A 56,405-nucleotide genomic window follows, 5' to 3' on the forward strand; every position below is an offset into this window, starting at 1 on the left:
GAGCGCTTGAAACTCGTACTGTGTCTGGACATGCAAAACCCCCGAAGGTTGTGTCCAACTTTCGGGGGTCAGTTCACGAGCCGGGGCTTTGTTGTGCGAGAGGGGGTCCGGCTACTCCGCCGGCGACGGTTTCTTTTTGAACATCGCCGCCAGATTGTCCCACAATTCGATCTTGGCGCCCTGGCGCTTCATGATCACGCCCTGCTGCAGGATCGACAGCGTGTTGTTCCAGGCCCAGTAGATGACCAGGCCGGCCGGGAAGGAGCCCATCATGAAGGTGAAGATCACCGGCATCCAGGTGAAGATCTGCGCCTGCGTCGGATCCGGCGGCGTCGGGTTCATGCGCATCTGCAGGAACATGGTGATGCCCATGACCACAGCCCAGGCGCCCATATGCGGCAGGAACGCCGGCGGCGCGAACGGCAGCAGGCCGAACAGGTTGAAGACCGAGGTCGGATCGGGCGCCGCCAGATCCTGGATCCAGCCGAAGAACGGCGCGTGCCGCATCTCTATGGTGATGTAGAGCACCTTGTAGAGCGAGAAGAACACCGGGATCTGCAGCGCCACCGGCCAGCAGCCGGCGAGCGGATTGATCTTCTCGGTCTTGTACAGCTCCATCATCGCCTGTTGCTGCTTCATCTTGTCGTCCGCGTATTTCTCGCGGATCTCGAGCATCTTGGGTTGCACCTTCTTCATGTTCGCCATCGACGCGTAGGACTTGTTGGCGAGCGGGAAGAAGATGGCCTTGACCACCACTGTGGTGGCGAGGATGGCCAGGCCGAAATTGCCGAAGAATTTGTAGAGCGTGTCGATCAGCCAGAACATCGGCTTGGTGATGAAGTGGAACCAGCCCCAGTCGATCAGGAGGTCGAACCGCTTGATATGGCGATCCTCGGCGTAGGCGTTGATCTTGCCTACTTCCTTGGCGCCGGCGAAAATCTCCGACTCGATCGTCGTCGACTGTCCGGCCGCCACGGTGATTGCATCGGACAGGAAATCCGCCTGGTAGCTGTGCGCATGAGGCCCGGTAGGGAATTCGAAATAGGAATAGTTGGGCTGGAATGGCTGCTTTTCGGTCGGGACCAGGGTCACAGCCCAGTATTTGTCGGTGATGCCGAGCCAGCCGTCGGTCGACTTGCCTGGCTTGACCTGCTTGTCCTTCTCGATGGCCGCGTATTTGTGTTCCTGCAGGCCTTCCGTGCCGGTGAAGCCGATCAGGCCTTCATGCAACACGTAGGTGCTGGCAACCGCCGGCTTGTCGAAGCGGGTAACGCGGCCATAATTGTAGAGCGATACGGGCGCCGCGCCGGAGTTCTTCACCGTATCGGAGACGGTGAACAGGTAGTCGTTGTCGACAGAGAAGGTGCGCTCGAAGGTCAGGCCCTTGTCGTTGACATAAGTCAGCGTCACCGGGGTTGCCGGGGTCAGCGTAGGATTGCCGGCTGCGGTCCAGACGGTATCTGCTCCCGGCACGGTGCCGGTCTGATCGATATTGGCGGCGCTGTAGCCGATCTCGGCGAAGTAGCCATTGGGCAAGGCCGCCGGATTGAGCAGGCTGATCTCAGGCGAGTCCTTGTCGACGGTCTCGGTATAGTGCTTGAGCTTCAGGTCATCGAGACGTGCCCCAGTCAGGTTGATCGAGCCCGACAGGCTCGGCGTGTCGATCTTGACGCGGGCAGTTGCTGCAAGGGCCTGTTCGCGGCTAGCCGCCGTTACCACGCCGCCGGGCGCGTTCGGAATGGCGCCGGGCGCCGCGGGCGCCGTCGTGCCGCCGGGGTTTGCGGCCTCGGCCGCCTTCTTCTGCTCCGCCACCCGCTGCTCTTCGATGCGCGTGGCTTCGGCTTGCCGCTCGCTGCGCGGCAGCACGTAGAAATATTGCCACAGCCCAAGGATCAGCACCGACAAGACGATGGTGATGTAGAAGTTCCGGTTGTTTTCCATCGAAAGCCCTTGGCCTATCGTGTTCCGCTCAGACGGCGGGAGAGTTCGGCCTTCAACTGGCCGAACGGAATGGTAAGCACGTCTTCACGCCCGACGATGACATAGTCATTGCCGGGCGCCATGTCACTTGCGGCATGGGTGCGCACGGCTTCTTTCAGCCGCCGCCTGATGCGGTTGCGCACGACTGCATTGCCGACTTTCTTGGTGACGGTGAAGCCGACGCGCGGCGACAGACCGTCATTGCGGTCGAGAACTTCAACGAGAAAAAGCCGCCCGCGCCGCTTTTCACCGCGGCGGACGGCCAGGAATTCCGCACGTTTCAGAAGCCGCTTGGGGTTTGGTCCCACTGGCTTGCCGGTTGCGGGCAACGATCTCGTCTTCCGTTCAGGCGCTGAGCCGCTTGCGGCCGCGGTTGCGGCGAGCTGCGACGACGCCGCGACCACCCTTGGTGGCCATGCGAGCACGAAAACCGTGCCGGCGCTTGCGGACGAGTTTGGACGGTTGGTAGGTACGCTTCATTTGTTTTAATACCGCGGGGTGCGGCCCTTCTTGATTCTGTCACTGTGTAACAGGAGCTTTGCCGGGCCGGTTTTGGCGCGATCGAAACCGCGCCGGGACGAATGGCCCGAGCGTGAGCGGCTTATAGAAAGAAGGGTTTTGGGAGTCAATCCGGCGTGAACTAACAGTTCATCGCCGCGCGAACGACCAGTTCGATGCGGTTTTATTGCTGGTACCATCGTCCAACGAAGGATGAAATTGGCAAAAAAGCCGCAATCGCCTAATCTCAACCGATCAAGCGTTTGTGAAGACAGGCCCTAATGAGCGACTTTGCCCCCGCGGATGAAGGGACCGGCCCGGCGAAAGCCGATGCCAGCCCGGCGTCCGCTCGCCCTGCTCCGAGCCGTTCGGTGCCATTGGCGCGCGGCCTGTCGACCAAGCTGCTGTTGCTCACCATCGTCTTCGTGCTCCTGGCCGAAGTCCTCATTTTCCTGCCCTGGATCGCCAGCTACCGCCTGGCCTGGCTGAAGGAGAGGCTCAGCACCGCCGCCGCCGTGTCGATCGTGCTGGTGCAGGGCGAGCCCAATTCGCTCTCGCGTACCGCCCAGAACGACGTGCTGATGGCGATCGGCGCCAAGGCGATCGCGGTGCGCGACGGTGGCGTCTCGCGCCTCCTGGTGGTGGCCGAAATGCCGCCGCAGGTCGACGAGCATATCGACATCGCCAATGTCGGCATGATCAAGGGCATGACCGGGGCGCTCGACACGCTGTTCTTCGGCGGCAAGCGCATGCTCAGGGTTTTCGGTCCGGTCGGCGAAAGCGACAAGGAATTCGAGCTGATCATGCCCGACTATTCCTTGCGCAACGCCATGCTGCGCTATTCGCGCAATGTCGCTTTCGTCTCGTTGCTGATCTCGCTGTTCACCGCCATGCTGGTCTATGCCGCGATCGACCTGATCATGATCGGCCCGATCCGCACCATGACGCGCTCGATGCTGTCCTTCTCCGAGGCGCCCGACGATCCCACGCGTATCATCCACCCGGCCGCCCGCGCCGACGAGATCGGCGTTGCCGAACGCGAACTGTCGCAGATGCAGGAACGGCTGCAAAAGATGCTGTCGGAGCAGAAGCATCTTGCCGATCTCGGCCTCGCCGTCTCCAAGATCAATCACGACATGCGCAACATCCTGGCCTCGGCGCAGCTGATGTCGGACCGTCTGCGCCTGGTCAAGGACCCGACCGTGCAGGCCTTCGCGCCAAAACTGCTGCGCGCGCTCGACCGCGCCGTGTCCTATTCCGAAGGCGTGCTGGCCTATGGCCGCACCCAGGAGCCGGCGCCCTCGCGCCGCCGTTTGCGGCTGCGCCAGCTGGTCGACGACGTCCACGGCCTGCTCGACATCGAGGACGGCATCGAATTCGTCAACGCCGTCGAGCTCGCTTTCGAGGTCGATGCCGATTCCGACCAGCTGTTTCGCGTGCTCACCAATCTGTGCCGCAACGCCGTGCAGGCGATGGCAGCCGACTCCGAGAGCGCGCTGGTGCGCCGGCTCGCCGTGTCGGCTGAGCGCATGGGCAGCGTCAGCCGCATCATCGTCACCGACACCGGTCCCGGCCTGCCGCCCAAGGCGCGCGAAAACCTGTTCGCGGCGTTTCGCGGTTCGGCCCGCAGCGGCGGCACCGGCCTTGGACTGGCCATCGCCCACGAACTGATCCGCGCCCATGGCGGCACGGTGGAGCTGGTCGAATCGATCGGCGGCCGCACCACCTTCGCCGTCACCATCCCCGACCAGCCGGTCCGCCTCGACCAGGCCCGCAGCGGCCTGCGCCGCCCCGCCTGAGCTGAATCTCAACTCACCTTGATCTGCCTGCGACAAAACTTTTGCCGGATCGGCTTGCTTTTCGGAAATTCAGTCGTTAGGGAACACGTCTCGTCGCGGCCGGTCGCCAGGACCGGCTTGCGGGGCTATGCAAGTCATGGCCTGTTGCGCGCCCGTAGCTCAGCTGGATAGAGCACCAGACTACGAATCTGGGGGTCAGGAGTTCGAATCTCTTCGGGCGCGCCAAATTTACGAACTGCTTGACTTGAAACCGTTTTCGGAAACATGGGCCCGAATAGCAGCGAAAATCGTCCACCTAAGACAGTTTCGAGCGGGAAGGTTTGACCCTAGACGACATTGCGAATGGTCGCGCCAACCTTGGCGTGGCTACTCGGGAAGTCCAGCCAGCCGAAGGCTCTCAGCCATAAAGTCGCGATCCTCCTGTTTTCGAAATGGCTCGATCTCGGGATACCGGCCAATGGTCATCTCGGGCATCTCGGATAGTAGCTTCTCTATCTCAGCCTTCGCCTCACCTAGATGCCCAAGGCGTGCCTGGCACATCGCCAGATAGCCATGAATGTACCAAAACGGGTGGGCCTGCCGAGAAAATGCCAAGATCGCTTCATGATATCGTCGGAGCATTAGCAGAGCCATGCCTCGGATTTCCCAGTGCCATGTCGCCGGAATTGGATCGCGTTGAAGCAACTCATCCATCGTCTTGAGCGCTGTCGCGAAATCACCGTTTCGAAGAAACAACTCTGCCTGGTATGCCATCGCAGTGGCATTGGCGGGGTTTAGGCTGATGGCCCGTTCCAAATGGGAGGCTGCCAACTCGTATTGCCGCTTGAGAATCAGCGCCATTCCGAGCAGCGCATGGCCAGAGGAGTCGCCGTCATCCAAGCCTATTGCGGTTCGTGCGGCGGCCGCCATTTCGTCGAGCGTGTCCGCTCGCGCGGTTCCGAGGTATTGCACGTAGAACGTGGCGGCTCGCATAGCATGAGCAACGGCGTATTCAGCATCTAGTTGGAGAGCCCTCTCCACAAATGGCATCGCCCGTGGAGCGTCGTGCTGGGCAACATACTTTTTTGCCAATTGAACGCATTCGTAGGCTGCCAAGCTCGGTAGGTCCCGCTTGCTCGCATCATTGGCTATTGCCAACTGAAGTCGCGATTCGAGCGTGACAACGATGGTCCGGACAACTTCGTCCTGGACGACGAAGATATCTTCAACTTCGCGATCATAGCGTTCGGCCCAGAGTTCCTGACCAGTAGTGCTGTGGATAAGTTGTGCCGCCACGCGGACGCGTTTGCCGATGCGCCTCACGCCACCAGCTACGATATATTCGACATTCAATGCCTTTGCGATTTCCTGAGTACCAAGGCCCTTCCCCTTGAATGAGAAAGATGAATTTCGGGCAATCACGAACAGGTTTCGGAAGCGCGAAAGTTCGGTCAGAATGTCTTCCGCGATGCCTTCAGCGAAGTAATCCTGCTCCGGATCTCCTCCCATGTTGGAGAAGGGCAGCACGGCTACGCTGCCTTTGGTCCGCGTCCCCGAACCGTGCGCCATGGCGGCAGTCTTGGGCAACGCAGCGTCCAAAACGACATTGTACACGCGTATCGGCTGCTCGATGTTCTTGAGGCTGTGCTCGCCGGTATCGTCGAAAGCCAGTTCGAGCTTGTTGCCGACATTTTCCCGAACAGTAGCGGACACCGACACGCCGCCGGGCTTGGCGATAGCCTCGATCCGCGCAGCGATGTTCACGCCGTCACCGAAAATGTCATCGCCCTCAACTATAACGTCGCCAAGATTAATTCCGATGCGAAATTGAATTGGGGGGGTAGCGGCGAGATTTCGCTCGCCCATCGCTCGCTGGATAGCCGCTGCGCATTCAACCGCGCTCACCACACTTGGAAATTCGACCAGCGCTCCGTCGCCCATCATCTTGACGATGCGGCCGTGACGCGCGGTGACAGCGGGGTTGAAAGTCTGCTGCCAAACCTCCCGCAGCGCCGCAAGGGTACCTGCCTCGTCGATTCCCATCATGCTGGAGTAACCGACAACGTCGGCTGCCAGGATGGCCGATAGTCGGCGCGTCGTCTGCTGTTCCGCCATACCGATCCCACAGTCGATGGGCTGAGGAATGTTAGACTGTACGAGCTATTCTTGGTGTCTGAAAGTCGAGATCTTGCTTTCGCGGGATCGCAGGTAAAAGTCCGGAATTGGCGCACTTGCGACTTTGGCGACGATCCCGCTGCTAGCACCTTGAGTGCGGGGACAGAATTTGAACCTTTGCCCGCTGTGACGCTTCAGATCGTGATCGAGTTCGGTCACTCTGCCATCGGAGCCGCTGAGCTAACCATCGCCGCTTGTCGTGCTGCCGGGACGCTGCTTCGGTCTGGGCTTCGCCTGCGGAACCCAAGCTGCCGCACCAGCCGCGGCGGCTTTGGCGGAACAGCGCGGTGTGATCGAGATTGTCCTGGTCGGCGGCGTGCGCGTGCGGGTGATCGACTTCATCCGCGAGCACAAGCCAATCGCGGCAACGGCCGAAACGATAGCCAGTAAGAGCCTTGGGTCATGACTGCACGCTTACGAAGCACCGAGGCATTCTGTATCCGCTGGTGGGCCGCGAACGATGAAAGCAGGCAATTCTCCTACGCGGTGCCGCTACCCTGACGTTCGCCAGCCTAGCTTTTCAACGGGATGCCATCGCAACGATACGAATCGACCCATTGCATAAATTGGCGTAGACCGGAGCGACAAAAAGATTAGGCGGAAGTTGGGAGGAGGCAATGGTTGATTACCATCATTGGCAACTCGACGGGAGCGCGCCGGAGCTTTACGAAAAATACCTGGTGCCGGCGATTACAGTAAAATGGGCAGAGGATCTCGTGGGGAGAGCCCAGCCTTGTGCTGGAGAAGATGTTCTCGACCTAGCCTGCGGAACTGGCATTGTCGCCCGCTTGGCAAGTCAGCGGATGGGCCAGGGACATGTCACCGGCCTGGACCTAAACAAGGGGATGCTGGCCGTTGCCCGGACCTTTTCCGGCGACGGAGCGCCAATCGATTGGGTTGAAGGCAGTGCGCTGGATTTGCCATTCCCGGCTGGAAAATTTGACTTGGTTCTTTGCCAATTGGGACTGCAATTCTTTCCGGATCAGGGGCGCGCGCTCAGCGAAATGAATCGTGTGTTGTCGCTGTCCGGGCGTGTCGCACTTAGCGTATTTAATTCGATAGAACGAACTCCAGGTGCGAACGCGTTTGTACTGGCCCTTGATCGTGTTCTGGGGCCAAACTCATCAAGGATCAAACGCGGCGAACATGCTTTTAACGAGCCGGGCGAGCTTCGAGACTTGTTGATAGGCGCGGGGTTATCGAAAGCCGAAGTCCGCACCGTGGTACAGAAAGTCACGTTTCCATCTGTGCTCGACTATGTCCGTTTTCAGTTTTGTGCGACGCCTTTGGCGGCCCTGCTGGGGGATCTCACCGAGGACGATCGCCGGGAGACGATCAAGACAATCGCTTTGGAAATCGCAGGATTTTGTCATCCGGAGATGCTTGAAGGCGGGAGATTCTCTTTCCAGCAAGAAGGATACGTAGGCACGGCGTACGCTTCAGGTTGATCACATCAACCTCTCACCCTCTGCAGCGATTGCGAATGGTTGCTTCTGGTGTTGTGAAATCGGCCGCCGCTGCGGGCTATAGCGTATAAATGGCGGACCCGGCACCTCGTCATAGATGCCGAGCGACAGCACGAAGATCAATCGCTTCACGCCCGTGGCCTGCATCGAGAGAGGCGCCACGAAGCTCCAGACTTCTGGCGAATCTCTTCGGGCGCGCCAAAGTTTCCAAGGTTTAAGCTCGATGCCGGGAAATGGCGAAATCGCTGGTGGCACAGGAGAGCCCCAGGTTTACGCTATTCCATCGACGCATGAGCTGCGTCGGTAGCGGCGGGCCATCTCTTCTTGCCTGAGCCCAGCGCCGTGCTCACGCGCTACCTTCTCGGCTCGTAGCGCAGCACCACCGCGCCTGAGCTGACGCGCACCTGGACTAAAAATCGTCACGAGTCAGTAATTGACGGCAATTGCGCTTCCGGCGAACCGCCCGATTGTTCATCGGTCAATCCGCAATGCCTGCTTTCCTCAGGCCATCTAGCCAGTGCTCCACGTCCTCCTGACGGCGATATGGAGAGCCGCGCTTGTAGTCACCTAGAGTGAAACCAGGTTTGCGCTCGAGGCACCTGTTCCAAGCCAATATTGCCTCGTCGATGCGTCCGAGCTGTCCCAAACAAGCAGCCAGATTGGCGAACCCGCGATCATAGTTGTTGTTGTCCCAACGGCGGAAGGATTCCAGCGAAACCTCATAGTCTCCGAGCAGATAGTAAGCGAATGCGAGTAGCTCGTGGACCTCGCGGTGTTCGAGCGGACTCAGCCGTCTGAGACGCTCGCCGATCTCGCGGGCCTTCGTGAGGTGACCATTCCAAAGGCAGATGTACCCGACCCAGACGAGTACATCTGGGTTTGTCGGGCCCATCGCGAGCGCGCGTTGCCCATGAGTCTCGGCAGCCTCGAACTCCCCTTTCCATCCATGCAGAGCGGCGACGACCGCCTCTGCCAGTCCGCTGGCGTCGCCGAGTTCGATAGCCCGCAGGGCCGACTGCATGGCCAACGCCTTCATGTCTTCGTCAGCTCTGAAAGCGGAGAGGGTCGCGTAGGCGTCTGCGAGGCATGTATGCGCTCGCGCTGAATCAGGCTCCCAGCCAAGAGCCAGCTTTAGGAACTCGACAGCAGCGACGGTGTCTTTCTCGGTGAAGCGGTGCATAGCATCGAGGCCGCGCAAGAACGCATCATATGCGCTCAGGCTCGTTTGCGTTTGCCTGGTCCGAACGATCTCGGCAGTGCCTACCTTGCCGACCAGTGCCCAGGCGATCCTCTCTGTCACCTCGTCTTGAACGGCGAAAAGGTCATCGAGGTCTCGATCGTAGCGCTCAGCCCAGACGTGATTGCCAGTGGCCGCTTCTATCAACTGCGCAGTGATCCTGACGCGTGCAGCCGCCTTTCGAACGCTTCCCTCGACGACGTACCGAACACCGAGTTTCCTTCCGACCTCGGTGATGTTTACGGATTGACCCTTGAAAGCGAACGAGGAATTGCGCGCGATCACGAACAAACTCTGACTGCGACTGAGCTCGGTGATAAGGTCCTCGGCTATTCCATCCGAGAAATAATCCTGCTCGGGGTCCACCGACATGTTTGTGAAAGGAAGCACCGCCACTGATGGCTTGAACGGAAGCGGCAAATCCTCTGCTGAAGCAATTGACGCTGAAGGTGGATCATCCCGCTCTTCTGTTTGAACCCGGTAGGCACGCACAGGCCCAGCAATGTTCTTCATCGTATGCTCGCCCAGGTCGACGAGCGTATAGGGAATCTTTCCCTTCACTTGATCATAGACGCTGCGTCCAATGACGACACCTCCGGGCTCACTGACCTTTTCCAGCCTGGCGGCCACGTTTACGCAGTCACCGTAGATCGTCGTCTCATCCAGGATGACCTCGCCGGCGTTGACACCCATCCTGAAGGCCATGCGCCGGTCTTCAGGAAGATCCGCATTGCGTGCCGCTATGCGTTCTTGCGTCTCGACTGCGAACTGCAACGCATCGACGGCGCTGGGAAACTCGATCAGCAAACTGTCGCCCGCGGTGCCGACCAGCCGACCCCTGAATTGCGCGATCTTTGGATCGATCACTTCGGCGCGCAGTGCCTTTAGATGGAAGAGAGTTCCGGCCTCATCGTCCCCCATCAAACGCGAGTAGCCAGCTACGTCCGCTGCCAAAACCGCCACAAGCTTTCGTTCCGGGCGCGCCACAATGCCTCCTGGACCCCAAAGACGCCACGTGGGTTTGCTGGGAGCGTAGCACTCGCGTCTGTGCGCAACTAGCCGTCAGAGAACGGCCGCTTCCGTAGCGCCGCCGGGGCGTCGCGCAACGCGGCATCGGCCTTGGCCCCGGCCCCGCAAGCAAGATCTTTCAATGAATTGGAACAGATGCAGCCGGCTGCCGTTTGCTTTCTTTCGTCCATTGAAAGGAAGTCCAAATGGCCAGCCCTGCCGAACTCGAAGCCAAGTTCTGGAAGTCGTTGAAATCCGACATGACAATGATGATCGGCCTTGATGGATCGAAGGTCATCCCGCGTCCGATGACAGCCCAGATTGAGGATCGGAAGGGGCCGATCTGGTTCTTCACGGCCACAGACACCGAGCTTGTCGAGGGCCTGAAAGATGGCAGCGGCGCGACAGCTACCTTCACATCGAAGGGTCACGACCTGTTCGCCACAGTGCAGGGGAAGCTTTTTCTGGACAACAACCCAGTGGTCATCGATCGGCTTTGGAATCGTTTTGTCGCTGCCTGGTTTGAGCGCGGGAAAGACGACCCGAGGCTGGCACTGCTTAGGTTCGATCCGCAGGAGGCTGAGATCTGGCTCGACGGCTCAAGCGTGACTGCCGGCATAAAAATGCTGCTCGGGTTCGATCCGAAAGAGGAATACAAGGACAAAGTCGCCAAAGTGTCCCTGTGAGGAGCTGCAACTTTTATAGCGATGCGGAGTGTAGGGCCGTTGAGCGATGGACACCAAGTCCTCGTTGATCGATACCGAAGCGGCCAACCGTGCGTTGGCCACGTCGGAAGCTAGCAACGCCGCCATAAGGGCAGAGGATGGAGACCGCGGCCGCAATGCAGCCCGGCCTTCCGAAATTCCTGCGCTTGGTTGGAGGGATATCTTCTGGCGGCTCTGGGAAGAGTTCAACAAGGACCGCGTTTTGCTGGTCGCGGCCGGCGCGACCTTCTATTTGCTGCTGGCGCTGTTTCCGGCGTTGGCGGCCTTTATCTCTATCTACGGCTTTGTCGCCGATCCCATTACGGTGGCGGACCATGTCGCCTATCTCGGCGGATTGCTGCCGTCAGGGGGATTGGATATCATTCGCGGACAGTTGCAGGCTTTGGCCAGTCAGAAACCGGGAGCGCTCGGGACAGGTTTCTTCGTCGGCCTTGCGATCGCGCTCTGGAGCGCGAACAGCGGAATGAAGGCGCTCTTCGATGCGATGAACATCGCCTATGAGGAAAGCGAGAAGCGCAGCTTCATCACGCTCAACCTGATGTCGATCCTGTTCACGATGGGAGCCTTGGTGATCGGGATAGCCTTGTTGCTGACGGTTGGCGTGGTCCCGGCACTGTTGCGCTTTTTCTACCTCGACGCCTGGACGGAAACCCTTGTCGCGGTATCTCGCTGGCCGATCCTGGTAGGAATCATGCTGACAGGCATTTCCCTGCTCTACCGTTTCGGGCCGAGCCGCGAACATGCGAAGTGGCGATGGCTGAGCTGGGGCGCCTTGGCTGCGACCGCGGTCTGGATCGCGGCATCGTGGCTATTCTCGTTCTACCTGCAGCATTTTGCCAACTACAACGCCACCTACGGATCGCTGGGTGCTGTCGTTGGCTTGATGATGTGGACATGGATTTCAGTCATCATCCTCATCGCCGGCGCCGCAATCAATGCCGAGATGGAACATCAGACGGCAATCGACTCGACCACGGGTCCCGCTCTGCCGATGGGAGAGCGCGGCGCGGTGGTTGCCGATACGCTGGGAAAAACAGCTGATTAGGTGCTGGATCGCTTATCGGGCAAAGAACCGGTGCAATGCGCGAGAGCAGGTGGAGATCGACGCAGCCTGCTTTCACCCTTTCCCGATCAGGAACTGGCCTGCCTAATCGGTCGCGCCCCAGCCAGATACCGCTCGTTGTCGAACGGCTCGGCCTGGGTGCTGTCCGGGCTCCACATATGCCGGTCAATCTCCGTCAGATTGCCGAGATAGACATGCAGCGCGCCGGAGCGGGCGCTGCCGGTGTTGGCGACCGCATGCACCGTGTCCGGGGTCATGTGCACGACGGTAGGCGCCGCGATGTCCTGCCGCACCGGTGTATCGATCTCGCTGCCGTCGACGGGATAGATGAAGTTGGTCTCGCTACCCTTGTAGATGCCGATCAGCGCATCCATCAGATGGTTGTGCGCCGGATACTGCAGGCCGGGCGACAACGTGATGTGGTAGATCGTCAAATCAGGGCTGGCATGCAGCAGCACCTCATCGTCTTCCTCCTCATGGGCAAGCACGCCCGAGGCGTGAAAACGATCAGTGTGCTCGCGCAACACCGCCTTGACCCGATCGAAGGCATCAGGACCTTTGGCTGCGTTGACGATATCGGCGGTTACGGCGTAGAGAGGCGAGTTGGCGGCAAGAGGCATCGTCAGTTATCCCTCTTAAGAAGCTTAATACTCATAACTGAGATGCTCAGGCTAGCGAATGCCGGAACCAGCGTCAACTGCCCAGGAAGACCTGACATGATCGCCCCGAAATCCGCAGCCGCGTCACCCTCGACCGCCGACATATTGCGCAGCGAGGAGGCCTACGAGCAGCTGAAGAGCGACATCGTCGCCTGCGTGCTGCGCCCCGGCGAAAGCCTGACCGAAAAGCAGATCGGCGATCGCTACCAGATCAGGAAGGCGACGATCCGCTCGGCCCTCGCCCGGCTGACGCAGGAAGGGCTGATCAAAAGCGAGCCCAGGCGCGGCTATGTCGTGGCACCGCTCAGCCTGCGCGACGTCAACGAGATTTTCGATGTCCGCAGCCTGATCGAGCCGGAAGTGTTCAGGGTGGCCGGGGCCAACCTCACCGAGCGCGGGCTCGAGGATATCAGGCTGGCGGCGCAAAAGGTGCTGAAGCCTGAGACGCTGCGCAGCCATGTCGCCTTCCTCGCCGCCGACCGCGCCTTTCGCCTGGCGCTGGCCGAGCTCTCGGGCAATCTGCGGCTGGCGCGCCTGCTCGACCAGATCCTCGACCAATCGGAGCGCGTTCTCCATCTCGGCTTCAAATCGCGCGACTTCACGCAAGTGATCATCGGCCAGCAAAAGGAGCTCATCCTTGCCTGTGAGGTGGCCGAGGTCTCGGCCATCGCAAAGCTTGCCCGTTCGCAGTGCCTGTCGCTCAAGAAGCAGGTGCTCGAGGCCCTGCTTACCGGCTCCAAACTGCAGGACGCCAATTTGCAGAGCTTCGCCTGAGGCTGGCCTGCGCTCTCGGGCCGCCGCTTCATTCGTCGACGAATCGGATCTCCGCGTCGGCAAGGCAATAGGGCGCATAGCGGAAATCTCGGATATGGCTGACCTTTCCGTCCTGCCAGCCGACCAGCATGAAGCCACGCACGACATCGTCCCCAGCCTGCGGATTGCGGATCAGGATGGCCGGCCTGCCGTCGACGAAGCCCAGCGACAGCGCCCAGTCGCTGACGCGGTCGTAATTGCCGAAATAGTTGGAAACCTGCGCCTTGCCGCGCATACGGGTGCGATTGACGACTTCAAGCTGGATATCCTCGGCGATCAGCGCGCGCACGGCATCGAAGTCCCGTGCGTTGAACAGGTCGACATAGCGACGCAGGCGCCGCTCATCGTCGGCGTCGAGCTTTGGGGCGGGCGTCTGTTCATCCTGCAGGGCCAGCAGCCGCAGCTGTGCCCGCCCGCGATGCAGCGCCGCCTTGGTCGCGGCCAGCGTCGCGCCGGAGACCTCGCAGGTCTCGTGCAGGCTGAGGCCAAGCACGTCGACCAGGATCACGGCGCTGCGCTGCGCCGTGGCAAGCTGCATGAAGCTGCGCAGGCTGGCGGCGGTGGCGAGCCTGGCATCGGCGCTTGCTAAGGGGTCTTCGATCATCGTCATGTCGGTCTCGCTCATGCGCGCCTGCTCCCGCTGGCGCCGGCGCAGATGATCCTGCGCGGCATTGTGGGCGATGCGGAACAGCCATTGCTCGGGCCGCTCGACAGAGGCGTCGCCGTCAATGGCCTGCAGCGCCTTGATCAGTGTCTCCTGGACGATGTCCTCGCCGTCGATCACCGAGCCGGCCATGCGGGCGCAGTAGCGATGCAGCTTCGGCCGCAAATCGGCCAGCATCGCCTCCAATGCCGGCCGGTCGAGTTTTGCTGTGTTCATCCTGTCCATTCCCAAAATGCCGGTCTTTGCACTCAAGCCGGCACGACCTCGCCGGCCAGCATACGATAGTTGCCGACGATCTTTGCCGGCGATCTGGCAAGCGGCGTGGAGCGTCGCGCGGCATGATCGGCGCCGAAAGCCTTGAAGGCGGCGAGCCCGGTCAGGCCGTCGCCGTCCTGACTGACAAGATGGACGAACTCGCCATTCTCCAGTTCCAGCACGAGGTAGCGCACGGATTGCGGCTTCGTTTCGTCGAGCGCCTCGAACACCTTTGCAACCAGCATACGGTTCTCGGCGATGCTTTCATCCTTCACGCCATAGCGGATGAGATTATTGCCCATGTGTCGTCTCCTGTTTTTCAAGTCTGCATGGAGAAGACGTTTCGCGGCCTCGAAAAGATTCTCCGCCGCCGTGAATCTTTTCGATCGCCCGGATCGTCTTTCCCCGTGGACGGCTGCGCGGCAGCCATCGAGGAGCAGGAGAGTCCCATCATGCACATCCAGTTTGCGGAGTTGCCGGTGTTTGACCAAGACCGCGCCAAGGCCTTCTACACCGAGCACCTTGCCTGCCAGCTCATAGCCGACCAGCCGATGGGCGACAGCGGCTGGCGTTGGATCGAACTGGCGCTCCCCTTCGCGGTCACCAATTTGCATTTCATCAGGCGCGCCGATGACGCGCCGAGCGCTGAACCCGTGATGGTGCTGGTCGACGACAATGTCGAGGCAACCGTTGCCGCGTTGAAGGCGCGCGGCGTCGAAATCATCACCGAGCCGCAGGAGGCGCCATGGCAGCCGGGCCGCACGGTAGCCGAGTTCCGCGACAGCGAGGGCAACCGCATGGTTGTCGCCAGCAAATGATCGGGACCGGCGCAAAGCCGAACTTTGATGTGAGAGCAACAGGAGAGATGGACATGACCCCCAATCGTCGACGCTGAAAGTACCGGGCGCCAGCCTCTATTTCGAGACGCGCGGCTCCGGCCCCGTGCTGTTGATCACCCCGGCGGCCGCAGGACGCCGGCGTCTTTTCCGATGTCGCGCACCATCTCGCCGACCGCTACACGGTGGTCGCCTACGACACGCGCGGCAAGTTCTTCTCTAATGAAATTAACCGGCTAACATTGCTGTATCAGACGGCCTCCCAGCCTTCCTTGCCGCCGGCGCGGAAGATGGCGTCGATGACCTTCTGGTTGAGCACGGATTCCTCCAGCGTGAAGACGCGCTCCTTGCCGCCCTCGGCCGCCCTGGCAAAGGTCTCGACCTCGCGCCGATATTGCTGCGTGCCGGGAAAGCGGAACACCTGCGCCTCGGTGTGGTTCTGGTTGTGCAATTCGATGCGGTGGTGGTCGTAGAGCCCGGCATTGAACGGCGAAAACACCTCAATGAAACCCTTCTCGCCGTGGAATACCATCACCTGCCGCGCCGCCATCTGCGTCGACAGGTAGAAGGACAGTTCGAAATCGCCGAAATCGGCGCGGATCGAGGAATAGATATCGGTCCCGAATTTTTTGTCACGCTCGATCGTAGCCTGCACTCGGCTAGGCTCCTTGCCGGTCGAAAACCGCGTCGAGACGGTCGGATAGACGCCGATATCGGGCAGCGCGCCGCCGCCGAGATCGAGCTGGTTGCGCATGTTGGTGGGGTCGACATTGTAGTAGGAGAACGCGCCCTGCACATGGCGCAGCCGGCCGATGGCACCGTCGGCGATGAGGTCGCGGACCTTGATCCATTGCGGGTGGTAGATGACCATGAACGCTTCGCAGACTAGCACCTTCTTCTGATCGCGCAGCTTGATCAGCGGGGCGATGTCCTTGGCGTCGAGCGCCAGCGGCTTTTCCACCAGCACATGCTTGCCCGCTTCGATCGCCTTGGCGGTCCATTCGACATGCTGCGAGGTCGGCAGTGGAATGTAGACGCCGTCGACCTCTTTGGAAGCCAGCAGTTCCTCATAGGAGCCGAAAGCGTGGCGGGCGCCGAAACGCTCGCCCAAGGCCTTGGCCTTCGACAGGTCGCGGCTGGCGATCGCCGACAAAACGCCATTCTCGGCCTCGACGATTGCCGGCAACAATTGCTCGCGGCCGATCTTGGCCGTCGACAAAACACCCCATCGGAACATCTGCCTTCTCCTGTCGGTTTTACAGGCGAGGAGGTTTGCCCGAAATTGGGGGAAAAGCCAATTGCCTACTGGCGCTAGTTCCTCGCCCCACGAAGTGGGGAGAGGTGGCCCGGCGAAGCCGGCACGGAGAGGGGTCTTCGTAGAGTGCCGGGGCTTGCCAATTCAAGCGCCCCGTATGCTTCGCTTCATGATCGCCCAAAACCTCGGAGGGCTCTGCCGTCGCGAACGTCCCCCTCTCCGTCCCGGCTTCGCCGAGCCACCTCTCCCCCGCTCCGCGGGGGCGAGGAACCCAAGTTCTGCAACGGCTCAGCCCTTCTTGCCCGTCAGCGTCATGTCGAAATCGACGATGTTGGAATAGATCGGCGTGCCGACATCCATGCCGTAGCGCGAGCGCAGCACCTTGCCGGTGACGTGGAATTTGATCGTGCCGCCCTTCAGCCCGCCGAGCTCGGCGGTGAACTTTTCCGCAAACGTCTTGCCGCGCGCCGTCAGCCGGCCGCTGACCAGCGCCGTGGTGTCGCTGGTGCGCGTCACGCTGGTCGAGCGGAACTGGATTTCCGGATTGTTGGCGGCATCGAACACCGCGTCGGAGCGCAGGAAGGCATCGATGCGGCCCTGGCCTGTGCCGACGCTTTCGGGATAGATGGTGAAATTGACCTGCGAACGCCCGACATCGCTGTTGTCGATACGGATCGAGCCCTTGAACCGGCCAAAGGCGCCGTTGAGCCCGCCGCCGCCGACCTTGCCGATGGAAAAGCGGATGCTGGAGCTGACCGGGTTGACCGTATAGCTGCCGGCTGCGTCGTTAAGGTCGACCGCGGCCAAGACAGGCATGGCAAGGCAAGCGGCCATAGCCGCCAATCCGAAGATGCGCGCATACATGGGTTTTGTCCTTCTGGGCAGGCAAAGTCCTGCGTCTTTCCTCCATGAACGAATACGCGGCGCGCCCTATTCCATGTCGGGCGCTGACGAAGGCGTGATCATGCGCGTGAGCACGTTGTCGCGCAGCCAGAAATGATGGCGCAGCGCCGCCAGCGCATGCAGCACGACCAGCGCAATGCCGGCATAGGCGAGATACCAGTGTACGGCTGCCCAGAAGTTTTCCGCCGCGTCGGACAGGCCGAGCGGCAGGTTCGGCATCACGAACAGGTTGAACGGCATGCTGGGGATCTCCAGCATCGACACCGAAACCAGCGCCCATCCGGACAAAGGCAGTGCGAGCTGGAAGGCATAAAGCGCCAGATGCACCAGCGGCGCGGTGCGACGCTCAAGCGCTCCGGTCGAGGCCGGCAGTGCCGGCGCCGCGTTGCCGAGCCGCCAGGCGATGCGCAGGATGATGAGACCGAGCAGCAGGAAGCCGAAGGATTTGTGCAGCTGGATGAGCTCGAAGGCGGTGCGCTGGCTGGTCAATCGCACCATGACGAAGCCGAGTACGAACTGGCCAATGAAGATGATGCCGATCAGCCAGTGAAGGATGATCGCCGCCCAGCCGTAGCGGGTTGTGCTGTTGGTGATGGCCTGCATGGCAGATAAACGAATGGCAGATGGGCTTTCTTCCGGCGCGCCTTACCCTCCTCCTTGTGGGGGTGAGCAGCCGGTTCGCCAAAGGCGAATTCATCGTGCCAGTGGCACGATGAAAGGCCGGCGAACGCCGCTGCGAAGCAGCGGGGACCCGGCCGGGCGCGCTAATTGTCAGCCTGGCCCTTCGCAGGCTCAGGGCGTTCGAAGTTCGAAAAGCCAAGCAATTGGCTTTTCGTCCGCTACGCGGACCACTTCTCACCCTTGAAGAAATCCACAAAAGCCCTGAGCGCCGGGCGCATCTGGCGGCGGCTGGGATAGTAGACGAAGAAACCGTCGAAGGGCGGGCACCAATCTTCCAGCACGCGTATCAGCCGGCCGTCGGCGAGCGGCGCCCGCACATAATCGTCGAAGACAAAGGCGAGCCCGGCGCCGTCGACCGCTGCCTGGGCGATCAGATGGTCTTCGTCGAGGATCAGCGGCCCTTGAGCGGCGAAGTCGATCTCTTCGCCATCCTTTTCGAATTCCCAGCGGTAGAGAATGCCGCTGGAAAAACGGAAGCGGATGCAGCGGTGATCGGCAAGATCGCGCGGATGCCGTGGTCTGGGCATGGTCGCGAAATAGGACGGCGCGCCGACGACGGCGCCGCGAAGGTCTGGTCCTATGCGCACCGCGATCATATCGCGCTGCAGGCTCTCGCCGAGGCGCACGCCGGCGTCGAAACCGCCTTCGACGACATCGGTGAAGCGGTCCTCGATGACGATTTCCAGCACGATGTCGGGATAGGCCGATGCAAAGGCGCCGAGTCTGGGCGTCAGCGTAAGGTGGGCCGCGGTGCGCGGCACGGTCAGCCGCAGATTGCCGGCCGGCCGGTCGCGCGCCTCGATCGCTGTTTCCAGCGCCAGGTCGATCTCCGACAGTGCCGGCCGCAGCCGCTCCAGCAACTGCGCGCCTTCTTCCGTCGGCGCGACGCTACGCGTGCTGCGCGCCAAGAGCCGCACGCCGAGCCGTGCCTCCAGGCTGGATACCGCATGGCTGACGGCCGAGGGCGCTATGGCCAGTTCCCTGGCGGCGCCGCGAAAGCTGCCGCATTGGGCGACGGTGGCCAGCACCGCCAGTTGCGAAAGATGAGCACGATTCATTGATCTATCTCTTGGAACAGCCCGTACGAATAAGAGGCGATTATCGAACATGGTTCAAGGCATTACCTCAGCCGCATCGCAACAAGGAGACACGTGATGCAAACCCGCAAGCTAGGAGCAGAATTGAAGGTCTATCCCGTTGGCCTCGGCTGCATGGGCATGAGCTTCGCCTATGGCGGTCAGGCAGAGGCCGACGCAATCGCCACGCTGCGCCGCGCCGTCGACATTGGCGTCACCTTCTTCGACACGGCCGAAGTCTACGGCCCCTTCGAGAACGAGATCCTTCTCGGCAAGGCGCTGAAGCCGGTGCGCGACAAGGTGACGATCGCCACCAAATTCGGCTTCAAGATTTCCGAGGAAGGCTCGGGCGTCGAGCGCATAGTCGGCGTCGACAGTCGCCCGGAACACGTCAAGGCGGTAGCGGAAGCCTCGCTGAAGCGGCTCGAAACCGATGTGATCGATCTCTACTACCAGCACCGTGTCGACCCCAACGTGCCGATCGAGGATACGGTCGGCGCCATGGCCGAGCTGGTGCGCGAAGGCAAGGTGCGGGCGCTGGGCCTTTCGGAGGTCAGTGCCGCTACCATCCGCCGGGCGCATGCCGTGCATCCGATCGCTGCCGTCCAGAGCGAATATTCGCTGTGGAGCCGTGATCCGGAGGACGAGGTGTTCGATGTCTGCCGCGAATTCGGAATCGGCTTCGTCCCCTACAGCCCGCTCGGCCGGGGCCTGCTCACCGGCACCATAGCCAAACCCGAGGCGTTGAGCGACGACGACTGGCGCCGCACCTTGCCACGCTTCCAGGCCGACGCCATGGCGGCCAACGCCAAGGTTATTGCCACGCTGGAAAAGCTGGCGGCGGAAAAAGGCGTGACCTCGGCGCAACTGGCGCTGGCCTGGGTGTTGCACCAGGGCGATTTCATCGTGCCGATCCCCGGCGCGCGGAAAATCCGCCATCTCGAGCAGAACACGGCGGCGGCAAGCATCGAGCTGAGCGCGGCTGAAGTGGCGGCCATTGGCGATGCGCTGTCGCCGGACAAGGTGGTCGGCAAGCGCTACACGGAGGAATTGCTGGCGCTGGTGAATGGGTGATCCTGAGGAAACGAGGGCGCCTCGGCCAATCGTATCCAGAGGTCAGCGCGTGGCGCCCCCCTCTGTCCTACCGGACATCTCCCCCACTTGGGGGGAGATTGGCTGTCATCGCCGCTTTCGCTAATCGCCAGCGTTGCAGGAAGGGCGCAGCGCCAAAACTGCTGATCTCCCTCCTTGTGGGGGAGATGTCCGGCAGGACAGAGGGGGGTGCTGTCCCGCGACATCAAAGGTGTCTGCTCTCACCAAGGCTCCACAGTAATCTCCGGCCAGTACGCCTTCGCCCGCGCCCCCTTCGCCTCATGCGTCTTCCTATTGTCCATCAACCGGCTGGGTGTAATCCGAAACGAAAACAGATCGTCCAGCCCGAACGGCGCTACCAGCTCCAGCTGCCCGTCAGCATCGTATCGAACGCCGACCGCATGCGTCTTCGAGGCAAAATAGCTGATGGGTTCGCTGGAGCTTGTATAGCGCGGGCACTCCTGCCCAAACTTCTGCGGGTACCACAAATGCACCCGCGCCTGGTTGCGCACTTCGACCGGCAGCGCCAGTCCCTCGAAATGCTGCGCCGCCCGGCGGATCACTGCATCTTCGGCCTCATAGGACAGGTCGCTGTCCTCGAAATAGAACAGGTCGACATCCCTGATGCCGTAACCCGATGGCTTGCCGGTCAGATGGTTCCAGACGCTGTTATAGAGCGCGCCGGAGACCACCAGCCAGTCCGGCAGGTTGAGCGTACGAGCCCGCGCCAGCGCGTCGCGAACCAGCGGGTCAGCCGACACGATGGCAAGAAAGGCCGCGCGCTGTTCCTCGAAGGGAAGGCCGGAATAGCGGAGATGGTTCATCGCCCTTTGGAGGGCGATTCGCCATCGCTCCGCAATCCTCTACGTCCTCAGCACGCCGCCCGTCTGCTTGCCGACATTGTCGACGATGCGCTTGGCCAGCGCCTCGAAATCCTCGTCGGTCAGCGTCTTTTCGACAGGCTGGATCGACACTTCGATGGCGATCGACTTCTTGGCGGCCCCGAGCGATGCGCCTTCGAAGACGTCGAACACCGAAACGCCTGACACCAGCTTCTTGTCGGCGGCGAGTGCTGCGCGCACCAGGGTGCCGGCTTCCACCGTCTTGTCGACGACGAAGGCAAAGTCACGCTTCACCGTCTGGAAGGAGGAGAGCTCCAGCTTCGGCTTGGTTTTCGTCGGCTTGGCCTTTGGCTCGGGCACGGCGTCGATATAGACTTCGAAGCCGCAGATCGGCCCGGAAACGTCGAGCGCCTCCAGCGTCTTCGGGTGGAACTCGCCGAATGTGCCGAGCACCGTCTTTGGTCCGAGCTTGATCGTGCCGGAGCGGCCGGGATGGTACCAGGCCGGGCCGCCGGGCTCGATCTGCAGCCGGTCGACCGGCGCGCCGCAGGCTTCGAGGGCCGCAATCGCATCGGCCTTGGCGTCGAACACGCCGACGGCGCCGGAATTGCCGGCCCAGCTGCGACCGGAGCCGTCGAGTTTGGCGGTGCCGCGTCGCACACCGGCGGCAACGCGCCGCTGCTGGTCGGGGCCGTCGCCCTCATAGGTGCCGGAGACCTCGAACAGCGCCACATCGCCAATGCCCTTGTCGGCGTTGCGCTGTGCGGCCGACATCAGCCCGGGCAGCAGCGAGGGCCGCATATCCGACATGTCGGCGGCGATCGGATTGGCGAGCTTCAAAACGGTCTGGCCGCCGCCGAACAGTTCGGCGTGCCTGGCCGGGATGAACGACCAGGTGACGGCCTCCAGCATGCCGCGCACGGCGAGCGAGCGCTTGGCCGTGCGGGTGCGCACCTGCAGCGTGGTCAGGATTTTGGAATTGACTGCATCGTGCGCGCCAAGCGGCTGCGGCGCGATGTTGTCGACGCCGTGGATGCGCATGACTTCCTCAACCAGGTCGGCTTTGCCGTCGACATCCGGGCGCCAGGACGGCACCGCGACATCGACGACGTCGCCGGAGCCCTGTGGCTTGAAGCCGAGGCGCGACAGGATGTCGAGGCTTTCCGCCTTGGGCACTTCGATGCCGGTCAGCCGCTTCACTTCCGACAGCGGGAAGGCAACGATCTTCGGTTTGTGCCCGGCGTAGCCGACGACCTCGGTTTCCGTCGGCTCGCCGCCGCAGAACTCCAGCACCAGCTTGGTCGCCAGCTCGACGCCCGGCACCATGAACTCCGGGTCGACGCCGCGCTCGAAGCGGTAGCGCGCGTCGGTAATGATACCGAGCGTGCGGCCGGTGCGCGCCGTGGTGATTGGGTCCCAAAGTGCGGATTCGATCAGCACATCGGTGGTGTTTTCATCGCAGCCCGAATGCTCGCCGCCCATGACGCCGGCGATCGATTCGACACCATTGTCGTCGGCGATCACGCACATGTCGGGCAGGAGGCTGTAAATGCGGCCATCCAGGCCCTGAACTGTTTCAGGATCGGCAACCGCATAGCGAACGTCAGCAATTTCTTGTTTGATGCCTGGTTCGTTGCGCCAATCACTTAACAACTCTATCTGGCGGCCATCTTGCTGAAATTCAGCAAACTGGGCTCTGTCCATTTGCGTATTTTGCCATTGGTAAAGAATTTTCGCGCGGCGCACGACGAGATTGCCGGCAACTTTTTTCGCATCGAACACATGCAGCGGCCGGCCACGGTCGAAGGTGACATAGTTGGTGATGTCGACCAGCGCACTGATTGGCCTCAGCCCAATGGCAATCAACCTCTGCTGCAGCCATTTCGGCGAGGGGCCGTTCTTGACGCCACGCACGAGCCGCAAGGCGAAACCGGGGCAAAGCTCCGGCGCCTCGATCGTCACCTTGACCGGCGTCTCGCCTTGGCCGGGGATCGCTTCGATCTCAGCACTTTTCAGTGTGCCGAGGCCGCTTGCCGCGAGGTCCCTGGCAATCCCGTAGACGCTTGTCGCGTCCGGCCGGTTCGGCGTCAGGTTGATCTCGATCACCGGATCGTCGAGATGCGCATAGGTGGCGAAGCTGGTGCCGACTGGCGCATCCTCAGGCAGGTCGATGATGCCATTATGCTCATCCGACAATTCCAGCTCGCGCTCGGAGCACATCATGCCGTGGCTTTCGACGCCGCGGATCTTGCCGACCGTCAGTGTCACATCGATGCCGGGCACATAGGTGCCGGGCGCTGCGAAAGCGCCGATCAGGCCGGCGCGGGCATTCGGCGCGCCGCACACCACCTGGACAGGCGGCTTGCCGTCACCGGTATCGACCGTCAGCACCCGCAGCCGGTCGGCGTCAGGATGCTGCACAGCCGTCAGCACCTTGGCGATGACGAATGGCTTCAGGCTGGCCTTGTCGTCGACATGCTCGACTTCGAGGCCGATCGAGGTCAGCCGCTCGACGATTTCGCTAAGCGTGGCGTCGGTCTCCAGATGATCCTTGAGCCAGGAGAGGGTGAGTTTCATCACTGTGTTCCGTTTTGTCTTTGCCCATCGGGTCGGGGCACGCTTGTCTTCAAATGGCGCGGCAAATCGTCGGGCATGTGCAGGAAAGGCAGCTGCTCGCGCACATGGGCATGGTGCGTCGGTTTGAAATAGGCCGGCATGTCCATGGCGCCGAGCATGAAATAGATGTGGTCTTCCAGCCGCTCGTCGACATAGGCGATGGGCGAGCCGCAGATGCCGCAGAACGAGCGTGTCACCGGCCCGTTCTCGTACATCTTCAGCGCTTTGCCAGTGAAGGCGACCTGATGGGTCATGAAGCCGACAAAGGCCGATACCGGCGCGCCGCTCGCCCGCCGGCAATCGCCGCAATGGCAATAGCTGACATGGTGCGGTTCGACCGACGCCTCGAACCGCACCGCGCCGCAGCGGCAGCCGCCGACGTGCGGCGCCGTCATGCGGACAGACCTCCGAACAGCGTCGGCATGTCGAGCGGGCGGAAGCCGTAATGCGACAGCCAGCGCACATCGGCGTCGAAGAAGGCGCGCAAGTCCGGCATGCCGTATTTCAGCATGGCGATGCGGTCGATGCCCATGCCCCAGGCAAAGCCCTGATACTCGTCGGGATCGAGCCCGCCGGCGCGCAGCACATTGGGATGCACCATGCCGCAGCCGAGGATCTCCATCCAGTCGGTGCCTTCACCGAAGCGCACTTCGCCCGGCCGCGAGCGGTCGCACTGGATGTCGACCTCGAGGCTTGGCTCGGTGAACGGGAAGAAGGACGGCCGGAAGCGCATCTTCACCTGCGGCACCTCGAAGAACGCCTTGCAGAACTCTTCCAGCACCCACTTCATGTTGGCGACATTGGCCGTCTTGTTGATCACCAGCCCCTCGACCTGATGGAACATCGGCGAGTGGGTGGCGTCCGAATCCTGCCGGTAGGTCTTGCCGGGGATAACGATGCGGATCGGCGGCTTCTGCTTCTCCATGGTGCGGATCTGCACGGGCGAGGTATGGGTGCGCAACAGCTTGCGCTCGCCCTTCTCGTCTGGCTGGAAGAAGAAGGTGTCGTGCATTTCGCGCGCCGGATGCCCCTCGGGGAAATTCAGCGCGGTGAAATTGTAATAGTCGCTCTCGACATCAGGCCCTTCGGCAATGGCGAAGCCGAGATCGCCGAAGATCGCCGCGATCTCGTCGATGACCTGGCTGATCGGATGGATGCGGCCGCGCTCGGCCGGCGACTGGCGCACGGGGAGCGTGACGTCGACCTTCTCGGCCTCGAGACGTGCGGCTATCGCCACATCCTTCAGTTCCGCCTTGCGCTGGGTGAGCGCCTCGGTGACGCGGTTCTTCAGCCCGTTGATCGCCGGCCCGTTCACCTGGCGCTCCTCCGCGCTCATGGCGCCCAGCGTCTTCAGCATTTCGGAGACGGAGCCCTTCTTGCCCAGCGCCGAGACGCGCACCGCCTCGATCGCGGCCTCGTCCGCGGCCGCCGCGATGTCGGCAAGCAACGAGCCTTCCAAGGCTTCAAGATTTCCAACAGTGGCGTTCACGGCGAAGCTCTCTCGATCGGGCGACTGACACCATTTCGGTTCCATCGTCGCCATTTTGGTTACATCGGGCATAAGAAAAACCCGCGCCAGCCGTGCCAGCGCGGGTTCCCCAAATCAGAATTGCGTATGCTTGGGAAGCGCTGGTCTTAGGCGACAGCGCTTTCAAAAGCATTCGGCGTGGTGTTCTTCAAATATTCGAGCGCGACCTTGGCCTTGGCGACCAGCGCGGCGAATGCCTGCGGCTCGTGGATGGCCATGTCGGACAGGATCTTGCGATCGATTTCGATGCCTGCCTTGTTGAGGCCGTCGATGAAGCGGCCATAGGTCAGGCCATGCTCATGGGTCGCGGCGTTGATGCGCTGGATCCACAGCGCGCGGAACGAGCGCTTGCGGTTCTTGCGGTCGCGGTAAGCGTACTGCAGCGACTTCTCCACCGCCTGCTTGGCGATGCGGATGGTGTTCTTGCGGCGGCCGTAGAAGCCCTTGGCGGCTTTCAGGACCTTCTTGTGCTTGGCGTGCGAGGTGACGCCTCTTTTTACGCGTGCCATGTCATGATCTCCTTAAAACGCTGTTCCGACCGAATGCTCAGAGGCCGTTCGGCAGAAAATTCTTGATGACCTTCTTGCCGTCCGGTTCAGCCAGAACCATCGTGCCGCGGGCATTTCGAATGAACTTGTTGGAACGCTTGATCATGCCGTGACGCTTGCCGGCCGCAGCCGACAGGACTTTACCTGTACCTGTGATCTTGAACCGCTTCTTGGCGGCCGATTTGGTCTTCATCTTGGGCATTTTGCTACTCCGTATTGGTGGCGCACAATCGCGCTTCTTGTTCGCTTCGGGCGGACCAAAAGCCCGAAAAGCAAATGAAACCGCCACGGCATGCCCTGCCGGGCGGTTTTTTTGGAACGCGGTCCTATACGTCAAAGCAGGCGCGCGCGCAACACCCGAAGGGCTGCGACGCTCTGTCCGATATCAAGGCAGCCGGAATAATACCGGCAGAATACCCGACTGTTGAGCGCCGTCGATGGTCTCGAACACTGGCAGCGCCACCAGAAACACCAGCCCATCCAGCAAGGTGGTCAGCAAAAGCCGCGGCTTGAAGCTGCCGGTATCGCCTTCCTGGTAGAGCGACAGTTTGGGAAAGAAGCGCGGCACTCGCTCCAGATAGGCCTGGTAAGGGGCGCCGAGCACTTGCTTGAGATATTTCTCTTCTCGCAGGATGACGATGTGGAAGGCGCCGGCGCACAAAAGCGCAAACAGGATGATGCCGGAGAACGAGCCGATCTGCGCTCCGACGCCGGCTGCCGCGACAGTCGAAAATACATAGAGCGGGTTGCGGGTGATCGAATAGGGCCCGCCGGTCACCACTTCGGAGGATTTGCGGCCGCCGATATAAAGTGTCGACCACAAGCGGCCGATAACGCCGAGGAAGATCAACAGCACGCCGAACATCTCGAGCGTCTCGTGCACCGGGGTCTCCGGCGGAAAAGTCGACTGGCCGAACAGCAGTGCGGCAAACAGCACCACCACCAGCACGGCAAGCACCATCCTGCGCATGTGCTGGTAACCGCCCAACTCCTTGACCGGCGCAGGATTGATTTCATTGGCCATGTCGGGAATCCGATCGTGGAAAAGCTTCGCCGGCGATCGCAGCGTCTGCCAAGAAAACAGGCGTCCCGCCGATCGCCGGGACGCCGTGGGCCATGATTCAGGCGGATTTAGAGCGCGACACCCACGCCTGACCAGAACGTGATCCAAAGCAATTCCAGGAAAAGTGTGAAACGGTTTTCCGTCCGGAATTGCTTCAAAACAAAGAGATAGAGCGTTTCGCCGTTTCCATGAAACGATGAACCGCTCTAGCGCGGCGCCAGCACCATCATCATCTGGCGGCCTTCGAGCTTCGGTTCGGCTTCGACCTTGGCGATGGTCGACACTTCCTCGCGCACCTTGTTCAGAAGCTGCATGCCGAGTTCCATATGCGCCATTTCGCGGCCGCGGAAGCGCAGCGTCAGCTTGACCTTGTCGCCTTCCTCGAAGAAGCGCCGCACGGCCTTCATCTTGGTCTCGTAGTCATGGCTGTCGATGTTCGGGCGCATCTTGATCTCCTTGATCTCGATGACCTTCTGGTTCTTGCGCGCTTCGGCCGCCTTCTTCTGGTTGGCGTATTTCAGTTTGCCGAGATCGAGGATTTTTACGACGGGCGGCACCGCGTTGGGCGATATCTCGACCAGATCGAGCCCGGCCTCTTCGGCGAGCAGCAATGCGTCGTTGATGGAGACATCGCCTCGGTTCTGGCCTTCGGCGTCGATGAGCTGGACCCGGGGAACCCGGATATCACGGTTGGAGCGCGGGCCATCCTTGGTGGGCGCCGCTGCTTTGAAAGGTCTGCGAATGGTCGTGGTCTCCTTGGCCGTTTCGTTCAGGGTTTCAAATCTAGAAATATTCAGGACGCGCCAATGTGGTGAGCGCGCGGGCGGAGTCAATAGCACAGCGCCAACGGAAAATCACCCTGAACGCGGGCCTGCACCAAACAAAGGATATAGCGGGCACTTTCCGCCTCGCCTTTGCCTGTGCCAAAAGACCGGCGAGGAAAATCAGGCCCCACAACCAGGATTGCCAGATCGCCATGACCGCGACCACCCCAACCCTGCTGGATGTCGAGGGAACGAGCATTGCGGTGCGCCATGAGGCGGGCGCGACGCCCGGCATCGCCTGGCTCGGCGGCTACAAATCCGACATGCTGGGCACGAAGGCGCAGACGCTGTCTGATTGGGCAGCCGGCGAAGGCCGAGCTTTCCTGCGTCATGACTATTCCGGCCATGGCGAATCCGGCGGCGCCTTTGCCGACGGCACCATCTCGAAATGGCTCGGCGAGAGCCTCGCCGTCTTCCGGCGTTTCACCAAGGGCAAGCAGATCTTGGTCGGCTCCTCGATGGGCGCCTGGATTGCGTTGCGCATGGTGCAGGAGCTGCGCAAGGCGGGTGACAGCACGATCGTTGGCTTGGTGCTCCTGGCGCCGGCGCCGGATTTCACCAACGAGCTGGTCGAGCCGGCGCTGACTGCAGCGCAAAAGCGCGACCTCAAGAAGAAGGGTTTCTTCGAGGAACCGTCAGACTACTCCGCCGAGCCTTACATCTACACACGCGCGCTGATCGAGGACGGCAGGGCTAACCGCGTCATGACCGGGCCGATCGACACCCATTGCCCTGTCCACATTCTGCAGGGTCTGGCCGATGCCGACGTGCCGGCAAGCCATGCGCTGAAGTTGGTCTCCCTGCTGCCGGCCGACGACGTCACTTTGTCGCTCATCCCCGATGGCGATCATCGCCTGTCGCGGCCGCAGGACCTCGACATGCTGCTGAGGGCCGTGGGCGACATGGTCCGGCGGGCGGGTTAGGCAAGAATGCGCATTTCCATCCCGATATCCGCCTTTGTCGCGGCAATCGTCGGCTTCGGCGGCACGCTGGCCGTCGTCATTGCCGCCGCCAAGGCGGTTGGCGCCACCCAGGCCGAGACCGCGAGCTGGGTGACGGCGCTGTGCCTGGCGATGGCGATCGAGTGCCTGTGGCTGTCCTGGCGCACGAAGATGCCCATCATCACCGCCTGGTCGACCCCGGGCCTGGCGCTGATGGCGGCATCGAGCCGCTTTACCATGGCCGATGCGGTTGGTGCCTTCATCGTCACCGGCATCCTGTTGATCGCCACCGGCCTGTTCAAGCCCCTGACCCAACTGATCGCCAAAATACCAGCCTCTGTCGCCTCAGGCATGCTGGCCGGCATTGTCGTCACCTTCGCGTTCAATGCCATCAAAACCATTCCCGTCGACCCGTGGCTGATCCTGCCGCTGATTGCGGCCTTCTTCGTCATCCGCCTGTTCGACCCGGCGCTGTCGGTGCTGGCGGTGCTGATCGGCGGCGGCATTGCCGCCTTCCTCACCGGCCGTGTCGGCGGCCTGCCGGCGCCGGAACTGTCGACATTGACGCTGATTGCGCCGCATTTCAGCGCCGCGGCTATCATCGGCCTGGCGCTGCCACTCTACCTCGTCACCATGGCTTCGCAAAATCTGTCGGGCCTCGCCGTGCTGCGCGCCGCCGGCTATCACCCCGAACCTGGCCCGCTGATCGGCGTCACCGGCCTGTTCTCGCTGCTGTCGGCGCCGTTTGGCGGCTCGACCACCAATCTGGCGGCGATCTCGGCGGCGATCTGCACCGGGCCGGATGTCCATCCCGATCCCGCCGAGCGCTGGAAGACCGGCCCGTTCTATGCGCTCGCCTATCTTGTCTTCGCGATTTTCGGCGCCTCGCTGGTGGCGATCTTTGCCGTGCTGCCGCAGAGCCTGATCGTGCTGGTCGCCGGCCTGGCGCTGATGGGCTCGCTCGCCAACGCGCTGTCGATCGCGCTCAAGGAAGAAAGCGAGCGCATGGCCGCCACGCTGACCTTCGTGGTCACCGCTTCAGGGCTGACCTTGTTCGGCGTCGGCGCCGCCTTCTGGGGCCTGGTCGCCGGCCTGGTCGTGCTTTTCCTCGAATCGCTCAAAAAGCGACAATCATTTCAGCCCCTTGTCCGGTTTTGGCGGACATTGTCTTGAATCGCCGATTTCTCCATCCCATCTCGAATCCACGCAGCCGTTCTTGGCTGTCTCCAACCGAAGGAATGGGAGAAAATGAACACATCCGCATTGATCCGCCCGGCCTGGACGCCGGCGACCATCGCGCTGATGGTGATCGGCTTCATGGTGTTCTGGCCGCTTGGCTTCGCCATGCTCGCCTACATCATCTGGGGCGACCGGCTTGACGGCTTCAAGCGCGACGTCAACCGCGCCACCGACGGCATCTTCGCCGGCTGCCGCCGCGGTTCCGACAAGGCCGCGCGTTGGGGCCATGGTTCGGCTCGCACCGGCAACGTCGCTTTCGACGACTGGCGCGAGAAGGAACTCGAACGCCTCGCCGAAGAGCGCCGCAAACTCGACGAGATGCTGAGCGAATTCGACGACTATGCCCGCGAATTGCGCCGCGCCAAGGACCAGGACGAGTTCGACCGCTTCATGGCCAAACGCAACAAGTCGACGGCACCGACGACCACGGGCACGACCGAAGCGACCAAGCCCGCGACCCCCAAGCGCAAGGGCCCGAACCTGCTTGACGACTGAGATCCTGCGACAGGTCTCGGCATGACAGACGGCGTCGCGCAAGCGGCGCCGTTTCTTTTTTGTTCTCTTTTCGCGTTCCCTCTACTGGTCGTTTTCCTCGAATCGCGTATCGTTCAGCCATGTCCTTCGGCTTCTTTCGCAACCTGGCCAAACCAAAGTCCTCGCCCGTCGAAGAGCGAGAGCATGTCGTTGCCGGCCGCACGCTGCCGCTCAGGATCGTCGAGAGCGCCCGGGCACGGCGGCTGACGCTGCGCATCGATTCCGGCGGCCAGGGCCTGCGCATCACCGTGCCGCCGGGCCTGCGACGCGGCGAGGTGGAAAAGTTCCTGCATCGCCACCAGGACTGGCTGGAGCAGCGGCTGGCCAAGGTGCCGACACGGCCGCAGGTGCGCCCCGGCATAAAGGTCCCGATCCGCGGCGTGGCGCATCGCATCGTCCATGAACCGTCGAAGCGCGGCACTGTTTCCTTGTCGCGCGACGAGCGCGGCCCGCTGCTGATCGTGCATGGCGAGCGCATCCATCTGCCGCGCCGCATCGCCGATTTCCTCAAGCGCGAGGCCAAGAAGGAGATCGAGAAGCTGGTGGTCAAGCACACCGAGGCGCTCGGCAAGCGCGCCAAGGCGATCCGCTTCAAGGACACGTCGAGTCGCTGGGGCTCCTGCACCTCCGAAGGCAACCTGTCCTTCTCCTGGCGCATCATGATGGCGCCGACACCGGTGATAAACTACCTCGTCGCGCATGAAGTGGCGCATCTCAAGGAGATGAACCACGGCCCGAAATTCTGGAAACTGTGCGAACAGCTCTGCCCCGACACCGACCGCTGCAAGGACTGGCTGAAGCGCAATGGCGGTGCGCTGCAGGCGATCGTGTTCGATTGAGCCGCTAGCGCAAGTTTGGGATTGGCATAGCCATCTCAAGGTGTGGTTGGCCCGCCCTAGAAGTAATCAATCGTCATTCGCCGCATTCAACTCCTCCGGCCGCAAGCCCTCGTCGCCATGGCGCGGCCATGGCAGGAAATTCCGCTCGAACGCATCGCTGCCGAAATAATCCAGCGCCCGGTGCGCCTCGGCGCCGTTGAAGGCCGCCTTGTCCATCAGATGCGCGATCACCTCGCGCGCCTGCGCCATCTTCTGCTTGAGTTGGGCGACGGTTTCGTCTGCCATGATCTTGCTCCCGCCTGCATTGCTTCAGAAGAAGGTAGCGCGTTCCGCCCGAGTGGCAAACAGCACGCTTTTTCTCGACTCTCGGCGCTTTTCGTGCCAATCCCCGCGCCATGGCGCTCGACATCAAGATCTGCGGGTTGAAGACCGATGAGGCAATGGCCGCGGCATTGGCCGGCGGCGCCAGCCATGTCGGCTTCATCTTCTTTGCCAAGAGCCCGCGCTATGTCGAGCCGGCGGAAGCCGGCCGCCTGCGCCAGGCGGCGATCGGCAAGGCCAAGGCGGTTGCGGTCACGGTCGATGCCGATGACGCGTTTCTGGACGAGATTGTCGAAAAGATGCGCCCCGACATGCTGCAGCTGCATGGCGCTGAAACGCCCGCGCGGGTGGCCGAAGTGAAAGGCCGCTACGGCCTGCCGGTGGTGAAGGTTTTTTCCGTCAGCGAGGCCGCCGATCTCGACAGGTTAAAGCCTTTCATCGGCATTGCCGACCGTTTCATGTTCGATGCCAAGCCGCCAAAAGGATCGCAACTGCCGGGCGGCAATGGTGTTGCCTTCGACTGGCGCATTCTGGCCGGCCTTGACGCCGGGCTCGATTACATGCTTTCCGGTGGGCTCAACGCCGCCAATATCGGCGACGCCTTGAGGTCAGCCAATCCGCCCGCAATAGACATTTCGTCGGGCGTGGAAAGCGCTCCGGGCGTCAAGGATCCGGCGCTGATCGAGCAGTTTTTCCGGGCCGTCAGGGCCGCGCGCGACGACCGCGCCGCCTGAATAATTCTTTCGAACCAGGAGATCGGCGATGGACCAGCCGGCGACACCCAATTCCTTCCGCACCGGACCCGACGAGCAGGGCATGTTCGGCATTTTCGGCGGCCGCTTCGTCGCCGAGACGCTGATGCCGCTGATCCTCGATCTCGAACGGCACTGGAACGAGGTCAAGAACGATCCGGACTTCAAGGCCGAGCTGACCGATCTGTCGACACACTATGCCGGGCGGCCGTCGAAACTCTATTTCGCCGAAGGGCTGACGAAGCATCTTCGTGAGGTTTCCTCGGCGAAGGGCCTCGGGGGCGGCGCCAAGGTCTATTTCAAGCGCGAGGACCTGAACCACACCGGTTCGCACAAGATCAACAATTGCCTCGGTCAGATCCTGCTGGCCAAGCGGATGGGCAAGAAGCGTATCATCGCCGAGACCGGCGCCGGCCAGCACGGCGTGGCCGCTGCCACCGTCGCGGCGCGTTTCGGCTTCCCCTGCGTGGTCTATATGGGCGCCACCGACGTCGCTCGGCAAAGCCCCAACGTCTTCCGCATGAAGCTGCTCGGCGCCGAAGTGCGTCCGGTCACCGCCGGCCACGGCACGCTGAAGGACGCCATGAACGAAGCCCTTCGAGATTGGGTGACCAATGTCGAGGACACCTATTACCTCATCGGCACTGCCGCCGGCCCGCATCCCTATCCGGAACTGGTGCGAGACTTCCAGTCGGTGATCGGCATCGAAGCGCGCGCCCAGATACTCGAGCAGGAAGGCCGGTTGCCGGACACCATCATTGCCGCTGTCGGCGGCGGCTCCAACGCCATCGGCCTGTTCCATCCCTTCCTCGACGACAAGGAAGTCCACATCATCGGTATCGAAGCCGGCGGCCGCGGCCTCGACGGCATCGAGCATTGCGCCTCGATGAACGCCGGCGCGCCCGGTGTGCTGCACGGCAACCGCACCTATCTCCTGCAGAATGCCGACGGCCAGATCCTGGACGGCCATTCGATCTCGGCCGGCCTCGACTATCCCGGCGTCGGCCCCGAGCATTCCTGGCTGCGTGACAGCGGCCGCGTCGAATACGTGCCGATCCTCGATGACGAGGCGCTGGAAGCCTTCAAGCTGACGACGCGTGTCGAAGGGATCATCCCGGCGCTGGAATCCGCGCACGCCATCGCCCATGCGGTGAAAATCGTGCCCGCCATGGACAAGGACCAGATCGTCATCGTCAACCTGTCGGGGCGTGGCGACAAGGATGTGCACACGGTGGCCTCGATGCTGGGCATGGAGATCTGATCATGGTGACCCGCATCGACCGCCGCATGGCGAAGCTGAAAGCAGAAGGCCGCCCGGCGCTCGTCACCTATTTCATGAGTGGCGACCCGGACTATGACACCGCTTTGTCGATCATGAAGGCGCTGCCGAAGGCTGGCGCCGACGTCATCGAAATGGGCATGCCGTTTTCCGACCCGATGGCCGACGGCCCGGCGATCCAGGCCGCCGGCCTGCGGGCGCTGAAAGGCGGCCAGACGCTGGTCAAGACGCTGCAGATGGCGGCGGACTTCCGCGCTGGCGACAACGAGACGCCGATCGTGCTGATGGGCTATTACAACCCGATCTACATCTACGGCGTCGACCGCTTCCTTAGGGATGCGATCGCCAGCGGCATTGACGGGCTGATCGTTGTCGACCTGCCGCCGGAGATGGACGAGGAGCTTTGCATTCCGGCACTGAAGGCCGGCATCAACTTCATCCGCCTGGCGACGCCGACCACCGACGACAAGCGCTTGCCCAAGGTGCTGCAGAACACGTCGGGCTTCGTCTATTACGTGTCGATGACCGGCATCACCGGCTCGGCTTTGGCCGATACCGGCAAGGTCGCGGCGGCGGTCAAGCGCATCAAGGGTCACACCGACCTGCCGGTCTGCGTCGGTTTCGGCGTCAAGACCGCCGAGCAGGCGCGCATCATCGGCGCCAATGCCGACGGCGTCGTCGTCGGCACCGCCATCGTCAATGCGGTGGCCAATGTGCTGGGGCCGAAGGGCGAAAAGACCGCCGACCCGGCCGAGGCCGTCGCCACTTTGGTCAGCGGCCTGTCGCAAGGCGTGCGTTCGGCCCGCCTTGCTGCCGCCGAATAGTTCTCCTACCTTTTTAGCCAACTCTTCGTCAGGACAGGAGCCGAAGCGATGAACTGGATCACCAATTACGTTCGCCCGAGGATCAACTCGATGCTCGGCCGGCGCACCGACATGCCGGAGAATCTCTGGATCAAGGATCCCGAGACCGGCGAGATGGTGTTCCACAAGGACCTGGAATCCAACCAGTTCGTCATTCCGTCCTCTGGCCACCACATGAAGATCTCGGCCAAGGAGCGGCTGAAATTCTTCTTCGACGACGGCAAATACGAGCAGCTTGAGAACCCCAAGGTCATGCAGGACCCGCTCAAGTTCCGCGACGAGAAGCGCTACACCGACCGCCTGAAGGACGCCAAGGCCAAGACCGGCCTGGAAGACGCCATCGTCAACGCGCTGGGCACGGTCGAAGGCCTGCCGGTGGTGGTGACGGTGCAGGACTTCGCCTTTATGGGCGGCTCGCTCGGCATGGCTGCGGGCGACGCCATCGTACACGCTTTCGAGGTTGCCCTGCAGCGCAAGCGGCCGCTGATCCTGTTTGCCGCCTCCGGTGGCGCCCGCATGCAGGAAGGCATCCTGTCCCTTATGCAATTGCCGCGCACCACGGTCGGCCTCGACCGGCTGAAGGAAGCCGGCCTGCCCTACATCGTCGTCTTGACCAACCCGACCACCGGCGGCGTCACCGCCTCCTACGCCATGCTGGGCGACGTCCACATCGCCGAGCCCGGCGCGCTGATCGGCTTTGCCGGCCCGCGCGTCATCGAGCAGACCATCCGGGAAAAACTGCCGGACGGTTTCCAGCGCTCCGAATATCTGATGGAGCACGGCATGGTCGACATGGTGGTGTCGCGGCTGGAACTGCGCTCAACGATTGCGCGGCTGTTGAAGATGCTGCTCAAGGTTCCCGAACAAAAGCCGCTGGAGCCGGAAATCCTGCCGCCGGCGATCGTCCCGACGGAAGGCAGGCCGCAGGCCTGACGCGACATTCCTGGCCGTTATCAACGATTGCGCGCGATGTTTCGCGCGGTATCCTGTTGATACGCATGATCCTTTCCGAAAGCCGATTCGTGTTTTCGGAGCCATGCGGTAGGATTCCCTTATGACCACACTTGCCGCCGACCGCGAAATCGAAGCTTTGATGGCGCTGCATCCGAAAGGCTTCGACCTTTCGCTCGACCGCATCACCCGATTGCTCGATCGCCTCGGCAATCCGCAGGATCGGCTGCCGCCGGTCATCCACATCGCCGGCACCAACGGCAAGGGCTCGTGCGCGGCCTTTTCGCGCGCGCTGCTCGAAGCCGGCGGTCATCTCGTCCATGTCCACACTTCGCCGCATCTGGTCAACTGGGCTGAGCGCTACCGGCTAGCGGCCGAAGGCGGTGGCAAACTCGTGGACGACGAGACCTTCGCCGACGCCATTGCCCGCGTCGCCAAGGCCAATGAAGGCCAGAAGATCACCGTCTTCGAGATACTCACCGCCGTCACCTTCCTCCTGTTTTCTGAACATCCGGCGTCCGCCGCTATCATCGAGGTCGGCCTTGGCGGCCGCTTCGACGCCACCAATGTCATCGCCCGGCCGGCGGTGTCGGTGATCATGCCGGTGTCGATGGACCACGAAGCCTATCTCGGCGACCGGGTTGAGCTGATCGCCGCCGAAAAGGCCGGCATCATGAAGCGCGGCTGCCCGGTGGTCATCGGCGCGCAGGAGAGCGAGACGGCCCTGCAGGTGCTGATCGAAACCGCCGATCGGTTGGATTGCCCGACCTTCGTCTACGGTCAGGATTTCCTCGCCTTCGAGGAGAACGGCCGCATGGTCTATCAGGACGAGGACGGGCTGATGGACCTGCCGCCGCCGCGCCTGCCAGGGCGCCACCAGTTCGCCAACGCCGCTGCTGCCATCGCCGCGGTCAAGGCCGCCGGCTTCGAAATCAGCCACCGCGCCACGGAGAAGGCGATGGCCAAAGTCGCCTGGCCGGGCCGCATGCAGAAGCTGGCCCAGGGCAGACTGGCGGAGTTGGCGCCCGCGGGCGCCGATATCTGGCTCGACGGCGGCCACAATCCGGGCGCCGGCATGGTCATCGCCGAGGCGCTGGCCGAGCAGGAGGAAAAGAACCCGCGACCGCTGTTCCTGATCTCCGGCATGATCAACACCAAGGACCAGAGTGGCTATTTCCACGCCTTCAAGGGTCTGGTCCGCCACGTCTACACGGTGCCGGTCAGCCTCAGCGACGCCGGCGTGCCGAATGACGAGCTGGCGGTCCGCGCGACGGAAGCCGGTCTCACCGCCGAGCCGGTCAGCTCCGTCGCCAGCGCGCTGATGCTGCTGCGCGACACCTGGGACGGCCCGGCGCCGCGCATTCTGATCGGCGGTTCCTTGTATCTCGCCGGCGCGGTGCTGGCCGAAAACGGCACGCCGCCGACCTGAGGCCAGACTTTCGCGAGGAGCCAGTGATGATCAAGGTCAAGCAACTCGCCCATGTCTGCATCTTCGCGCATGATCTGGAGGCGACGCGAAGCTTCTATCGCGACGTGCTCGGCCTCGATACGCAGTTCAACTTCCTGCGCGACGGCAAGGTCTTCGGCTTCTACCTCAATTGCGGCGGCCGCAGCCATATCGAGGTGTTCCATAAGAACGGCACGACCTACAGCGAGCAGAACCAGATCAACCATTTCTGCCTGGAAGTGGAAAACATCGACGCGGCGATCGCCCATATCAGCGCGAAAGGCGTCGACGTCACGGCCAAGAAGCACGCCTGCGACGACACGTTTCAGGCCTGGATCCGCGATCCCAACGGCGTGAAGATCGAGCTGTTCGAATACACCGACAAAAGCGCACAATTCACCGGCGGCGACCGCATCGCCGACTGGTGAGCATCCAGCTAATTAATCAGTCCGGAATCTGCGAGAGTTCGCGGCCTTCGCGGATGATTTTCTCCAGATCGATATCGGCGCCGCTGCTTGCCGACAGGCGAGCATAGAAGCTGGACGCGGGTTCGCGCTCCGCTTCCCGTATCTCATAGGATTCAAGCGCGCGTTCGACCACTTCGGCTATCGAACGATTTTCGCGACGCGCAAGGCGATGAGCAAGTTCGCTTGCTTTTGCGCTACGGACTGAGAGTTTTGGTTCGGCCATTGAAACTCCGCTTACGGAAATAGAATACCGACAGAGCTTAGCCATCAAGATGGCAGGTTATGGCCCGCCATCATTTCAGCTCGATCTCGATGAAGGCATATTCACCGTCATTGGCGCTGATGACGTCGTGCTCGACACCCTCCTTGCGGAAATAGGGCGCACCCTTCTTCATCTCTGCGAAGGACTCGCCGTCCTTGGTCACCAGCTTCACCTTGCCGTCCATCAGCGGCACGACGACATAGTCGTGGCCGTGGCGGTGCCAGCCGGTGTTGTCGCCCGGCTGGAAGCGGTATTCGGTGACGATGACGCGCTCATTGTCGATGAAGACGGTGGCTTTGGCGGATCCGGTCATTTTGTCTCTCCCTGTCCTGCCTCAAGCAGAAGACATGGGAGTGTTGGACGCGAGGGCCAGAGGGATTGAGCTATGACGCCAAAGAAAAGCCCGGCGCAAGGGCCGGGCTTCGATATTGGAAATTCGGTCAGATCAGGCGAGGCTGCCATTGATCCAGTGCGACAGCGCGGTCTTCGGCGCGGCACCAACCTTCATGTCGGCCACTTCGCCGCCCTTGAAGATCATCAGCGTCGGGATCGAGCGCACGCCGAACTGCGCGGCAAGCTCGGGGTTCTCGTCGATGTTCAGCTTGGCGATCTTGATCTTGTCGCCGAGCTCATTGGCGATTTCTTCCAGCGACGGACCGATCATCTTGCATGGGCCGCACCATTCCGCCCAGAAATCCACCACGACGGGCTGCGAGGCGTTGAGCACATCGGCCTGGAAATTGCTCTTGTCGACCTTGACGGTGGCCATACGAAAATCCTTTCGAAATTTATCTCGCACCAAATGTGGTGGTTGAGCAGCCCTTCTTCAAGCAGAACTTGTGTCACGCTCCCGTGAGTCGGGCAAGGGCGTCGTCCATGGCTTCGGCCGGCAGTTCGATGAGCCTCGGCGCCTCGGTGAACAGCAGCGCCGCCGTCACCGCGCGGTCGGGATAAAGCGGTTTGAGCAGCGCGCGGTAGAGCGCCAGCTGCAGGATATAGGCCGGTGGCACCTGGGCGAGTGTGGCCGGCGCCGGCCGGTTGGTCTTGTAATCGACGATCGAAACGCGCCCCGGCGTCACCGCCAGCCGGTCGATCTTGCCGGAGATCGAGCGCAATCTGCCCTTGACCTCGAGGCTGCCCATGACAGCGACTTCGGCGCGGGAATTAGGCGAGAACAGTTCGGCAAAACGCGAATCCCCGAGGATCGCCATCACCGAGGTCAGCGCCTTGCTGCGTTCGGCTTCAGTCCAGTCGGCGCCGGCACGGCTTAGATACTGCCCCGCCGCGCCTTGCCGTTCGCCCTCGGGGAGGCCGGGCAGCATCTGCAGCAGTTTGTGCAGCGCCAGCCCGCGCATCACCGCAAAGCCGGGCTCCGCTTCATCGTCCAACACCGGCGAGCGCGTGTCGACGACAGCCTCCTTGCCCTCGTCGATCAGCGCCGAGGCGCCGGAAGGCGATAACGGACGCGGCAACTCTTCGTAAGGCGGCAAGGCGAGGAACAGGCTTGCCGGCAAGGGTAAAACCTGCTGCGGCAGCCGCGTCTCGTCCGCAGCCGCCAGTGCCACCGGCGGCAGCTTGGTCATGACGAAGCGATGCACCGGCTCGCCGCTGGCGGGGTGGCGGCGCTCCGTGCTTTCGGGCGCACCTGTCAGCGCGCGGCTGACGATCGAATGCCAGGTGCCGGTGCTGGGCGAACGCTTGCCGTGATAGCCGCAGACGATCAGCCGGTCCTCGGCGCGTGTCATGCCGACATAGAGCAGCCGGCGGTATTCGTCGTCGGCAAGCTCGCGCGCCCGCGCCGAAGCCGTCTTGGAGAAACCATTGGCGACGTCTGCAGCCGAGCGCCAGAGATAGCCCTTGCCGTCAAAGTTGCGGCCCGAACCATCGAACGTCATCAGCCGCGGAAGATGCTGGTCGCTGAACGGCGCCGAGCCGCCGTCGACCAGGAAGACGACAGGCGCCTCCAGCCCCTTGGCGGCGTGCACGGTCATGACGCGGACCTCGTCGCGCGTCTGGTCCATCTCGCGCTTGATTTCGGGGCCGGTGTTTTCCAGCGTCGCCAGAAAGGCTTCCAGTCCCGGCAAGCCGGTGCGTTCCTCGGCGAGGCAGAAGCTCAGGAACTCATCGAGGATGTCGCCGGCCTCCGGGCCGAGCCGGGCAATCATCTTCTTGCGCAGGCTGTCGCGGGACAGCACGCCGGCGTAGAATTCGAACACCGGCCGGAACGCTGCCTCATTGGCCCAGCCGTCGAGCCGGGTGACGATAGCGGCCAGCGCGGGACTGTCGCCGGCATGCTGTCGCAGTGAGGTTATCAGCGATGTCGCGGCCGGCCTTCCCGCGCCAAGCGCAAACAGCGTCTCTTCCGACACGTCGAAGATCGGGCTGCGCAGCACGGCGGCAAGCGAAAGGTCATCCTGCGGCTGGATGAGGAAATGGCCGAGCGCGATCAGATCCTTCACCGCAATATGGCCGGGCAGGCTCAGCCGGTCGGCGCCGGCGACAGGAATGTCGCGGTCCTTCAGCGCGCGCGACAGCGCGTGCACGAAGCGGTCGCGCTTGCGCACCAGCACCAGAATGTCGCCGGCCCGCAGCCTGCGGCCCTTGCCCTCGATGATCTCGCGGTCCTTGAGCCAGGCCTGGATCGTCGCCGCCACATGTTCGGCAACGCGCACCGCCGGTGCGCTGGCGTGGTTGACCGGCAGCGTCCAGTCGTCGGGTTCCTCGACCGCATCGGCGCCAAGCGACGGCCAGACCTCGACATAGCCCGGCGCATCGTTTCGGATCGCCTTGTGGTCGAGCGGATCGGGGTCGTGGCTGATGCCGCGCCGCACACCCGGATCGGCAAAGACACGGTCGACGGCGGCCAGCACATCGTCGGTCGAACGGAACGACCAGGTCAGCTTGAGGTCGGCAAACGAAGCCTCGGCATCGCGCACGCGCCCGGCAAACAACAGCCGGCTGTCGGCAAAGGAATCCGGCGCGGCGCCCTGGAACGAATAGATCGATTGCTTTTCGTCGCCGACGGCAAACACCGTGCGATTGGCCGTACCGCGCTGGCCATGGCCGGCGAAAAACTCTTCCGCCAGCCGCTTCACCACCTCCCACTGGTCGGGGCTGGTGTCCTGCGCCTCGTCGAGCAGGATATGGTCGATGCCCTGGTCGAGCTTGTACTGCACCCACGGCCCGGCGTCCGGCCGCGCCAGAAGATTGACGGTGCGGGTGATGAGATCGTTGAAGTCGAGGAAGCTGCGGCCGCGCTTCAGGCGCTCGTAGCGCACGATCAGCCAGTCGGCGATGGTCAGCGCCGCAACCGTGCCTTCCAGCATCCGAAACAGCGCCAGCCGGTCTGACACCTCAATGATTGCCTTGACGGCAGCCAGGTAGCGGTCGGGAAGGTCGGGGAGCCGGTCGAGCAGCGCCTTCTTGAACGCCTTTGCCGGGTCGTAAGGATCGCCATCGGCCTTGAGGAAGGCTTTGCCCAGCATCTGCAGCCGACGGATCGGATCGGTCTCCAAGAAGGCTGGACGGGCGTAGGGCAGAAGATTGTTGAGCACGATGCGGGCATCGGCAGCTTCCGCCGCACTGGCGAAGACAGCAAAGAAATCTGGCAGGAAACCCGGCAGTGGCCAGACCGAAGCTGCGATGTCTTCGGCGTTTTGTCCCGGGCGGAAATGGAATTCGTCGAACAGGGCCTGAAAGCCGGCGCCCTCGCGCCTGACCGCGTCGATGAAGCCGCGCAGCCCGTCGCGCTTGCGCACGATTTCGGAAAGCAGCGCGTCGAGCCCGTGTTCGCCGCCGCGTTCCAGCACGGTGGCGAAGGCCTCGGCCAGTCCGGCGTCGCCGGCGGACGTGCCGGAAATCATGTCGCGGCGCGCGGCGGCGAACAGCGAGGCCTCCATCTGCAGATCGAGCATTTCGAAATGCGCCGGGATGTTGGCCTCCAGCGGGAACTGGTGCAGCACCGATTCGCAGAAAGCGTGGATGGTCTGGATCTTCAGCCCGCCCGGTGTCTCCAGCGCCTCGGCAAACAGCCGGCGCGCCCGGCGCATCGTGTCGCGGTCGGGCCGGCGATCGTCCAGCGCGGTGATCTTGGCGGCAAGCTCGGCATCACCAAGCGCCGTCCATTCCGAGAGCGTCGAGAACACCCGGTTCGACATGTTGGCGGCCGCCGCCCGCGTATAGGTCAGGCACAGGATCTTCGACGGATCGGTGCCGTTGAGCAGCAGTCGGATGACGCGCTGGGCCAGCACATGCGTCTTGCCGGAGCCGGCATTGGCCGACACCCAGGCCGAGTTCTTCGGGTCGGAGGCGCGCGCCTGGCTGGCGGCGGTCTCGGTTGGGATGGGATAGGCCTTCTTCATGCCTCCCCCGCCTCGTCGTCACTGTCGCCGCCGGCCGACCATTCGAGCACGCGCGCCAGATGGTCGTAGTCGCCGTCGCTCTCGCCCTCGCGAAACGGCAGCGCCCGGGACAGGTAGCCGGTCGTTGGGTCGGCATAATGGACAAGCAGCTTTTCCAGCCGCGCCCAGGCCTCTTCGGCGAGGTCTTCGGCGGTTCTGGGCTGGCGGTTGTAGTCGAGGATGGATTCCTCGAACACCTCGCCATTGGGCTTCAGCCGCACGAATGCAAGTTGCGAGGGTTCGCGCGCGCCAAGCCCCTTGAAGGCGCCGCGCCGGAGCAGTGCGCCTTCCAGCGCCAGCTGCGGCGCCAGCAGCGTGTGCGCTTGCGCCTTGGACGGCGAAGAGCCGGTCTTGTAGTCCAAAATGTCGGCCATGCCGCCGGCTAGCAAATCGACACGGTCGGCATAGCCTGACAGCGTCACGCCGGTACGACCGACAGCGGTCTTTTCTGCTCGCTCCTCGGCATGCCGCCGCGCGACGGCGGGAGCCCGGCCACGCTCCCATTCGATGATATTGGCAGCGAGTTTTTCGAAGCGCGGCCACCACACTGCCTCGACATCAGCGGGAAGGGCTACCTCTGCAAAGCATCTGCGGCCCGCCGAGATAAGCCTCTCCAGGGCTTCCGGCGCGCGCGGATCGGCAACCTCTGTCGAGAACAGGTGCAGTATGTCGTGAAACAGCGTGCCGCGCTCGGCCGCACCTGGATCGCGGATCACCGGTTCGAGCGGCAGGAGGCCGAGAATGCGTCGGGCATAGATCGCATAGGGATCGCGGCGCAGCGTCTCGATCTCGGTGACCGAGAAGTGCTGCGGCCGCATTGCCACCGGCGGCTTCGGCTGCGGCCGTGGCGCGAAATGTTGTCGCTCGCCGGCGTCCAGCGCGCGGGCCCAGGCCAGCAATTCATCGCCGCGCTGGCGCAGCGCGGTCGCGGGGTCTTTGCCGATGAAGGTGAGGATGCGCTGCAGCCACCGCGACGGCACCGCAGGTGCGTCGCCTGCGCGGGCCGAGCGCGTCAGCACCACCTTCTTTGCCCCCATCGCCATCTGGAAATCGTGGGCGGCAAGGCCGATGCGCCGTTCCGGCGGCTCGAGGTCGATGCCGGTCTTCATCAGCCGCGACATGAAGCGGTCGCTCTCCGGCTTGCGCGGCCACACGCCTTCGTTCAACCCGCCAATGACCAGCGTGTCGACATTCTGCAGCCGCGCCTCGAGCGCCCCCCAGATGGCAATGTTGCGGTCGGTGCCTTGTCCCGGCTTCACCGTCTCGGGCGCGATCAGCGCGTCCATAACATCGGGCCATTCGTCGGCCGGGAAGTCGAATGAGGCCGAGGCCGCGACCACGCCGCGCAGCAGCTCGGCGAGTTTCTCGCCGGCGTCGCCGGCATAAAGTTCGGCGAGACTGCCGTCCGCGGCGCGGCCGAGATTTTCCAGCGCGGCGACGCTGGCCTTGGTCAGCGCGACGAGATCGGCGGTCTCTTCGCCACGAAAAGTGGTCAGCGGTGCCAGCGCCGTTGCAAGCCGGTTCAGCGAGTCGCGGGCATCCTCGATGCCGCGCACGGTCAGGCGCGAAAACCAGAAAGGCTGGCGCTTGTCACCGCTCAGGCCGGCAAGGCGGTCATCGAACAGCGCCGGCAGCGAGGCGATGTCGGGACGCCCGGTGTCGCCGCGCAGCGCCACCAGTTCGATGAGCTCGGCGGCATGGCGCACGCCGGCCCGCTCCAGGCTAAGACCGAGCAGCGGATGCTTGAGCAGTGACAGCAGGCCGACCGGGTCGCCGGGCCGGAACACGGCCTGCAGCGTCAACCGGAGCAAGCTGGCCGCAGGTGTGTTGGCTAGCGGCGTCCCACCGGAATCGTCGGCGACGACGCCGAAGCGCAACAGCTCGGCCGAGACCCGCCGCGCCAGCGCCCGGTCTCCGGTGACGAGCGCTGCCCGCTGTCCCGGCTGTTCGACAGCAGTCTTCAGCGCGATGGCGATCGCCACCGCCTCATCGCGTTCGCTGGCGGCTTCGACCAGCGTCACATCGGCGAAGGCCTCGGCGATGTCGTCGGTAGAGAAGCGGATGCGTGTCTCAGCCCATAATTCTGTCGTCTCGGCCGGCCGCAGCGCCTCGCCGACGAGGGCCGCGCGCAGTGCGAGCGCAGGCTCGGCCGAAACCACCTCTTCGACATCGCCGCGCAGCACGCCGATCTTGCCGATCAGCTTGGCCATGCCGTATTGCGGGTGACCGAGCAAAGCCGGCCGCGCGCCAGGCGCCGCAATCGCGGCAAAGGACGGCTCGTCCAGCAGCCCATCGAGACCGGGCAGCACCACGGCGCCGTTGGGCAGACCGGCGACCGCGGCAAGCAGTTCGGCCGTGGCCGGGATCGAGCCGGTCGAACCGGCGGCGATCACCGGGCCTTTGGGCGGATTGCGTTCGAGCCGCTTCGCCTCACGCCGGATCAGCGCATTGCGGTGCGCGGCCGGGTTGGAGCGGTCGCGCTCCTCCAGCAATTTCGGCCAGGCGTCGGTGACGATGCGGAGGAAATCGAGCGTCACCAGCCACCAGCCGGCAAGATTGCCGGTCACTAGATCGGCAAGCCTGGTCCAGTCCGTGCCTTCGGTTTCGATCTCGTCCATCAGCCGGGCAAGGTCGCGCGCCAGCCAGATCGCATCGGCGGCGGAAGCCGGCACGACGATCTCCTCATCGAACATCGCCAGGACATGCGCCGGCAAGGTGCGCTTCCAGGCCCGCACCAGCGGCGCCAAAAGCAGCAGGCGTTCGATGGCGGCGATCGGCGGCGCCATCTCAAGCTCGGCCGGCGCGCCTGCGTCGAAGGCGGCCTCGTCCTCGTCGAACTCGCCGAGCGGGCGGATGACCGGCAGGATCGCCGAACGGCGGCTCGCCCCCGGTCCGGAAAGCGCGTCGACGAAGGCGCCGCGCAGCGCGCGTGCGGCGCGCCGTGTCGGCACATAGATGGTGACGTCGGCCAGCGCCAGCGGGTCGCCGTCGAACCGGAAACCCGGCACCAGCCGTCCCGCCAGCAAGGCCTCCGCCAGAGTCGGCAGAAACGGCGCTCCCGGCGGGATCGAGAGAACGCGGCGCGAGCCGCTCATACTGCCCTTTTGAGGGCGCCAGCGACCGCGGCTTCCGCAGGGGCAATGGCGTCGGGCGTGCCGACGGTGATCCAGCGTCCACGCATCTGCATGCCGAACAGGCGGCCAGAGGCGATCGCCTTGTCGAAATAAGCATTGAGCGAATGCGCGCCGGCTGGCGCGTCCTTGAAGATGGCGGGGTCAACGATCGCCGCCCCGGCATAGATCAGCCCGGCCGGGTCGCCTTTCGAGCGCCGCAGGCCACCATCCGGCGCCATCAGGAAATCCGTGCCGACACTGTGGCCGGTCGCCGAGTCGAGATCGGTAAGGATCAGCAGAATATCCATTTTCGCGCTGTCCCATGCAAGGGCAAGGCGCTCGAGGCTGGGCTGGCCGCTATCGATCCAGAATGTGTCGGCGTTGATGATGTAGAAGGGTTCGGCGCCCAGCAGCGGCAACGCCTTGACGATGCCTCCGGCCGAATTCAGCAGCGCGTCGCGCTCGTCGGAAATGGCGATCTGTGGCGCTCGTCTTCCGGCGACATGGGCGACGATCTGGTCCGGCAGATAGTGCACGTTGACGACAGCTTTCTCGACGCCAGCCGCCGCCAGGCTGTCCAGCCCCCAGTCGAGCAAGGTCTTGCCGGCGATCCTCACCAGCGGCTTCGGCATGGTGTCGGTGATCGGCCGCATGCGCTTGCCGAGACCCGCCGCCAGCACCATCGCGGTGGTCGGGGTCACGGTGCGCTTTCCTCCAGCAGGCCATGCGCCATATAAAACTCCTTCAGCCCGGCCAGCGCCGGGTGCGCCAGCGCCCGCCTGAGATAGTCGCGGATTCGCGGCAGGTGTTTCAGATAATAGGGCTTGCCGTCGCGCTTTTCGAGCCGCACGAAAATGCCGAGGATTTTTGAATTGCGCTGCGCCGCCATGATCGCATAGGCCTCGCGGAAAGCCGCTTCATCGAAGCCGCCGGCGGCGTGACGGGCGGCGACATAGGCATCCACGGTTCGCTCCTCGATGTCGGGCGAGACGGTGACGCGGGCGTCCATGGCCAGCGATGCTACGTCATAGGCGGCCGGGCCGATCAGCGCGTCCTGAACATCGACGATACCCAGCCGAACATGACCGGAGCGCTCGCCGCGCCAGATGATGTTGGGTGAATGGAAGTCGCGCAACATCAGCGTGTATGCGCTGGTGTCCAACCGATCGAGAACCGCGTTCCATTCCTTGTGATAGCCGGCGCGCAAGGCTTCGCTTGCTGGCCCGCCGGTCACCATCGGCACATACCAGTCGACCAAGAGGTCGGCTTCGATCAGCATGGCATCGCGATCGAAAAGCGGTACGTCGTGATAAATGCCCGGCACGGCCTCCATGCGCTGCGGCCAGGTCTTGCCATGCATCATCGCCAGCAATTCGGCCGCCGCCGCATAGCGCTCGGCCACTGGCTCGCCCTGGCCGTCGAGAAAGCCTTCCGAGCCCAGATGTTCCAGCAGCAGAAAGCCCTGATCGAGATCCGCGGCGTGAATCTGGGGGACGCTGACACCTTGCGCCAGCAGTGCCTTGTCGATGGCGACAAAGGCCGTCACCGATTGCGCGGTGTGGGCGATCACCGCATAGGGTTTGCCGTCGCGGACCGGCGGTCCGAGCACCAGCCGCGGCGAGTTCATCAGCACGCGGGTCTCGAGGCCCGTGAGCGAGACGATCTCGTAAGAGCGCGCCGAGGCGTCGCCGACGAAATGGCGCCGAGCGGCCTCGCCCCAGCCGGCCGTTTCGAGGAAGTCGCGCATCGCCAGCGATCGCGCCATGCGTTCGAAGGCTGCACCTTCGCCCGACAATTTCGCCATTCGGCCTTCGCCTTGATGGACGAGTTCGATCCAGATTGACGTCCTAGGCAGTGCTGATTCCGCCCGTTCCGGCCACTCGACAAGGGCAGCGCCCTGCAGCAGCGCTTCGTCGAAACCCAGTTCATCGATCTCACTGGGCGAGGACAGCCGATAGAGATCGAAATGATGGACCGGGATGCGGGTGTCGTAGCTCTGCACCAAAGTGAAAGTGGGGCTCGGCACATCGAGACCGGTATCGTCGGCCAGTGCCCTGATCAGCGCGCGCGCCAGGGTTGATTTGCCGGCGCCGAGGTCGCCCTTGAGCGCCAGCACGTCGCCCGGCCGCAGCGCCATGGCCAGGTCTTCGCCGAGCCTTGCGGTCGCAGCCTCGTCGGCGAGAAAACGCTCCAGCACAGCGACAGTCATCGAGCGCGCTACTCGGCCGCGGCGCGGATGCCCGACGGCGCATCGGGGAAGGTGCAGATGACGGTGGTGCCCTGGTCCTTGCCGGTCTCGATGCGCACGCTGCCGCCGTGCAGCTCGACAAAGCTCTTGACGATCGACAGGCCAAGGCCGGCGCCGCGCCGGCGTCCGCCATTGGCGCGCGGCTCAAAGCGGCGGAACACTGAATCGAGCAGGTCCGGCGGCATGCCGGGACCGTCATCATGGACAGAGAACTCCACGCCTTGTTCCAAATGGCGGCAGGCCAGCGTGATCGTGCTCGCCTCCGGCGCGTAATTGGCGGCGTTGCTCAACAGATTGTAGAGGATCTGGCGGACCCGGGTCTCGTCACCGTGGAAACTCTTCGGCGCGGCCGCGGCGTCTATCCTAAGCTTGATTGCATGCTCGTCCAGCCGGTCGGCGACCAGTTCGGCGGCCGCCTGGATGGTGCGCTCGACACTTACCTCCGAAATGTCGAGCTGCATGATGCCGGCGTCGACGGTGGCGAGGTCGAGTATGTCGTTGACGATGGTCAGCAGCACCGAGGATGACGAGCCGACATGCTCGACATATTCGCGCTGCTTCGGGGTCAGTGGCCCGGTCGTTGGCAGCGACAACAGCTCGGTGAAGCCGATAATGTTGGTCAGCGGCGAGCGCAGCTCATAGGACACGTGCTGCACGAACTCGTTCTTCAGCTGGTCGGATTTCTGCAGCGCTTCGTTCTTGTCCTTCAGCGCCCGCTCGACATTGACGCTGTCGGTGACGTCGACGAAGGTCATCATCACCTGCCCGTTGGGCAGCGGGATGACGGCGTAGCTGAGCACGGTGCCGTTCTTCAGCTCGGTCTGGCCGTGGCGCTCGCGGCGCTCGTCATCGAAGCCGGTGATGGCGGCGACGAACCCGCCCCACGGGCTGTCGACGGCGCGCTGGTCGCTGAGTTCGCGGATCGCCTGGACATGCACGTTGGGCTTGACCACATCCTGGCTCAGCCCCCACAGCGCGACAAAGGCCGGGTTGGACAGGCGCAGCCGCCCATCGGGGCCGAACACCGCGACGCCTTCGGCCAGATTGTCGAGCGTCTCGCCCTGAACCCGCACCGCCGTCTGGTAGCGGCTTTCCAGATCCATCTTCTCGGTCAGGTTTTCGAACACCCAGGTCACGCCACCCTTCGGCTGCGGGTTGGCAACCACGCGGATGGTCTTGCCGTCGGGCAGATGCCACCAGTGCTCCTGCGATTCCACAGCGCGGTAGGCGCCAAGCAGGCCTTCCTTCCAGCGCCGCCATTCCGGCTGCTCGGCGATCTTGCCTTCGCTGCGCAGCCGGTCGAGCAATAGCGCATTGTCCGGCGCGCTGTGCAGGAAGCCGGAGTCCAGCCCCCACAATTTCTGGAATGCCTGGTTGAAGAAGCGCAGCTTCTCGTCGGTATCGAAGATCGCCACCGCCGTGTTCAGCTGGTCGAGCGTGTCAGCATGGCTGCGCACTGTGCGCTCATATTCGCCGCGGATGGTTTCGGTGGCGCTGGTGTCGCACGCAAGGCCCGCCGAGGCGTCGCTGCCGGCGAAATCGGTGACGGCAAAGACGCGGCGGTCGCCCTCGATCACCGTCGACAGCGTCTGTTCGAAGACCGGGTGCGACTTGTGTTGTTCGGTGATCTGTTCGCGCGCCTGGCCGCCAAGGAATTCCTTGGCTTCGCGCACCGCAGCTTCGGCGCTCGGCGCCTCGACCGCGCCGGCATAGGCGCGGTTGACCCATTTCAGACGCCCGTCGGTGGCGCGCAGCCATGCCGGCATCGGCAAGGCGTCGAGCAAGCCGATCATGGTGTCGTAATCGGCGGCAAGCCGCTGGTTTTCGATCTTCAGCCTGGCCTGGCTCCGCTGCGTTTCCGACAACGAGACGAAGCGCACCAGCACGTGGGCAGCGCTCTTGCGGCCGTGCACTTCGAGCGGCGCCCCGGCCTGCGATTCGATGACCAAATCGAAAGGCCTGGCTTTCTCGCGCAGGCCCGCGACCGCATTTTCGAGCGCTGCCGCCGAGCGCGGCATCAGCCAGCGGCCGAAGGCGAGGAACGCCGCACGGTCTTCCGGCGCGCCGCTTTCGAGCGGCAAAGTTCCGATCAGCTCTGGCTTCTTGTTCTCCGAAGCCCAGACGATGATGCGCTGGTCGCGCAGATTGAGTAGCGCTTCCGAACGCTGCAGCGCCGCGTTGACGTCGGCGATGCGGGCCCTGAGCTCGACATTCTGCGCCGAGGTGCGGGCTCTTTCGCGGATCAGGAAGATGGCTGAGACCAGAGCGGCACCCATGACGCCGACGAACATGGCGAGCTGGATGACTTCCACCGCGCTGACCGACTGCCCGGCTTTCTGCGCAATGGATGGCTCGGCATGCGCGGCGAAGGAAAGCAGCGGACCGGCAAGCGCGGATGTGGCGAGAAAGCCAGCGACTCGGGCACCGACACGCTTCTTCAGGCCGCCGCCTGTCGTGGCGGAGCCAGTGATATCTGAATCGTCATGGCCGCCGGAAACGGCCCATCCCGCGCGAGGCGGGTTTTCCCCCGGCATGTCTTGGTCCTCTTCGCCGCCTGAATGCAAGACCGCCTAGATCAGGATGACGTTGGTAGAACGCCCTCCCGATCCAACTCCTTTTTGAAGAGCATGATCTTTTCCGAAAACCGGTTCCCACTTTTCGGGATCATGCTCTCTATGCGTGAGCCGGCCCTCGTCCCCGGCCCGCGAATCACCACAATAGCGCGTGCTGGAATCGGCGTGAAGAATCATTCCGCGCAAAAAAGAAGCCGGGCGAAATGTCAATCGCCCGGCTTCAATATCTAGTGGTATTTTGCGATATGCTTAATAGCGGTAGTGTTCCGGCTTGAACGGACCCTGCGGAGTCACGCCGATATAGGCGGCCTGTTCGCCGGAGAGTTCGGTCAAGCGGGCGCCGAGCTTGTCGAGATGCAGGCGTGCCACCTTCTCGTCGAGATGCTTGGGCAGCACATAGACCTGGTTCTGGTACTGGCCGGGCTTTGTGTAGAGTTCGATCTGCGCCAGCACCTGGTTGGTGAACGAGGCCGACATCACGAAGCTCGGATGGCCGGTGGCGTTGCCGAGGTTGAGCAGGCGTCCCTCGGACAAAAGGATCATCCGCTTGCCGTCCGGGAACGTGATCATGTCGACCTGCGGCTTGACGTTGGTCCATTTCAGGTTGCGCAGCGACGCCACCTGGATCTCATTGTCGAAGTGGCCGATATTGCCGACGATCACCATGTCCTTCATCGAGCGCATGTGGTCGAGGGTGACGACATCCTTGTTGCCGGTCGTGGTGATGACGATGTCGGCGGTCGGCGCCGCATCTTCCAGCGTGACGACTTCAAAGCCGTCCATCGCCGCCTGCAGCGCGCAGATCGGATCGACTTCGGTGACCTTGACGCGGGCACCGGCGCCCTTGAGCGAAGCCGACGAACCCTTGCCGACGTCGCCATAACCGCAGACGACCGCGACCTTGCCGGCCATCATGGTGTCGGTGCCGCGGCGAATGCCGTCGACCAGCGATTCCTTGCAGCCATATTTGTTGTCGAATTTCGACTTGGTGACCGAGTCGTTGACGTTGATCGCCGGGAAGGGCAGCAGGCCCTTCTTCTGCAGCTGGTAGAGACGGTTGACACCCGTCGTCGTCTCTTCGGTGACGCCGCGGATCGCCTCCTTCTGCTTGGTGAAGAAGCCGGGCGACGCCTTCAGGCGCTTCTTGACCTGGGCGTAGAAGTACTCCTCTTCCTCGCTGTGCGGGTTGGACAGCACATCCTCGCCTGCCTCGGCGCGGGCGCCGATCAGAATGTACATGGTGGCGTCGCCGCCATCGTCGAGGATCATGTTGGAGAGGCCGCCATCGGCCCACTGGAAGATCTTGTCGGTGTAGTCCCAGTACTCTTCGAGGCTCTCACCCTTGACGGCGAACACCGGGATGCCGGCTTCTGCGATCGCGGCGGCAGCATGGTCCTGGGTCGAGAAGATATTGCACGAGGCCCAGCGGATGTCGGCGCCGAGCGCCTTCAGCGTCTCGATCAGCACCGCCGTCTGGATGGTCATGTGCAGCGAGCCGGTGATGCGCGCGCCCTTGAGCGGCTTCTTGGCGCCGAATTCCTCGCGGCAGGCCATCAGGCCCGGCATTTCGGTTTCGGCGATATCGAGTTCCTTGCGGCCCCAGCCGGCAAGCGAGATGTCGGCGACCACATAGTCCTTGCTACCTGTCATGGCAGTGCTCCGGTGTGATTTGTCTTCAGATGCGCCTGCGCCACACGGCGCGTCGAAGGGCGCGGGAATGCCGGCTTGACTAGCAGATCGCCAGTCGGACGACAATGGGATATAAAGAAATCTTTATGCGCGTATGTGTTTTCAGCACTCTTCGCCGAAGCGCGAGGCGACCAGCTCCTCCAGCGCGTCCATCACCGCGACGGCTTCAGCGCCGCTTGCGGTCACGCGGATCGAATAGCCGGGGCTCGCCGCCAGCATCATCAGGCCCATGATCGAGGTGCCGCCGACCTTGAGACCGTCCTTCTCGACGTGGACGGTGGCGTCGAAGCCGCTGGCCACCTGGACGAATTTGGCCGAGGCGCGCGCATGCAGGCCACGCTGGTTGATGATCGGAAACTCGCGGACTATCTGGTCCTTTTCCGACACCATGCTCATTTGCTGCTCAGGAGCTGGCTGGCGACGTTGATGTACTTGCGCCCCGCGGCCTGTGCCTCGTCGAGCGCCGCCGCCATGTTGTCACCCTTGCGGATCGACGACAGCTTGATCAGCATCGGCAGGTTCATGCCGGCGATGACCTCGGTGCGGCCGGATTCCATCACCGAAATGGCAAGGTTGGACGGCGTGCCGCCGAACATATCGGTCAGAACAATGACGCCGGTCCCGGTGTCGACGCGGCCGACAGCGTCGACGATATCGCGCCGCCGCTGCTCCATATCGTCATCGGCGCCGATCGCCACGGTTTCGAAATTGTCTTGTGGCCCCACGACATGTTCCACGGCATGGCGGAACTCGGCGGCCAGTTGACCGTGCGTTACAAGCACGAGTCCGATCATTCGTTGGTGGCTCCCGTCATCGCCGCTTCACAGGCGCTTTTTATGCTCGCCGGCCATCCCAGGCGGCGGGAGCGCTATCTTGTCGACGCGCGGCGCGTTGACAAGCCCAAAATTGCGCCTGCCATGGCCATTTTGACGCATTGCAGCAAAAAACCGGGGGCAGATCATACGAAAGGCGCAATCGCCAGCCGCGCCATTACGGCCGGCAAAGCTGTCGCAACGTTGCGCTCGATGAGATCGATCCGCGGCACCGGACAGCCCGCGATCGGCTCGCTGAAGTCTTCCTGAAAGCGGTCCCTCTGATGTTTCGGCACCAACCGGATATGGAGGTCGATCACTCCGCCTGGCTCGAACGACAGCGGCCGTGGCATGAATCCCGGCACTTCCGCGAGGCCGGCAATGGTGGCCGGCACGCGGCAGATCAGCCGCCCGGCGCGAGCGGCTGCAAACAGCCTGTCGTCCCCGATCAGCCGTGAAAACAGCCCGCGCGCCCGGCAATGGTCAATGAGCACCAGCGCCAGCGTCGTCTTGCCGGCGCCGGACGGTCCAGTGATGAGCACACCGCGTTCGCCGATCAGGATCGCGGTTCCGTGAATGTTTTCAGGCTGCGCGGCGGGTTCGGGCATGGTTATGTTCGAGCTAGAGGTCAGCCTTCGGCCGGCAGCGTCACGACGAAGCGCGCGCCCTTGATCTCGCCGGGCTTGGTGCCGGGAATGTTCTCGGCGGTCAGCGTGCCGCCATGGGCCTCGACGATCTGCCTCGAGATCGACAGGCCAAGGCCCGAATTCTGGCCGAACGCCTCGCCTGCCGGCCGGTCGGTGTAGAAGCGCTCGAAGATGCGGTCGATGGCGTCGGCGCGGATGCCGGGGCCATTGTCGTCGACGGTGACGATGTTGACCTTGCCTGAGCGTGTCAGGGAAATCGCGATATGGCCGTGATCCTCCGGCACGAAGGAGCGGGCATTCTCGATCAGGTTGGTGATGACCTGGCCGATCCTGAGATCATGGCCGGTGACGAAGTAGCCTTTGACGCCTTGCGGCAGCTTGGTGGCCTTGAACTCGATCTCGACGGCCTTCTTGTTGCGCGTCGCCTCGCGCGACACGGCGACGAGATCGGTGATGAATTTCTTCAAATCGACGATTGCCGCATCCTCACGCGCCAGCTCGGCGTCGAGGCGCGAGGCATCGGAAATGTCGGTGATCAGCCGGTCCAGCCGCCGGACATCGTGCTGGATGATCTCCATCAGACGCGCGCGGGAATTATCATTCTTCGCCAAAGGCAGCGTCTCCACAGCGCTGCGCAGCGAGGTCAGCGGGTTTTTCAATTCGTGCGAAACGTCGGCGGCAAAACTTTCGATCGCCTCGATGCGGGCATAGAGCGCGTTGGTCATGTCGCGCACCGCGATCGACAAATTGCCGATCTCGTCCTGGCGGTCGGAAAAGTCAGGGATTTCCTCGCGGCTCTTGACGCCGCGCCGCACGCGCACCGCCGCCGCCGACAACCGCCGCAGCGGATTGGCGATGGTCGACGCCAGCAGCATCGACAGGATCGCGGTGACCAGTGCGGCGATGCCGAACACACGCAAAATTGCCTTGCGCTCGGCGGCGACGATCTTGTCGATGTCGCCGCCTTCCGTCGACAGCATCAGCACGCCGAGCACGGCGCGGAAGCGCTGGATCGGCACCGCCACCGAGACGATCTGTTCGCCCTGTTCCGAGACGCGCACGATCGTCGACGGGCTGCCGGTCAGCGCCTTGACCACTTCGGGGAAGGCTGCGCCATTGCCGCCGGGCTGCTCGTGATAGACGGGCAGGTCCTTGTTACGGAAGAAATCGAAGACGAATTTCTGCACCCGCTCCAGCATGTCCGGCTGCTCGTCCTCGACCGGCGGCAGGTCGTAGCGCAGGATCTGGCCGCGCGAATAGAGGTGGCGCGAATCGAGCAGCAGATTGGCGTCGCGGTCATAGATGCGGGCCCGCGTGCGCGTCGGCGAGATCAGCCGCCGCAGCACCGGCGCGACGCGCTCGGGATTGATCGGGAAGTCGAGATTGTCGAGCTGGTCGGAGCCCGGCCCCAGGCTTTCGCCGGCCTGCAGTTCGAGCAGTTTTTCCGGATCGATGCTGATCGAATCCGTTTCGACCGTCGCCGACGCCGCGATCGCGCCGGCGATGATCTCGCCCTGCGTCATCAGGCTTTCGACGCGGGCGTCGATCAGCCCGTCGCGGAAAGTGTTGAGATAGAGGATGCCGGTGACCAGCACGGCGAGGCCGGCCAGGTTGAGGAACAGGATGCGCCGGGTCAGGCTGGAAAAGATGTGATGGCCGAGGAAGCGGCGCATCGGCACCGTGATCCTCGACAGGAATGCGGGCAGAATCCTCGACGGCCGCCTGCCGGCGCCCGCCCGTCTGCCTCGCTCTACGTCCACTGCCATCGAATAGCAGCTCCCGGTCCGGTCTTAAGCTTCGCGGAACCGGTACCCGACTCCGTAAAGCGTTTCGATCATTTCGAAGTCATCGTCGACGGCCTTGAACTTCTTGCGCAGCCGTTTGATGTGGCTGTCGATGGTGCGGTCGTCGACATAGACCTGCTCATCATAGGCCGAATCCATCAACGCATCACGGCTTTTTACCACGCCGGGGCGCTGCGCCAACGAGTGCAGGATGAGAAATTCGGTGACCGTCAGCGTCACCGGCTCGCCCTTCCAGGTGCAGGTGTGGCGTTCCTGGTCCATGACGAGCTGGCCGCGTTCGAGCGAACGGGCCTGCTGGCTGGGCGCCTTTGCCGCAGCCTCGCGGGCACTGGCACGGCGCAGCACGGCGCGCACCCGCTCGACCAGCAGGCGCTGCGAGAACGGTTTGCGGATGAAATCGTCGGCGCCCATCTTGAGGCCGAAAAGCTCATCGATCTCGTCGTCCTTCGAGGTCAGGAAGATCACCGGCAGATCGGACTTCTGCCGCATTCGGCGCAACAGCTCCATGCCGTCCATGCGCGGCATCTTGATGTCGAGGATGGCGAGATTCGGCGGACGCGCCGCCAAGCCTTCCAGCGCCGACGCCCCATCCGTGTAGGTCTCGACGCGATACCCCTCGGATTCGAGGGCAATCGAGACCGACGTCAGAATGTTGCGATCGTCATCGACAAGCGCGATTGTTGCCATTTCAAGCGGCTCCCTCATGAGCTGTCCCTTCTGTCTTAGAGAAGGGGCTTTTGCAGGACAAATTAGGTACAAAATGTGGCACAGGCTACATCCGCTGTCGCGGACGGCTTGCCGGCGGCCTCAATCGCACCTCTACACGGATTGGACGAACACTGTGTGCCAATCCTTTGGGCAACCACTGTGATTTTTTGCACATATAAACGATTTAAACAACTTTCAAATTTTTTAAATCGATTAATGATTTGATATCATTTGGGTTTTCTGGTTCTGACCGTCTCAGCCCCCATCGCGGGCATGCCGGAAATGCGCCGGCAAAGAGCGGCGAATCCAGAAGAAGGGACCCTTGATGTCGGAAGTCGGCAAACGCAATTCCGCCTGCGCGATCGATCGTATCGGTCTGAAAACCACCGGCACGGTGCATTATAATTTTGGTGCGGCCGCCCTTTACGAGGACGCGATCCGCCGTGGGGAGGCCAGGTTGACCGCCAGCGGTGCGCTGCTTGCCGAGACCGGACAACACACAGGCCGCTCGCCCAAGGACAAGTTTGTCGTGCGCGACGGCGCCACCGAGGCCCATATCTGGTGGGACAACAACAAGGCGATTTCGCCGGCCCAGTTCGAGACGCTGTTCGCCGATTTCCTTGTCCACGCCGCGGACAAGGATCTGTATGTGCAGGATCTCGTCGGCGGCGCCGATGCCGATCTGAAGCTGCCGACGCGGGTCATCACCGAATTCGCCTGGCACTCGCTGTTCATCCGCAACCTGCTCATTCGCCCCGATGCTGCCGAGCTCGAGCAGTTCGTGCCGGAGATGACGATCATCGACCTGCCGTCCTTCCGCGCCGATCCGGCCCGCCACGGCAGCCGCACCGAAACGGTGATTGCGGTCGACCTGATCCGCAAGATCGTGCTGATCGGCGGCACCTCCTATGCCGGCGAAATGAAGAAGTC

The 56,405-nt window shown here is 63.0% G+C and carries 53 protein-coding genes and 1 tRNA gene (1 of these 54 running past the window's edge); 19 read left to right on the plus strand and 35 right to left on the minus strand.

The genetic code is table 11. From position 1 onward, the window contains the following. Positions 1-111: 111 nt before the first annotated feature. From yidC to rpmH, 3 genes are read right to left on the minus strand one after another with little or no spacing between them, the layout of a single operon-like run. Positions 112-1,941, minus strand: coding sequence for a membrane protein insertase YidC (gene yidC / locus FJV77_RS21600; protein ID WP_142868655.1), 1,830 nt, complete (start codon positions 1,939-1,941; stop codon positions 112-114). Positions 1,942-1,955: 14 nt separating this feature from the next. Then, positions 1,956-2,309, minus strand: a complete 354-nt coding sequence (gene rnpA / locus FJV77_RS21605) for a ribonuclease P protein component (RefSeq protein ID WP_112559842.1) — start codon at positions 2,307-2,309, stop codon at positions 1,956-1,958. A gap of 16 nt (positions 2,310-2,325) precedes the next feature. Continuing rightward, positions 2,326-2,460, minus strand: a complete 135-nt coding sequence (rpmH, locus tag FJV77_RS21610; RefSeq protein WP_008833937.1) for a 50S ribosomal protein L34 — start codon at positions 2,458-2,460, stop codon at positions 2,326-2,328. Positions 2,461-2,759: 299 nt separating this feature from the next. Here rpmH and FJV77_RS21615 point away from each other — a divergent pair, with 299 nt between their 5' ends. Together FJV77_RS21615 and FJV77_RS21620 are read left to right on the plus strand one after the other, a co-directional pair. Further along, positions 2,760-4,277 carry a HAMP domain-containing sensor histidine kinase gene (locus FJV77_RS21615; RefSeq protein ID WP_142868656.1) on the plus strand — a complete coding sequence of 506 codons (1,518 nt, stop codon included), beginning with the start codon at positions 2,760-2,762 and terminating at the stop codon, positions 4,275-4,277. 148 nt (positions 4,278-4,425) lie between these two features. Further along, positions 4,426-4,502 (plus strand) — tRNA-Arg (locus FJV77_RS21620). Between the two features lie 141 nt (positions 4,503-4,643). Here the strand turns inward: FJV77_RS21620 and FJV77_RS21625 are convergent. Beyond that, positions 4,644-6,371 (minus strand): adenylate/guanylate cyclase domain-containing protein, encoded by a 1,728-nt coding sequence (locus FJV77_RS21625; RefSeq protein WP_142868657.1) that lies wholly within the window; start codon positions 6,369-6,371, stop codon positions 4,644-4,646. 677 nt (positions 6,372-7,048) lie between these two features. On the opposite strand from FJV77_RS21625, the gene FJV77_RS21630 reads away from it, so the two are divergent. Next, a complete protein-coding gene (locus FJV77_RS21630; RefSeq protein ID WP_246691331.1) occupies positions 7,049-7,879 on the plus strand; it encodes a methyltransferase domain-containing protein in 831 nt (276 codons plus the stop codon). 496 nt (positions 7,880-8,375) lie between these two features. Here the strand turns inward: FJV77_RS21630 and FJV77_RS21640 are convergent, their stop codons facing one another. Beyond that, positions 8,376-10,121: an adenylate/guanylate cyclase domain-containing protein gene (locus FJV77_RS21640; protein ID WP_185970391.1), complete on the minus strand. Its 1,746-nt coding sequence runs from the start codon at positions 10,119-10,121 to the stop codon at positions 8,376-8,378. A gap of 227 nt (positions 10,122-10,348) precedes the next feature. Between FJV77_RS21640 and FJV77_RS21645 the strand changes: the two genes are divergently transcribed. Then, positions 10,349-10,828, plus strand: coding sequence for a pyridoxamine 5'-phosphate oxidase family protein (locus FJV77_RS21645; protein ID WP_142868659.1), 480 nt, complete (start codon positions 10,349-10,351; stop codon positions 10,826-10,828). A gap of 46 nt (positions 10,829-10,874) precedes the next feature. Continuing rightward, positions 10,875-11,912 (plus strand): YihY/virulence factor BrkB family protein, encoded by a 1,038-nt coding sequence (locus FJV77_RS21650; RefSeq protein ID WP_142868660.1) that lies wholly within the window; start codon positions 10,875-10,877, stop codon positions 11,910-11,912. Positions 11,913-11,998: 86 nt separating this feature from the next. Here FJV77_RS21650 and FJV77_RS21655 read toward each other — a convergent pair whose 3' ends face one another. Next, positions 11,999-12,550 (minus strand): autotransporter, encoded by a 552-nt coding sequence (locus FJV77_RS21655; RefSeq protein ID WP_142868661.1) that lies wholly within the window; start codon positions 12,548-12,550, stop codon positions 11,999-12,001. A gap of 96 nt (positions 12,551-12,646) precedes the next feature. Here FJV77_RS21655 and FJV77_RS21660 point away from each other — a divergent pair, with 96 nt between their 5' ends. Beyond that, entirely contained in the window at positions 12,647-13,363 is a 717-nt protein-coding gene (locus tag FJV77_RS21660; RefSeq protein WP_142868662.1) for a GntR family transcriptional regulator, read from the plus strand. Positions 13,364-13,391: 28 nt separating this feature from the next. On the opposite strand, the gene FJV77_RS21665 is transcribed toward FJV77_RS21660, so the two are convergent. Together FJV77_RS21665 and FJV77_RS21670 are read right to left on the minus strand one after the other, a co-directional pair. Further along, entirely contained in the window at positions 13,392-14,282 is an 891-nt protein-coding gene (locus FJV77_RS21665; protein WP_142868663.1) for a sigma-70 family RNA polymerase sigma factor, read from the minus strand. Positions 14,283-14,314: 32 nt separating this feature from the next. Next, on the minus strand, positions 14,315-14,623 hold the full coding sequence (locus FJV77_RS21670; protein ID WP_246691332.1) for a hypothetical protein: 309 nt from the start codon (positions 14,621-14,623) through the stop codon (positions 14,315-14,317). A gap of 150 nt (positions 14,624-14,773) precedes the next feature. On the opposite strand from FJV77_RS21670, the gene FJV77_RS21675 reads away from it, so the two are divergent. Further along, positions 14,774-15,139 carry a VOC family protein gene (locus tag FJV77_RS21675; RefSeq protein ID WP_142868664.1) on the plus strand — a complete coding sequence of 122 codons (366 nt, stop codon included), beginning with the start codon at positions 14,774-14,776 and terminating at the stop codon, positions 15,137-15,139. Positions 15,140-15,407: 268 nt separating this feature from the next. Here the strand turns inward: FJV77_RS21675 and FJV77_RS21685 are convergent, their stop codons facing one another. From FJV77_RS21685 to FJV77_RS21700, 4 genes are all read right to left on the minus strand, one after another. Beyond that, positions 15,408-16,394: a Gfo/Idh/MocA family oxidoreductase gene (locus FJV77_RS21685; protein ID WP_142868665.1), complete on the minus strand. Its 987-nt coding sequence runs from the start codon at positions 16,392-16,394 to the stop codon at positions 15,408-15,410. A 306-nt stretch (positions 16,395-16,700) separates the two neighbouring features. Further along, positions 16,701-17,276, minus strand: a complete 576-nt coding sequence (locus tag FJV77_RS21690) for a YceI family protein (protein ID WP_142868666.1) — start codon at positions 17,274-17,276, stop codon at positions 16,701-16,703. A gap of 66 nt (positions 17,277-17,342) precedes the next feature. Continuing rightward, positions 17,343-17,918, minus strand: coding sequence for a cytochrome b (locus FJV77_RS21695; protein ID WP_142868667.1), 576 nt, complete (start codon positions 17,916-17,918; stop codon positions 17,343-17,345). A 236-nt stretch (positions 17,919-18,154) separates the two neighbouring features. Further along, complete coding sequence (locus FJV77_RS21700) at positions 18,155-19,054, minus strand: LysR family transcriptional regulator (RefSeq protein WP_142868668.1); 900 nt, start codon at positions 19,052-19,054, stop codon at positions 18,155-18,157. A 96-nt stretch (positions 19,055-19,150) separates the two neighbouring features. On the opposite strand from FJV77_RS21700, the gene FJV77_RS21705 reads away from it, so the two are divergent. After that, positions 19,151-20,146, plus strand: a complete 996-nt coding sequence (locus tag FJV77_RS21705) for an aldo/keto reductase (protein ID WP_142868669.1) — start codon at positions 19,151-19,153, stop codon at positions 20,144-20,146. Positions 20,147-20,385: 239 nt separating this feature from the next. On the opposite strand, the gene FJV77_RS21715 is transcribed toward FJV77_RS21705, so the two are convergent. From FJV77_RS21715 to infC, 8 genes are all read right to left on the minus strand, one after another. Then, positions 20,386-20,988 carry a nucleotidyltransferase family protein gene (locus tag FJV77_RS21715; protein WP_142868670.1) on the minus strand — a complete coding sequence of 201 codons (603 nt, stop codon included), beginning with the start codon at positions 20,986-20,988 and terminating at the stop codon, positions 20,386-20,388. A 39-nt stretch (positions 20,989-21,027) separates the two neighbouring features. Then, positions 21,028-23,583, minus strand: a complete 2,556-nt coding sequence (gene ytpR, locus FJV77_RS21720; RefSeq protein ID WP_142868671.1) for a YtpR family tRNA-binding protein — start codon at positions 23,581-23,583, stop codon at positions 21,028-21,030. After that, positions 23,583-24,017: a GFA family protein gene (locus tag FJV77_RS21725; protein WP_142868672.1), complete on the minus strand. Its 435-nt coding sequence runs from the start codon at positions 24,015-24,017 to the stop codon at positions 23,583-23,585. The genes ytpR and FJV77_RS21725 overlap by 1 nt, the downstream gene beginning before the upstream one ends. After that, positions 24,014-25,111 carry a phenylalanine--tRNA ligase subunit alpha gene (pheS, locus tag FJV77_RS21730; RefSeq protein WP_142868673.1) on the minus strand — a complete coding sequence of 366 codons (1,098 nt, stop codon included), beginning with the start codon at positions 25,109-25,111 and terminating at the stop codon, positions 24,014-24,016. Before pheS ends, FJV77_RS21725 begins: the two co-directional genes overlap by 4 nt. A 146-nt stretch (positions 25,112-25,257) precedes the next feature. Further along, positions 25,258-25,659 (minus strand): 50S ribosomal protein L20, encoded by a 402-nt coding sequence (gene rplT / locus FJV77_RS21735; protein ID WP_006201247.1) that lies wholly within the window; start codon positions 25,657-25,659, stop codon positions 25,258-25,260. A 37-nt stretch (positions 25,660-25,696) separates the two neighbouring features. Further along, the gene (gene rpmI, locus FJV77_RS21740) at positions 25,697-25,900 is read right to left on the minus strand and encodes a 50S ribosomal protein L35 (RefSeq protein WP_006201248.1); all 204 of its coding nucleotides are present in this window, start codon (positions 25,898-25,900) and stop codon (positions 25,697-25,699) included. A 183-nt stretch (positions 25,901-26,083) separates the two neighbouring features. Continuing rightward, positions 26,084-26,722 (minus strand): isoprenylcysteine carboxylmethyltransferase family protein, encoded by a 639-nt coding sequence (locus FJV77_RS21745; protein WP_142868674.1) that lies wholly within the window; start codon positions 26,720-26,722, stop codon positions 26,084-26,086. A 245-nt stretch (positions 26,723-26,967) separates the two neighbouring features. Continuing rightward, positions 26,968-27,504: a translation initiation factor IF-3 gene (infC, locus tag FJV77_RS21750; RefSeq protein WP_112559872.1), complete on the minus strand. Its 537-nt coding sequence runs from the start codon at positions 27,502-27,504 to the stop codon at positions 26,968-26,970. Between the two features lie 233 nt (positions 27,505-27,737). On the opposite strand from infC, the gene FJV77_RS21755 reads away from it, so the two are divergent. The 4 genes from FJV77_RS21755 (at position 27,738) to FJV77_RS21770 (ending at position 31,138) form a co-directional block, all read left to right on the plus strand. Beyond that, positions 27,738-28,508, plus strand: a complete 771-nt coding sequence (locus tag FJV77_RS21755; protein ID WP_142868675.1) for an alpha/beta hydrolase — start codon at positions 27,738-27,740, stop codon at positions 28,506-28,508. A 6-nt stretch (positions 28,509-28,514) separates the two neighbouring features. Next, complete coding sequence (locus FJV77_RS21760) at positions 28,515-29,699, plus strand: benzoate/H(+) symporter BenE family transporter (protein WP_142868676.1); 1,185 nt, start codon at positions 28,515-28,517, stop codon at positions 29,697-29,699. Between the two features lie 75 nt (positions 29,700-29,774). Continuing rightward, complete coding sequence (locus FJV77_RS21765; protein WP_142868677.1) at positions 29,775-30,260, plus strand: DUF2852 domain-containing protein; 486 nt, start codon at positions 29,775-29,777, stop codon at positions 30,258-30,260. A 119-nt stretch (positions 30,261-30,379) separates the two neighbouring features. Further along, positions 30,380-31,138, plus strand: coding sequence for a M48 family metallopeptidase (locus FJV77_RS21770; protein ID WP_142868678.1), 759 nt, complete (start codon positions 30,380-30,382; stop codon positions 31,136-31,138). Between the two features lie 66 nt (positions 31,139-31,204). Here the strand turns inward: FJV77_RS21770 and FJV77_RS21775 are convergent, their stop codons facing one another. Beyond that, positions 31,205-31,423 carry a hypothetical protein gene (locus FJV77_RS21775; protein ID WP_142868679.1) on the minus strand — a complete coding sequence of 73 codons (219 nt, stop codon included), beginning with the start codon at positions 31,421-31,423 and terminating at the stop codon, positions 31,205-31,207. A gap of 110 nt (positions 31,424-31,533) precedes the next feature. On the opposite strand from FJV77_RS21775, the gene FJV77_RS21780 reads away from it, so the two are divergent. The 6 genes from FJV77_RS21780 (at position 31,534) to FJV77_RS21805 (ending at position 37,179) form a co-directional block, all read left to right on the plus strand. Next, complete coding sequence (locus FJV77_RS21780) at positions 31,534-32,193, plus strand: phosphoribosylanthranilate isomerase (protein ID WP_142868680.1); 660 nt, start codon at positions 31,534-31,536, stop codon at positions 32,191-32,193. Positions 32,194-32,221: 28 nt separating this feature from the next. After that, positions 32,222-33,472, plus strand: a complete 1,251-nt coding sequence (trpB, locus tag FJV77_RS21785; RefSeq protein WP_142868681.1) for a tryptophan synthase subunit beta — start codon at positions 32,222-32,224, stop codon at positions 33,470-33,472. A gap of 2 nt (positions 33,473-33,474) precedes the next feature. Then, positions 33,475-34,314 (plus strand): tryptophan synthase subunit alpha, encoded by an 840-nt coding sequence (trpA, locus tag FJV77_RS21790; protein WP_142868682.1) that lies wholly within the window; start codon positions 33,475-33,477, stop codon positions 34,312-34,314. Positions 34,315-34,362: 48 nt separating this feature from the next. Next, the gene (accD, locus tag FJV77_RS21795) at positions 34,363-35,286 is read left to right on the plus strand and encodes an acetyl-CoA carboxylase, carboxyltransferase subunit beta (RefSeq protein WP_142868683.1); all 924 of its coding nucleotides are present in this window, start codon (positions 34,363-34,365) and stop codon (positions 35,284-35,286) included. A 121-nt stretch (positions 35,287-35,407) separates the two neighbouring features. After that, positions 35,408-36,733 carry a folylpolyglutamate synthase/dihydrofolate synthase family protein gene (locus FJV77_RS21800; protein WP_142868684.1) on the plus strand — a complete coding sequence of 442 codons (1,326 nt, stop codon included), beginning with the start codon at positions 35,408-35,410 and terminating at the stop codon, positions 36,731-36,733. A 26-nt stretch (positions 36,734-36,759) separates the two neighbouring features. Then, the gene (locus tag FJV77_RS21805; RefSeq protein ID WP_142868685.1) at positions 36,760-37,179 is read left to right on the plus strand and encodes a VOC family protein; all 420 of its coding nucleotides are present in this window, start codon (positions 36,760-36,762) and stop codon (positions 37,177-37,179) included. A gap of 16 nt (positions 37,180-37,195) precedes the next feature. Here FJV77_RS21805 and FJV77_RS21810 read toward each other — a convergent pair whose 3' ends face one another. From FJV77_RS21810 to FJV77_RS21880, 14 genes are all read right to left on the minus strand, one after another. Next, entirely contained in the window at positions 37,196-37,441 is a 246-nt protein-coding gene (locus FJV77_RS21810; RefSeq protein WP_142868755.1) for a type II toxin-antitoxin system VapB family antitoxin, read from the minus strand. Positions 37,442-37,511: 70 nt separating this feature from the next. Further along, a complete protein-coding gene (locus FJV77_RS21815) occupies positions 37,512-37,793 on the minus strand; it encodes a cupin domain-containing protein (RefSeq protein WP_023681396.1) in 282 nt (93 codons plus the stop codon). A gap of 132 nt (positions 37,794-37,925) precedes the next feature. Next, complete coding sequence (gene trxA / locus FJV77_RS21820; RefSeq protein ID WP_023672297.1) at positions 37,926-38,249, minus strand: thioredoxin; 324 nt, start codon at positions 38,247-38,249, stop codon at positions 37,926-37,928. Positions 38,250-38,322: 73 nt separating this feature from the next. Next, positions 38,323-41,841 (minus strand): double-strand break repair helicase AddA, encoded by a 3,519-nt coding sequence (gene addA, locus FJV77_RS21825; RefSeq protein WP_142868686.1) that lies wholly within the window; start codon positions 41,839-41,841, stop codon positions 38,323-38,325. After that, positions 41,838-44,975, minus strand: coding sequence for a double-strand break repair protein AddB (addB, locus tag FJV77_RS21830; protein ID WP_142868687.1), 3,138 nt, complete (start codon positions 44,973-44,975; stop codon positions 41,838-41,840). Before addB ends, addA begins: the two co-directional genes overlap by 4 nt. After that, a complete protein-coding gene (locus tag FJV77_RS21835) occupies positions 44,972-45,676 on the minus strand; it encodes a nucleotidyltransferase family protein (RefSeq protein ID WP_142868756.1) in 705 nt (234 codons plus the stop codon). Before FJV77_RS21835 ends, addB begins: the two co-directional genes overlap by 4 nt. A gap of 14 nt (positions 45,677-45,690) precedes the next feature. Then, complete coding sequence (gene tsaE / locus FJV77_RS21840; protein ID WP_142868688.1) at positions 45,691-47,202, minus strand: tRNA (adenosine(37)-N6)-threonylcarbamoyltransferase complex ATPase subunit type 1 TsaE; 1,512 nt, start codon at positions 47,200-47,202, stop codon at positions 45,691-45,693. A gap of 8 nt (positions 47,203-47,210) precedes the next feature. After that, the gene (locus FJV77_RS21845; protein WP_142868689.1) at positions 47,211-49,775 is read right to left on the minus strand and encodes a PAS domain-containing sensor histidine kinase; all 2,565 of its coding nucleotides are present in this window, start codon (positions 49,773-49,775) and stop codon (positions 47,211-47,213) included. A 288-nt stretch (positions 49,776-50,063) separates the two neighbouring features. Further along, on the minus strand, positions 50,064-51,464 hold the full coding sequence (ahcY, locus tag FJV77_RS21850) for an adenosylhomocysteinase (protein WP_142868690.1): 1,401 nt from the start codon (positions 51,462-51,464) through the stop codon (positions 50,064-50,066). A 141-nt stretch (positions 51,465-51,605) separates the two neighbouring features. Next, positions 51,606-51,899: an HPr family phosphocarrier protein gene (locus FJV77_RS21855; protein WP_142868691.1), complete on the minus strand. Its 294-nt coding sequence runs from the start codon at positions 51,897-51,899 to the stop codon at positions 51,606-51,608. Next, positions 51,896-52,297, minus strand: coding sequence for a PTS sugar transporter subunit IIA (locus FJV77_RS21860; RefSeq protein WP_142868692.1), 402 nt, complete (start codon positions 52,295-52,297; stop codon positions 51,896-51,898). Before FJV77_RS21860 ends, FJV77_RS21855 begins: the two co-directional genes overlap by 4 nt. A 164-nt stretch (positions 52,298-52,461) precedes the next feature. Then, positions 52,462-52,923 (minus strand): HPr kinase/phosphorylase, encoded by a 462-nt coding sequence (locus FJV77_RS21870; protein WP_142868694.1) that lies wholly within the window; start codon positions 52,921-52,923, stop codon positions 52,462-52,464. A gap of 20 nt (positions 52,924-52,943) precedes the next feature. After that, complete coding sequence (locus tag FJV77_RS21875) at positions 52,944-54,728, minus strand: sensor histidine kinase (RefSeq protein WP_142868695.1); 1,785 nt, start codon at positions 54,726-54,728, stop codon at positions 52,944-52,946. 24 nt (positions 54,729-54,752) lie between these two features. After that, positions 54,753-55,454, minus strand: coding sequence for a response regulator transcription factor (locus FJV77_RS21880; RefSeq protein ID WP_010912942.1), 702 nt, complete (start codon positions 55,452-55,454; stop codon positions 54,753-54,755). Between the two features lie 346 nt (positions 55,455-55,800). Here FJV77_RS21880 and FJV77_RS21885 point away from each other — a divergent pair, with 346 nt between their 5' ends. Beyond that, positions 55,801-56,405, plus strand: the beginning of a protein-coding gene (locus tag FJV77_RS21885) for a phosphoenolpyruvate carboxykinase (protein ID WP_142868696.1). Its footprint extends 1,006 nt past the window's final position; the window shows 605 of its 1,611 coding nt (coding positions 1-605); it begins with the start codon at positions 55,801-55,803; its stop codon lies off the right edge, out of view.

It is taken from the genome of Mesorhizobium sp. WSM4306, assembly GCF_007003975.1.
Classification (GTDB): domain Bacteria; phylum Pseudomonadota; class Alphaproteobacteria; order Rhizobiales; family Rhizobiaceae; genus Mesorhizobium.

Bases quoted from the DNA above. Each gene is read 5' to 3' on its own strand.
- FJV77_RS21745 (WP_142868674.1), bottom strand. From the start codon at position 26,722: ATGGCCAATGAAATCAATCCTGCGCCGGTCAAGGAGTTGGGCGGTTAC.
- FJV77_RS21780 (WP_142868680.1), top strand. From the start codon at position 31,534: ATGGCGCTCGACATCAAGATCTGCGGGTTGAAGACCGATGAGGCAATG.
- FJV77_RS21690 (WP_142868666.1), bottom strand. From the start codon at position 17,276: ATGTATGCGCGCATCTTCGGATTGGCGGCTATGGCCGCTTGCCTTGCC.
- FJV77_RS21870 (WP_142868694.1), bottom strand. From the start codon at position 52,923: ATGCCCGAACCCGCCGCGCAGCCTGAAAACATTCACGGAACCGCGATC.
- addA (WP_142868686.1), bottom strand. From the start codon at position 41,841: ATGAAGAAGGCCTATCCCATCCCAACCGAGACCGCCGCCAGCCAGGCG.
- FJV77_RS21630 (WP_246691331.1), top strand. From the start codon at position 7,049: ATGGTTGATTACCATCATTGGCAACTCGACGGGAGCGCGCCGGAGCTT.
- trxA (WP_023672297.1), bottom strand. From the start codon at position 38,249: ATGGCCACCGTCAAGGTCGACAAGAGCAATTTCCAGGCCGATGTGCTC.
- FJV77_RS21775 (WP_142868679.1), bottom strand. From the start codon at position 31,423: ATGGCAGACGAAACCGTCGCCCAACTCAAGCAGAAGATGGCGCAGGCG.
- FJV77_RS21810 (WP_142868755.1), bottom strand. From the start codon at position 37,441: ATGGCCGAACCAAAACTCTCAGTCCGTAGCGCAAAAGCAAGCGAACTT.
- FJV77_RS21800 (WP_142868684.1), top strand. From the start codon at position 35,408: ATGACCACACTTGCCGCCGACCGCGAAATCGAAGCTTTGATGGCGCTG.
- tsaE (WP_142868688.1), bottom strand. From the start codon at position 47,202: ATGACTGTCGCTGTGCTGGAGCGTTTTCTCGCCGACGAGGCTGCGACC.
- trpB (WP_142868681.1), top strand. From the start codon at position 32,222: ATGGACCAGCCGGCGACACCCAATTCCTTCCGCACCGGACCCGACGAG.
- FJV77_RS21615 (WP_142868656.1), top strand. From the start codon at position 2,760: ATGAGCGACTTTGCCCCCGCGGATGAAGGGACCGGCCCGGCGAAAGCC.
- trpA (WP_142868682.1), top strand. From the start codon at position 33,475: ATGGTGACCCGCATCGACCGCCGCATGGCGAAGCTGAAAGCAGAAGGC.
- FJV77_RS21765 (WP_142868677.1), top strand. From the start codon at position 29,775: ATGAACACATCCGCATTGATCCGCCCGGCCTGGACGCCGGCGACCATC.
- FJV77_RS21685 (WP_142868665.1), bottom strand. From the start codon at position 16,394: ATGTTCCGATGGGGTGTTTTGTCGACGGCCAAGATCGGCCGCGAGCAA.
- FJV77_RS21650 (WP_142868660.1), top strand. From the start codon at position 10,875: ATGGACACCAAGTCCTCGTTGATCGATACCGAAGCGGCCAACCGTGCG.
- FJV77_RS21855 (WP_142868691.1), bottom strand. From the start codon at position 51,899: ATGAGCATGGTGTCGGAAAAGGACCAGATAGTCCGCGAGTTTCCGATC.
- FJV77_RS21655 (WP_142868661.1), bottom strand. From the start codon at position 12,550: ATGCCTCTTGCCGCCAACTCGCCTCTCTACGCCGTAACCGCCGATATC.
- FJV77_RS21705 (WP_142868669.1), top strand. From the start codon at position 19,151: ATGCAAACCCGCAAGCTAGGAGCAGAATTGAAGGTCTATCCCGTTGGC.
- FJV77_RS21805 (WP_142868685.1), top strand. From the start codon at position 36,760: ATGATCAAGGTCAAGCAACTCGCCCATGTCTGCATCTTCGCGCATGAT.
- FJV77_RS21835 (WP_142868756.1), bottom strand. From the start codon at position 45,676: ATGGTGCTGGCGGCGGGTCTCGGCAAGCGCATGCGGCCGATCACCGAC.
- ahcY (WP_142868690.1), bottom strand. From the start codon at position 51,464: ATGACAGGTAGCAAGGACTATGTGGTCGCCGACATCTCGCTTGCCGGC.
- FJV77_RS21755 (WP_142868675.1), top strand. From the start codon at position 27,738: ATGACCGCGACCACCCCAACCCTGCTGGATGTCGAGGGAACGAGCATT.
- FJV77_RS21815 (WP_023681396.1), bottom strand. From the start codon at position 37,793: ATGACCGGATCCGCCAAAGCCACCGTCTTCATCGACAATGAGCGCGTC.
- rplT (WP_006201247.1), bottom strand. From the start codon at position 25,659: ATGGCACGCGTAAAAAGAGGCGTCACCTCGCACGCCAAGCACAAGAAG.
- FJV77_RS21875 (WP_142868695.1), bottom strand. From the start codon at position 54,728: ATGGCAGTGGACGTAGAGCGAGGCAGACGGGCGGGCGCCGGCAGGCGG.
- FJV77_RS21665 (WP_142868663.1), bottom strand. From the start codon at position 14,282: ATGAACACAGCAAAACTCGACCGGCCGGCATTGGAGGCGATGCTGGCC.
- FJV77_RS21700 (WP_142868668.1), bottom strand. From the start codon at position 19,054: ATGAATCGTGCTCATCTTTCGCAACTGGCGGTGCTGGCCACCGTCGCC.
- FJV77_RS21880 (WP_010912942.1), bottom strand. From the start codon at position 55,454: ATGGCAACAATCGCGCTTGTCGATGACGATCGCAACATTCTGACGTCG.
- FJV77_RS21715 (WP_142868670.1), bottom strand. From the start codon at position 20,988: ATGAACCATCTCCGCTATTCCGGCCTTCCCTTCGAGGAACAGCGCGCG.
- FJV77_RS21670 (WP_246691332.1), bottom strand. From the start codon at position 14,623: ATGGGCAATAATCTCATCCGCTATGGCGTGAAGGATGAAAGCATCGCC.
- FJV77_RS21695 (WP_142868667.1), bottom strand. From the start codon at position 17,918: ATGCAGGCCATCACCAACAGCACAACCCGCTACGGCTGGGCGGCGATC.
- FJV77_RS21625 (WP_142868657.1), bottom strand. From the start codon at position 6,371: ATGGCGGAACAGCAGACGACGCGCCGACTATCGGCCATCCTGGCAGCC.
- FJV77_RS21725 (WP_142868672.1), bottom strand. From the start codon at position 24,017: ATGACGGCGCCGCACGTCGGCGGCTGCCGCTGCGGCGCGGTGCGGTTC.
- FJV77_RS21645 (WP_142868659.1), top strand. From the start codon at position 10,349: ATGGCCAGCCCTGCCGAACTCGAAGCCAAGTTCTGGAAGTCGTTGAAA.
- FJV77_RS21660 (WP_142868662.1), top strand. From the start codon at position 12,647: ATGATCGCCCCGAAATCCGCAGCCGCGTCACCCTCGACCGCCGACATA.
- addB (WP_142868687.1), bottom strand. From the start codon at position 44,975: ATGAGCGGCTCGCGCCGCGTTCTCTCGATCCCGCCGGGAGCGCCGTTT.
- yidC (WP_142868655.1), bottom strand. From the start codon at position 1,941: ATGGAAAACAACCGGAACTTCTACATCACCATCGTCTTGTCGGTGCTG.
- rpmI (WP_006201248.1), bottom strand. From the start codon at position 25,900: ATGCCCAAGATGAAGACCAAATCGGCCGCCAAGAAGCGGTTCAAGATC.
- accD (WP_142868683.1), top strand. From the start codon at position 34,363: ATGAACTGGATCACCAATTACGTTCGCCCGAGGATCAACTCGATGCTC.
- rpmH (WP_008833937.1), bottom strand. From the start codon at position 2,460: ATGAAGCGTACCTACCAACCGTCCAAACTCGTCCGCAAGCGCCGGCAC.
- FJV77_RS21770 (WP_142868678.1), top strand. From the start codon at position 30,380: ATGTCCTTCGGCTTCTTTCGCAACCTGGCCAAACCAAAGTCCTCGCCC.
- FJV77_RS21845 (WP_142868689.1), bottom strand. From the start codon at position 49,775: ATGCCGGGGGAAAACCCGCCTCGCGCGGGATGGGCCGTTTCCGGCGGC.
- FJV77_RS21760 (WP_142868676.1), top strand. From the start codon at position 28,515: ATGCGCATTTCCATCCCGATATCCGCCTTTGTCGCGGCAATCGTCGGC.
- ytpR (WP_142868671.1), bottom strand. From the start codon at position 23,583: ATGAAACTCACCCTCTCCTGGCTCAAGGATCATCTGGAGACCGACGCC.
- FJV77_RS21675 (WP_142868664.1), top strand. From the start codon at position 14,774: ATGCACATCCAGTTTGCGGAGTTGCCGGTGTTTGACCAAGACCGCGCC.
- FJV77_RS21860 (WP_142868692.1), bottom strand. From the start codon at position 52,297: ATGATCGGACTCGTGCTTGTAACGCACGGTCAACTGGCCGCCGAGTTC.